Consider the following 52,374-nt stretch of genomic DNA (forward strand, 5'->3'; position numbering starts at 1 on the left):
CTCGCTCTTCTTTCATCCGGAGGGTGAGCGCGGTGCGGCGCGGAGTGCTCGCGAGAACTCGGCCAAAGAGGTCTGCATGAGGTGCCCGGTCCGCGCCCAGTGCGCGGCACACGCTCTGGCGGTGCGCGAACCGTACGGCGTGTGGGGCGGGTTGACCGAGGACGAGCGCGAAGAACTCATGGGGCGGGCGCGTAACCGCCTGGTGACGGCTTCTACCGGCGGGCATGCCGGTTCGAACACCTGAAGGAACGTTTCTTCATCACCCTCAGGGCACGCACACACGCGCGTGCCCTTTTTTCGGCGCCTGCCGGCCCCCGGCGGCTGCCGGCCCCCTCGGCCGCTACCGCCGCGCCGTGCGCGCCAGCTGCTCCAGCGTCGCCGCGACCGCCGGCACCTGGGCCAGGTCCGGCAGGGTGAGGGCGACGATCTCCCGCCGCACCGACGGTTCAAGCGTCAACATGCGTACGCCCCGGGGACGCACGGACTCCACGGCGAGCTGGGGCAGCACGGCGACGCCGAGACCGGCGCCGACCAGACCGACCACCGCGGGGTAGTCGTCGGTGGCGAAGTCGATGCGGGGCGTGAAGCCGGCGCCCTCGCAGACCTCGACCAGCTGGCCCCGGCAGCGCGGACAGCCCGCGATCCACGGCTCACCGGCCAGCGCGCCGATGGCCAGCGGCTCCGCGCGCGCCGCGAGCGGGTGCCGTTCGGGCAGCAACGCTACGAGACGGTCCGTCAGCAGCGGCCGCACGACGAGGTCGTCCCACTCCTCGGCGCCCGCCGCGCCCTCGTAGCGGAAGGCGAGCGCGATGTCGCAGTCGCCCTCGCGCAGCAGTTCCACGGACCGCGGCGGTTCGGCCTCCTCCAGGGAGACCCGGGTGCCGGGGTGGGCGGCGCGCAGAGCGGCCAGGGCGGTGGGCACGAGGGTGGAGCTGCCGCTGGGGAAGGAGACGAGACGGACCCGGCCGGCGCGCAGCCCGGCGATGGCGGCGACCTCCTCCTCGGCGGCGGTCAGCCCGGCGAGGATGCCGGTGGCGTGCCGCACCAGCGCCTCACCCGCCTGGGTCAGCCGCATCTCGCGCCCCGTGCGCACCAGCAGCGGGGTGCCGACGGAGCCCTCCAGGGCCTTCATCTGCTGACTGACGGCGGGCTGGGTGCAGCCCAGCTCGCGCGCCGCGGCGGAGAAGGAGCCGGTGGTGGCCACGGCGCGCAGGACGCGGAGATGACGAGCCTCGATCACCCTGCAAGCATAAGCGAGGCTTGGATGTCGCGCAGAATACTGCGTCGACACTTTGAGGCCTGCTCGCTACCGTGCCCTCATGAAGCTTCTGTCTCTCAACGTGGGCCAGGCCCGGCCCGTCCCCTACACCGACCAGCCGGAGGGGCTGACCGGCATCGACAAGCGCCCGGTGGACGGGCCGGTCAAGGTGACGGCGCCGGGACCGAAGGGGGTCGGCGCGAGCGGGCTCGCCGGGGACGCGGTGTGCGACACCCGCCACCACGGCGGCGACGACCAGGCGGTGTACGCCTTCGCCCGCGAGGACCTGGACGACTGGGAGCGCGAGCTGGGGCGGGAACTGGCGAACGGCACGTTCGGCGAGAACCTCACCACGCGGGGCGTGGACGTCTGCGCCGCGCTGATCGGCGAGCGCTGGCGGATCGGCCCCGATGTGGTGCTGGAGGTGACCAGCGGGCGCATTCCCTGCCGCACCTTCCAGGAGCACCTGGGTGAGAAGGGATGGGTGCGCCGGTTCACGCACCGGGGCGCGCCGGGGGCGTATCTGCGAGTGATCGAGCCCGGGGAGATCCGCGCGGGTGATGCGATCGAGGTGGTGCACCGGCCGGAGCACGACGTGACCGTGGAGATGCAGTTCCGGGCGCTCACCACCGAGCGCGAGCTGCTGCCGCGGCTGCTCGCGGCCGGCGCGGCCCTGCACCCGGAGGCGCTGGCGGCGGCGCGCAAGTACGTCGGTGGGCGCAGGCGCTGACCTCGTGTCAGACGGGGGGTGCTGAGCACGGAGTCTGTCAGTCCGGGTAACTAGTCTTGGCGCATGACAACGGCTCTGATTACGGGATCGACCGCGGGGATCGGTGCCGCTTTCGCGCGGCGCCTGGCGGCTGACGGGCACAACCTCGTGCTGGTGGCCCGGGACACCAAGCGGCTGCGCGAGCAGGCGACCGAGCTGCACGACCGGCACGGCATCGAGGCGGAGGTGCTGACCGCCGACCTGGCCGAGGACGACGGCATCGAGGCGGTCGCCGCCCGCCTCGGTGACCGGCGCAACGCCGTCGACCTGCTGATCAACAACGCCGGCTTCGGCAACAAGGGCCGTTTTCTAGAGGTCCCGAGGGCCGACGAGCTGAGGATGCTGAAGGTGCACTGCGAGGCGGTGCTGCGGCTGACCTCGGCGGCGACGGAGGCGATGCGCGAGCGCGGCCGGGGCGGCGTCGTGAACGTGGCGTCGGTCGCCGCCTTCGTGCCGCGCGGCACGTACGGCGCGTCCAAGGCGTGGGTCGTGCAGTTCTCCCAGGGCGCGGCGCGCGACCTGGCGGGCAGCGGCGTACGGCTGATGGCGCTCTGCCCGGGCTTCGTCCGCACGGAATTCCACCAGCGGGCCGGGATGGGCACGGACAACATCCCGAACTGGATGTGGCTGGACGCCGACAAGGTGGTCGCCGCGGCCCTGACGGATCTGGCGCGCGGCCGGACCCTGTCCATCCCCGACCCCCGCTACAAGGCCCTGATGGGCGCGGCGAAACTCGTCCCGAGGGGGCTGCTGGGCGGGCTCAGCTCGCGGACGGGGCGGAAGTACGGGCCGCAGTAGCGACAGGTGCGGGCGGCTGTCCGGTGGGAAAATGGAGTGACGGACACCGGACCCACGGGGGGACCGGAAGGCGGCGCCATGACCTTCGTACAGCTCATCGACTGCAAGACCAGCCGGTTCGACGAGATGGACCGGCTGATGGACACGTGGGTGGAGAAGACCAAGGGGAAGCGGACGGCGACGCACGCGGTGGTCGGCAAGGACCGGTCCGACGCGTCTCACTTCATCGAGATCGTGGAGTTCCCGTCGTACGAGGAGGCGATGCGGAACTCCAACATGCCCGAGACGGACAAGATCTTCCAGGACATGGTCGCCCTCTGCGACGAGATGCCGTCGTTCACCGACCTGGACGTGGTGCGGGACGACCAGTTGTCCGAGGACACCGTGCGGCGCTTCTTCGCCACGCTGGGGACGGCGGGCGACCTGCCGCCGCTCAACGACCTGCTGGACGAGGACATCCACAGCCACGACCCGATCAATCCGCAGGACACCCTCGGGCTGGACTCCATGCGCAGCGAGTTCCGGATGTGGCGCGCGGCGTTCGACGCCTCCTTCACGGTCGAGGACGTGCTCGCCCACGAGGACCGGGTCTGCGCGCGGTGGACCTGGAACGCCACGCACACGGGTGACTTCCTCGGCATCGCTCCCACGGGCAACCAGGTCACCATGAGCGGGACCACCTGGTTCCGCTTGGGCGGCAACGGCAAGATCGCCGAGCTGTGGTGGCAGCACGACCAGCTGGGTCTGATGCAGCAGCTGGGTGCGCTGGAGACGCTGGAGCGCTAGGGCCTCTCGTTTGGATCATGCCGGGCTCGCGGGGTCTGGCCTGATCCAAACGAAAGACCCTAGCCACACGCAAGGCCCGGCACCAGGGGTGCCGGGCCTTGCGAGCTGACGTGCGTCAGTGGGAGTGACCGTGGCCGTGGCCGTGGCCCGCGGCGGCCTCTTCCTCTTCCTTCTTCTCGACGACCAGGGTCTCGGTCGTGAGCAGCAGGGAGGCGATGGAGGCGGCGTTCTCCAGGGCGGAGCGGGTGACCTTGACCGGGTCGATGACGCCGGCCTTGACCAGGTCGCCGTACTCGCCGGTGGCGGCGTTGAAGCCCTGGCCCTTGTCGAGCTCGGCGACCTTGGAGGTGATGACGTAGCCCTCGAGGCCGGCGTTCTCGGCGATCCAGCGCAGCGGCTCGACGGCGGCCTTGCGGACCACGGCGACACCGGTGGCCTCGTCGCCGGTCTTGCCGAGGTTGCCCTCGAGGACCTTGACGGCGTGGACCAGCGCGGAGCCACCACCGGAGACGATGCCCTCCTCGACCGCGGCGCGGGTCGCGGAGATGGCGTCCTCCAGACGGTGCTTCTTCTCCTTCAGCTCCACCTCGGTGGCGGCGCCGACCTTGATCACGCACACGCCGCCGGCCAGCTTCGCGAGGCGCTCCTGGAGCTTCTCGCGGTCCCAGTCGGAGTCCGTGTTCTCGATCTCGGCCTTGATCTGCGCGACGCGGCCCGCCAGCTCCTCGGCCTTGCCGGCACCCTCGACGATCGTGGTGTCGTCCTTGGTGACGGTGACGCGGCGGGCGGTGCCGAGCACCTCGAGACCGACCTGGTCGAGCTTGAGGCCGACCTCCTCGGAGATGACGGTGGCGCCGGTGAGGACGGCCATGTCCTGCAGCATCGCCTTGCGGCGGTCGCCGAAGCCGGGGGCCTTCACCGCGACGGCGTTGAACGTGCCGCGGATCTTGTTGACGACCAGGGTCGACAGGGCCTCGCCCTCGACGTCCTCGGCGATGATCAGCAGCGGCTTGGAGGAGCCGGCCTGGATGACCTTCTCCAGCAGCGGCAGCAGGTCCGCGATGGCGCCGATCTTGCCCTGCGTGATCAGAATGTACGGGTCGTCGAGGACGGCCTCCATACGCTCCTGGTCCGTCACGAAGTACGGGGACAGGTAGCCCTTGTCGAAGGCCATGCCCTCGGTGAAGTCCAGCTCCAGACCGAAGGTGTTGGACTCCTCGACGGTGATGACACCGTCCTTGCCGACCTTGTCCATCGCCTCGGCGATGAGCTCGCCGACCTGGCTGTCCTGGGCGGACAGACCGGCGACGGCGGCGATGTCGGACTTCTCGTCGATCGGGCGGGCGGTCGCGAGGAGCTCCTCGGACACGGCCTTGACCGCGGCGTCGATGCCCTTCTTCAGGGCGGCCGGGGAGGCACCCGCGGCGACGTTCTTCAGACCCTCGCGCACGAGCGCCTGGGCCAGCACGGTCGCGGTGGTCGTACCGTCACCCGCGATGTCGTTGGTCTTGGTCGCCACCTCCTTGACCAGCTGGGCGCCGAGGTTCTCGTACGGGTCCTCGATCTCCACCTCGCGGGCGATGGTCACGCCGTCGTTGGTGATGGTCGGGGCGCCGAACTTCTTGTCGATGACGACGTTGCGGCCCTTGGGGCCGATCGTCACCTTGACGGTGTCGGCAAGCTTGTTGACGCCGCGCTCGAGGGCGCGACGGGCGTCCTCGTCGAACTTCAGGATCTTCGCCATGGCAGCGGGAGCCCTCTCGGAAATCTCGTGGGTAAAACGACTGCGCCCCGGCGCCCGGCTTCGTTATCGGTCGCAGGGGCCAGGGGCGCAGCTGAAAGCAGAGCTTCGGGTGAAGTGTGCTTACTTCTCGATGATCGCGAGCACGTCGCGGGCCGAGAGAACGAGGTACTCCTCGTTGTTGTACTTCACCTCGGTGCCGCCGTACTTGCTGTAGAGCACCACGTCGCCGACCTTCACGTCGAGCGGCAGACGGTTGCCGTCCTCGAAGCGACCCGGGCCCACGGCCAGGACGACGCCCTCCTGGGGCTTCTCCTTGGCGGTGTCCGGAATGACCAGGCCGGAGGCCGTGGTCTGCTCGGCGTCGAGCGGCTGGACCACGATGCGGTCCTCGAGCGGCTTGATGGCAACCTTGGAGCTGGCGGTCGTCACGATCCGACCTCCCCCTTCGGAGATCTCACGGGGTTAACTGTCTGAGGTGGCGACCAGGTCGATCCGTCGTCGCGGGTGCCGGACCTGCCCGTCGCTGTGTTGGCACTCTCATCTGCCGAGTGCCAGAGCCGAGACTATGACCGGGATTAGCACTCGGTCAAGCGGAGTGCCAATTGCGGTGCGGCGCGTCTGGGAAACGGGGGGTGTGGACCGGCGTTTCCTGGAGCCCGTGCGGTGGCCGGCCGGGGGTGGGTGGCTCCCGGCGGTGGCGGGGTGCCACCCCCAAGCTCTTCGAGCAGGGGGTACCCCCAGCCCACCCGTGCCGCCCCAGCGGCACGACTGCCCGCAGCTGAGCCAGATGACGGCCGGCACCCGCCTAGGGCGGCAAGGGGACGGGGTGGGGGGTGTCCGCCCGCAGCGGCCGGCACCGGGCGAGGGCGCCCTCGTCGGAAACGGGCGGCCGGACCGAGGACGGACACCCCCCACCCCGGCCCCGACCCACCCACCGGCCGTAGGCGCTACGCACGCCACGAGCGACCGCAACGGGCCGCCGCAGGCCTATAAGGGGCGCGGGGCTGTATTCGACATGCGGCTCCGCCGCGCGGGCGCGACCAGCCACAACGCACCCGCAGGCGAGCGCCCTACAGGTAGTCCTCCAACCGCCCCACCGTCAGCCCCCCACCCTGAATCTCCCGCAACAACCGCACCGTCCGCTCCCGCAGCACCGGCGCTGTCGTCTCGCCCGGGTCCACCGCGATGATGTCGCCCGGCCCCAGCCGGTGTTCCCCCGCGACGTACGACAATCCCCCGTCACCGTCCAGCGACACCCGCCACAACACCACCGCCGAGATCCCGCAGTCCCCCGCCGCCCGCAACGTCGTCGCGTCGTACCTGCCGTACGGCGGCCGGAAGAGCCGCGGCCACACCCCGAACCGCGCGTGCAGCTTGCGCTGCTGCCCACAGATCTCCGCCCGCTGCCCGGCATACGGCAGGCCCTGCATCGCGGGGTGGTCGAGCGTGTGGTTCTCCAGCGACGCCCCCACCGCCCGCAGCCGCGCGAAGTGCGCGTACCCCGGCCCGACCACGCTGTCCGTGAGGAACATCCCCACCGGCAGCCGCAGTTCCCGCACCAGGTCGACGAACCGAGCGTCCCGCTCGGCCCCGTCGTCGTACGTCAGGAAGACGACCTTGTCCCGCGTGGGCACACGGTCGACGACCAACGGCAGACCGGCGCCCGCACCCGCACCCGCCTTACCAAGAACACGGCCAACCCGCCCCCGCGCAGCGGAAGGCGCGGAGGCCAGAGGCCGGTCCAGACCCCAGCGGCGGTACGCCGGCTGGGCGGCGGGACGGTGCGTACCCACCCGTTCCGCGGTCTTCTTGCCGAGCCGTTCGATCGGGTCCACCGACTGCGCGCACCCCGTCAGACAGACCGCCACCGAACACACCGCCGCCAGAATCCCGGCCACCGGCCCCCGTCGCCGCCCCCGCGTCCTCACAGGTAGTCCTCCAGGCGTGCCACCGCGTACCCCTTGTCCGTCACCTTCTTCAGGAACCGGCGCACCATGTCGGGCATCGTGCCCTTCCAGTCGCCCCGGCCGCGGAAGTGCGTCAGGACGATGTCGCCGGGGTGGAGGTCCTGGTCCACCTCGCGGTACTCCCAGTGGTCGACGAAGACCTCCTCGTCCCAGAGTGGGGCGTACTTGATCCCGCAGGACTGAGCGGCACGCAGCGTGTCCTGGTTGTAGTTGCCGAACGGCGGCCGGAAGACCGTCGGCCGCTTGCCGTACTGCTTCGCGATGATGTCCTGCATGTCGCAGATCTCGTACTTCTGCCGGGCGTAGGACAGCCCCGGCAGGTACGGGTGGTGCAGGGTGTGGTTGTTCAGCGTCACCCCCCGCGCCTGCATCTTCTTGAAGTACCCGTAGTCGTTCTTGATCAGGTCGTTGCTGAGGAAGGCCGTGTACGGGACGTGCAGGTCGCTCATCATGCGCAGGAACGCCGGGTCCTTCTCGGCTCCGTCGTCGATGGTGAGGAAGACGATCTTCTGGTCGGTCGGGATCCGGGTGAAGACCGGCGGCAGGCCCAGTTCCTCGTGGTCGTCGACCTCGAAGCCCTGGCGGGTGTGGATCCGGGGCTTCACCCGGGGCGGCGGCGGGGCGGCCAGCGGCACCTTGGTCAGGCCCCAGCGCTTGGCGGCGGCCACCCGCGCGGCGTACTCGGCGCGCAGCTTGGTGGCGTAGGAGTCGAGGGCGCGCGCCGGTGGTGCGTGCAGGGCCTGCTGCTGACCGGCGGCGGGGTCGACATCGGACCCGGCGGGTCCCACGCCCGGAGCACAGCCGGAGACGAGGGCGGCGGCCGCGAGGGCGGCGAGAGAACCCCGCAGCAGACCACCCCGACGCGCGACACCACCCTGACGCGCGCCACCACGCCGACGCAGAGCATCGCGCCGATACACCCGAGTTTTGTCATTTTGTACGACTACTCGCATGGAGCCGGATCCTCGCAGTCCGCCTCCCCGCAGCCGCCCCGACACCACCACCGCCCGCCCACCATCCACCGACTGGCCCACACCCCGCCCCCCTGCCCGACAATGACCCAGTGAACGACCTCGCCCCCCTCCTCACCCCCGAAGGCCGCGCCCTGCTCGACCAGGTGCGTGACACCGACCCCGCCGACGAACTCGCCGTCGCCACCCGGCTGCGCCGGGAGCACCCGGCGGAGCTGGTGTCGGCCGCCCTCGGCCAGGCCCGGCTGCGGCAGCGGGCGGTGGCCAAGTTCGGGGCCGAGGACGCCGCGCGGATGTTCTTCACGCCGAACGGCGTCGAGCAGTCCACGCGGGCGAGCGTCGCCGCGTACCGGGCGGCCCGTCTGAAAGACCTGGGCGTCGGCTCCGTCGCCGATCTGTGCTCCGGCATCGGGGGCGACGCGCTCGCGCTCGCCCGCGCCGGCATCCGCGTCCTCGCCGTGGACCGTGACCCGCTGACCGCGGCGGCGGCCCGCGCCAACGCCGAGGCGCTCGGGCTCACGGACCTGATCGAGGTGCGGGAGGCGGACGTCACCGAGATCGACACCACCGGATACGACGCGGTGTTCGTCGACCCCGCCCGACGCGGCGGGCGCGGCCGCGTCTTCGACCCCGAGGCGTACTCACCGCCCCTGTCCTGGGCCGTGCAGGCGGCGCTCACGGCCCCGCACGCCGCGCTGAAGATCGCCCCCGGCGTGCCGCACGAGGCGATCCCCGCCGAGGCCGAGGCGGAGTGGGTCTCCGACGGCGGGGACGTGAAAGAGGCGGTGCTGTGGTTCGGCACCGGCGCACCGGGCGCGGTCCGGGCGACGCTGCTGCCGGGGCCGTACACGCTGCCCGGCCGCGGACTGCCCGACCCGGCCGTCCGTCCCGTCGGGCGGTATCTCTACGAGCCCGACGGCGCCGTCATCCGCGCGCACCTGGTCGCCGAGGTGGCGGAACAGGTCGGCGGCGGACTGCTGGACGCGACGATCGCGTACGTCACCTCCGACGAACTGCACCCGACGCCGTACGCCTCCGCCTACGAGATCACCGACCGACTCCCCTTCAACGTCAAGAAGTTGAAGGCGCTGCTGCGCGAGCGCGAGGTGGGCGTGCTGACGGTGAAGAAGCGGGGCTCGGCGGTCGAACCGGAGGAGTTGCGCCGCAAGGTGCTGCCGAAGCCGCACGGCACCCTGGCCGTCACCGTCTTCCTCACCCGCGTCGCGGGCGCCCCGACCATGCTGCTCGGCCGTCCGGCCTAACCGCACTCCGCCGCGCGTCGCTGAAGCAGCTCCCGCTCGCGCTCGTTGGCGGTCAGGGACGCGGCCCGGGCGAACTCCGCGCGCGCCTCCGCCGTACGGCCGAGGCGTTGCAGGAGGTCGCCGCGGACGCTGGGCAGGAGGTGGTAGTCGCGCAGCCGGTCGGCGAGGACGTCGACGATCTCCAGGGCGGGGCCTGGGCCGTCGGCCATGGACACGGCCACCGCCCGGTTCAGCTCCACGACCGGCGACGGGGCGCGGGCGGCGAGCAGGCCGTACAGGGTCGCGATGGCCGCCCAGTCGGTGTCCTCGTAGGTGTGGGCGCGGGCGTGGCAGGCCGCGATGGCCGCCTGGAGGGCATACGGCCCGGGAGGGCCGGCGGCCGTGGCCTCGGCGCGTTCCAGCGCGGCGACGCCACGGGTGATGAGCAGGCGGTTCCAGCGGCTGCGGTTCTGGTCCGCGAGCAGCACCGGTTCGCCGTTCGGGCCGGTGCGGGCGGCGGCGCGCGCGGCCTGGAACTCCAGCAGCGCCGCGAGCCCGTGCACCTCGGGTTCCTCGGGCATCAGCTGGGCGAGCTGCCGGGCGAGCCGCAGCGCGTCCTCGCACAGCGACGGGCGCAGCCAGTCGTCGCCCGCGGTGGCCGCGTATCCCTCGTTGAAGATCAGGTAGATGACGTCGAGGACCGAGCCGAGGCGAGCGGCGCGGTCGGGGCCGGAGGGGACCTCGAAGGCGACGTTCTTCGTGGCGAGGGTGCGTTTGGCGCGCACGATCCGCTGGGCGACGGTGGGCTCCGGGACCAGGAACGCACGGGCGATCTCGGCGGTTGTCAGACCGCCGAGCAGGCGCAGGGTGAGGGCGATGCGCGCCTCGGCGGACAGCACCGGATGGCAGGCGGTGAAGACGAGCCGGAGCAGGTCGTCGTCGATGTCGTCGGGGTCGGCGGGTTCCTCCGGCGGGACCGTCGTGTCGAGGCCGCGGCCGATCTCCTGGAGCTTGCGGGTGTGGTTCTCCCGGCGCCGGATCAGGTCGACGGCACGGCGGCGGGCGGTGGTGGTCAGCCAGGCGCCCGGGTTGTCGGGCACCCCGTCGCGCGGCCACTGCTCCAGGGCCGCGACGAGGGCGTCCTGGGCGAGTTCCTCGGCGACGCCGACGTCCCGCACGATCCGGGCGACGGCGGCGATGACGCGCGGGGACTCGAGCCGGAAGACCGTCTCGATGGCGCTGCGCGGGTCGGCGGTGGGCTGTGCGGTCACAACCCACCATCGAACACCCGGCAGGGCCGCCAACCAAGCGGAACTCAGCCCTCCGCGATCTCCCGCAGCTCGCAGGTGACCGTCCACTCCGCCTCGTGGACCTTCAGGAACCGCTTGGTCCACTCGACGGCCTCGGCCTGGTCCTTGCACTGCATCAGCGCGTATCCGCCGATGACCTCCTTGGTCTCGGTGAACGGTCCGTCGGTGAGGGAGAGCTGCCCGCCCTCGTAGTGCACCCGGGTGCCCTGCGAGGTCGGGGTCAGCCCGGCGGTGTCGAGCAGCACGCCGGCCTTGGTCATCTCCTCGATCAGCTCGCCCATGCGCTGCATCAGCTCATCGCTGGGGCCTCCGGCGGGCGCGTTGTTCTCGTCGATCCGCACGAGCGACAGGTAGCGGGGCATGACGCCTCCTCGGTGTCCGTTCGGCCGGGTCCTTCCCGGCCTCTCACCCCTGCGTCGATCGGCGGACGACGGGATCGACACACCCGCCGGACTTTTCTCGAAGAAATTTCCGCGCCCCCTCCCCGGCCCCGCCCTCAGCCCACCGACACCGCCGGTACGGGGTTGCTCCCGCTCCAGTTCGCGTTGAACCCGAACGTCACCGAACCGCCGTCGGGAACCGTCCCGTTGTACGAGATGTTGGAACAGGTGACCGCCGCCCCCGACTGCGTGCAGCCCGCGTTCCAGGCCTGCGTGAGCTGCTGCCCCGCCCCGAAGCTCCAGCTCGCCTTCCAGGACGACAGCGAGGCGCCGGTGCAGGAGATCCGCACCTGCCCGGTGAACCCGCTGTTCCACTGGCTGGTGACCGTGTACGCCGCCGAGCACCCACCGGCCGGCGCAGTGCCGCCCCCACCGCCGCCACTGCCGCCGAGCGCCTCGGCGATGCCGTAGTACGCCGGCTTCGGCTGGTAGCTCTCGTCGTACGGCGTCGCCGCGCCGTAGCCGGGAAAGGTGCTCGGCACCCAGGAGTCGGAGTCGGTGAAGCCCCACACGGTGACGCCGGCGCAGCGGGTGACGGCCGCGCAGGCCCCGACGACCGCCTTGAAGTCGGCCTTCTGCTGGGCGAGCTTGCCGCTGTCCGCAGGCAGCTGCATGCGCACGTCCAGCTCGGTGATCGCCACGTCCACACCGAGGTCGGCGAAGCGCTGGATGTTCTGCTGGAGGGTGGCGGGCACCTGGCCGAGGACCAGGTGGGCCTGGAGACCGACGCCGTCGATCGGGACGCCGCGCGCCTTCAGCGACTTGACCAGGTTGTACAGGGCGGTGGACTTCGCGTTCACGCCCTCGACGTTGTAGTCGTTGATGTACAGCTTGGCGGCCGGGTCGGCGGCATGTGCCCAGGTCAGGGCGCTGGCGATGTAATCGGCGCCGAGCCCGTCGTACCAGAGGGTGGAGCGGTAGGTGCCGTCCTCGTTGAAGGGCTCGTTGACCACGTCCCAGCCGGTGATCTTCCCCTGGTAGCGGCCGACCTCGGTGCTGATGTGGTTCTGCAGCAGACTGCTCAGCTGGGCCGGAGTCCAGCTGCCGCCCGTCAGCCAGCTCGGGTTCTGGCTGTGCCAGACCAGGGTGTGGCCGCGCACCTGCTGGTGGTGGGCCTGGGCGAAGGCGACGATCTGGTCGGCCTCGGCCCAGTCGAAGCTGCCCCGGGTGGGTTCGACGGAGCCCCACTTCATGGCGTTGCCGGGGGTGAGGGAACCGAACTCCCGCCCGGTGATGTCGCCGTAGGTGCCGGTCAGCTCGGAGCCGGTCACCGCCGTACCGATGACCTTGCCCTGGGCGGCGGCGAGGTCGCGCAGCGGCGGGTCGGCCGCGTGCGCTGAAGGGGCGGCGCCGAGCGCGAGCAGCGCGGCGGCGGCGGTGGCGAGTCCCGCCAACGACCTGCGGGCGCTGAGGAGGTGCGACGTTCTCATGACGAACTCCTCCGAAAGTTTCGGTTGTGTAACCGATTAACTTCGGAGGAGTGTGGGTGCACCCGCCCCACCCGTCAATACGTCACCTTTCGGCCACCGGCGTCCCGGTGCTCGCCCGCACCACCAGACTGGTCGCCAGTTCCACGCGGGTGGCCACCGGTGTCCCGTCCCCGCGCCCCAGCTCCAGCACCAGCCGGGCCGCCGCCTCGGCCATCTCGGTCAGCGGCTGCCGCACGGTCGTCAGCGGCGGCCCGACCCAGCGGGCCACCGGCAGGTCGTCGAAGCCGACGACGCTGAGGTCCTCGGGGATGCGCAGGCCCAGTTCGCGTGCGGCCTCGTACAGCCCGAGCGCCTGCAGGTCGTTGCCGGCGAAGACGGCCGTGGGCCGCTCCGGCAGCCGCAGCAGCTCGCGGCCGAGCCGGTAGCCGGTCTCGTGGTGGAAGTCGCCGGTCCTGATCAGCGCCGGGTCGACGGGCACTCCCGCGGTCTCCAGGGCGGCCCGGTAGCCGTCGACGCGGGCACGGCTGCACATCATCCGCTTCGGCCCGCTGATCGCACCGATCCGGGTGTGGCCGAGATCGATCAGGTGGCGGGTGGCGGCGAGGCCGCCCTGCCAGTTGGTGGCGCCGATGGAGGGCACGTCGGCGCCGGGGTCGCCTGCCGGGTCCATCACCACGAACGGGACGGAACGGCTGGTCAGCAGCGCCCGCTGGGACTCGTCGAGGTCGGACAGCACGAGGATCACGCCGTGCGGGCGGCGCGCGGCGACCTGGTCGGCCCAGGTCCGCCCGGGGGTGAGCCGCCCGGCGCTCTCGCTGAGCACGACGCTCAGCCCGGCATCTCGGGCGACGTTCTCCACGCCCCGGATGACCTCCATCGCCCAGGCGCTCTCCAGCTCGTGGAAGACCAGGTCGATCAGCGGGGAGCGGCTGGCCTCGGCCCGCCGGCGCCGGTAGCCGTGGGCCCGCAACAGGTCCTCGACCCGGGTCCGGGTGGCCGGGGCGACGTCGGCACGGCCGTTGAGGACCTTCGAAACGGTCGGGGCCGACACGCCGGCCTCCCGGGCGATCTCGGCGAGCGTCGCGGTGCGGCCGGACCGGCCTGTGGTCTGCGGGTCGGCGGATTCCGAGGCTGTCATGGCGGCGATCGTATCCCTGCCCGACCGAAACATTCGACTGCCGTCGGCTCGAACGGGCCGGAACGGCGCGCATCGGCACCGGCACCGGCACCAGCACCAGCACCGGCACCGGCACCGGCACCGGCACCGGCACCGGCACCGGCCAGGCTTGCACCTGAACCGGACCGGCACGCACCGCCACTGGACCGGCATGCACCGCCACCGACATGCACCGGCCTCGGTCCGGAAGCATTCCCCGGAACCTTCGCCCCCGCCGTCCCCGCAGGACCTCACGTCCTGCGCCCTCGACGGCCGGCGAGGCGAGGACGGCGCGGAGCTGAGCGGGCGGAGGGGAGCGGTGCGGTACGGGCGGAGCGCATGGGCGGCACGGCACGACACGTCCCGCCCGGAGCGGCAGGGCACGGCAGGGGAGGGCCCGCGCGAAGCGGCGCGGCACAGGCGGCACGGCCCCCGCGGAGGGCACGGCACGGCACAGCCCGAGCGGAGCGCACGGCGCGGCGCGGCCCCGGCGGCCCAGCTCTCCCCGACCCCCGCCGCGGGGCCCGAAGTCCCGAGCCGCTCGTGCGTCGTGATCATGGGTGCGCCGGCCGCGTCCGCCCTCGGCGCGGTGCGTCCCGCGGCCCCTCGTCGGAGGGCCCCCGGACCGAAGATCCCGTCAGTCGTCGCCCACCGAAGACCCCGTCAGTCGTCGCCCACCGACTCGAACCGCCACCGGTGCACCGGACGTATCACCAAGGCGGCGTCCGGTTCGGGCAGTTCGGGCAGGTCGGCGTCGTACGGGGCGTCCCACCAGGTGATGACCAGGACGCGGTCCTGCGGGGCGCGGAAGGTCTCGCGGCGCAGCGGGGTGCCGTCCACACTCTGGGCGCGGGCCCAGGCCAGCAGCTCCTCGCCCCGGTCCGCGGCCGCCCGCGCCTCCCACATCAGCGCGACGGTCATGAGTACAGGTTGTCCTTGCTGACCTCGTGCACATGGTCGTGCCCGGGCACGTGCGGGTCCGTGACCGGCAGGGACGAGTCGGCGGACAGGTCCCAGCTGGAGGCGGCCCGGTTGCGGGCGACCATCTCGGCGCCGAGCGCGGCGACCATCGCGCCGTTGTCCGTGCACAGCTTGGGCCGCGGTACGCGCAGCCGGATCCCGGCCTTCTCGCAGCGCTCCTGGGCCAGCGCGCGCAGCCGGGAGTTGGCGGCCACGCCGCCGCCGATCATCAGGTGGTCGACGCCCTCGTCCTTGCAGGCGCGCACCGCCTTGCGGGTGAGCACGTCCACCACGGCCTCCTGGAAGGACGCGGCGACATCGCGCACCGGCACCTCCTCGCCCGCGGCCCGCCGGGCCTCGATCCAGCGGGCGACGGCCGTCTTCAGACCGGAGAAGGAGAAGTCGTAGGCCGGGTCGCGCGGCCCGGTCAGGCCGCGCGGGAACGCGATCGCCTGCGGGTCGCCCTCGCGCGCGTACCGGTCGATGACCGGGCCGCCGGGGAAGCCCAGGTTCAGCACGCGGGCGATCTTGTCGAAGGCCTCGCCCGCCGCGTCGTCGATGGTCGCGCCCATCGGGCGGACGTCGGAGGTGATGTCGGAGGACAGCAGCAGCGAGGAGTGCCCGCCGGAGACCAGCAGCGCCATCGTCGGCTCCGGCAGCGGGCCGTGCTCCAGCTGGTCGACGCAGATGTGGGAGGCGAGGTGGTTGACACCGTAGAGCGGCTTGCCGAGGGCGTAGGCGTACGCCTTCGCCGCCGACACGCCGACCAGCAGCGCACCGGCGAGGCCGGGACCGGCGGTGACGGCGATGCCGTCGAGGTCCTTCGCGCTGACGCCCGCCTCCTTCAGTGCGCGTTCGATGGTCGGGACCATCGCCTCGAGGTGGGCGCGGGAGGCGACCTCGGGGACGACGCCGCCGAAGCGGGCGTGCTCGTCGACGCTGGAGGCGACGGCGTCGGCCAGCAGGGTGGTGCCGCGCACGATGCCGACGCCGGTCTCGTCGCAGGAGGTCTCGATCCCCAGGACCAGGGGTTCGTCAGCCATTGATCTCGGTTCCTTGTACGGAGGAAGAAGGGTCGGTCAGGCGCATCACCAGGGCGTCCACGTTCCCGGGCTGGTAGTAGCCGCGCCGGAAGCCGATGGGCTCGAAGCCGAAGCGCTCGTAGAGCTTCTGCGCGCGGGTGTTGTCCACCCGGCACTCCAGCATCACCTCGGCGCACTCGAAGGCGGTCGCGGCCCGCAGCAGCTCGGTCAGCAGCCGGCTGCCGAGCCCGGTGCCCTGCTGGTCGCGGGCGACGGCGATGGTCTGCACGTCGGCCTGCTCTCCGGCGGAGGCGAGCCCGGCGTAGCCGACGATGCGCTCGCCCGTCTGGGCGACGACGTACCGTCTGGTCGCGTCGGCGCCCCGGGAGTGCGCCAGCTCGGACCAGAACATCCCCCGCGACCAGGCGTCCTCCGGGAACAGGTCGCGTTCCAGTTGCAGCACGGGATCGATGTCCCACCAGCGCATCTCGCGCAGGACGACGGTGTCGGCTCCGGTCACTTGGGGGTGACCACCTTGTAGTTCTTGGGGACCTGGGCGTCCGGCCGGCGCAGATACAGCGGCCGCGGCGGGTCGAGTTCCTCGCCGGCGGCGAGTTTCCCGGCGGCGAGCCGGGCGAGGGCGGCGGCGGAGACGTGCTCGGGTTCGTGGGCCTGCGGGAAGGTCTCCGGGTACAGCAGCGCGCCCGCGCCGACGGCCGGGAGCCCGGCGACCGCGTCGGCGATGTCGGCGGGCCGGTCGACGGCCGGGTCGGTCAGCCGGGTGCGGGAGTCGGCGTACTTGGCCCAGTAGACCTCCTTGCGCCGGGCGTCGGTCGCCACGACGAAGGGGCCGGAGTCCAGGTCGGCGGCGTACGCCAGGCCGTCCAGGGTGCATACGCCGTGCACGGGCACGCCGAGCGCGAGGCCGAACGTGTCGGCGGTCATCAGCCCCACGCGCAGCCCGGTGTACGGGCCCGGGCCGGTGCCGACGACGATGTCGGTGACGGCGTCCAGCTTCAGTCCGGCCTCGGCGAGCACACGGTCCACGGCCGGCAGCAGCAGCTCGCCGTGCCGGCGCGCGTCCACCTGGCTCGTAGAGGCGATGACGTCCGTACCGTCGTGCAGCGCGACGGTCACGGCGGGTGTGGCGGTATCCAGAGCGAGCAAGAGCACGCAAACAGCCTACGGCGCCGCGGGCCCCGTGTCGGACGCGCCGGTAGGGCGGGACGTGACTGCTACCGTCACCGGAAAGTCCGTTTCCTTTGTATTTGTGGCGAGGTGTACAACGGTGGCAAGCAGCAGCGCGGGGATGGTGGCCGGGCTCACCGCGGCGGCCCTCGCCACGGTCGGGTTCCTCGGCTGGCAGGCGGCCGCGACCGTCCCGGCCGAGCTGGGCGGCGCGAGGAAGCCGACCGTGCCGCCCGCGGTGGGCGCCACCGAGGCGTCCCGGGACAAGAAGAATCCGGCGGAACTGCCCGCCGGCACCGGCAGGGGGCCGCGGGTCGTGTACGGCCTGGACGACAACCGGGTGTGGCTGGTCGACCGGGGTGACAAGGTCCGGCGCACGTTCCGCGTCGACCCCGGCGACGTGGACCCGGCGCCGGGGGTCTACATGGTCACCTCGCGCTCGGGCTCGGTCACCGGCACGGACGGCGTCCCCGTCGAGCATGTCGTCCGCTTCACCGACGTGAACGGCGTCTCGGTCGGCTTCAGCGCGGAGGCCGGGCCGGCGACCCAGCCCCCGGACGACGGCGTGCTGACGGGCGGCATCCGCGAGTCACGCCCGGACGGCGCGGCGATGTGGGGCTTCGCGACGATCGGCCGCCGGGTGGTGGTGATCCACTAGCGCCGCTTGTGCCGCCTCCGCCGCTCCTACGCGGCAGTGCGGCGCGTCTCGGCTGAGCCGTCGCCCACCGGTTCCGGCTCCCGCGGGGGCCGGGAGACCGCGTCGGCCGCCGCGCAGGAGGCCAGCAGGTCGCGCATGGACAGTCCGGGGCGCACGGCGGGGCGGGGCTGCGGCTGCGGGGAGTCGGCAGCGGGCATGGGACGCCTCCTGAGGGTCGGGGGCGAGCACAGTTAGGTAGACCTAACTACGATCCGGATACCATGTGACCACGCCCCCGACCTCGGGCGCAACATCTTCCCGACACCGTGTCGGAACGTACGGCGCGAAGGGGCCCGCATGCCCCTCCGGCCCAGCCGGCCGCCTCAGGCCGCCAGCGCGCTCAGATCGGCGCCCGTCCAGCGCTCCCCCAGACCGGTGAGCGTCACATGTCGGACCTCGTCCGTCGTGTCGCCGACGGCCCGGTGGATGACGACCTGGAGCCGGTCCTCGGTCAGCTCCTCGACCTTGCCCTCGCCCCATTCCACGACGATCACCGAGTCGGGCAGCGAGACGTCCAGGTCGAGGTCCTCCATCTCGTCCAGGCCGCCGGACAGCCGGTAGGCGTCGACGTGGACCAGGGGCGGGCCGTCCCCCAGGGACGGGTGCACGCGGGCGATCACGAACGTCGGCGAGGTGACCGCGCCCCGTACGCCGAGCCCCTCGCCGAGGCCGCGCGTCAGGGTGGTCTTGCCCGCGCCCAGCTCCCCGGAGAGCATCACGAGGTCACCGGCGCGCAGCTGTTTGGCGAGCCGGCGGCCCAGCTCGCGCATCTGCTCGGGGGACGTGATGGTCAGCTCGGTCTCAGCCGGGTTGTGCGGTGCTGCTGGTGCTTCCATAGCCCTTCACGGTAGCCCCTGCCGGCACGGCACCCGCACGGGTGAGGAGGTCGGCGAGGCGGTCGGTGACCACTTCCGGGTGTTCCAGCATCACCAGGTGCCCGGCGTCCGGCACCAGCACCAGTTCGGCGTCCGGCAGCACGTCGGCGATCGCCTCGCTGTGCTCGCTGGGGGTGACCAGGTCGTCCACCCCGGCCAGCACCAGCACCGGCATGTCCCGGAAGCAGGCCAGCGCCTCCGTCTTGTCGTGGTCGGTGAACGCCGGGTAGAACTCGGCGACCACGTCGATCGGCGTGCCCTCGATCATCCGCTCGGCGAACCGGGCGATGGCCGGGTCGACGTCCCGGGAGGCGAACGAGTACCGCTTGATGATCCCGGCGAACAGGTCGGCGGTCGCCCGCCGCCCCTTCTCCACCAGCTCGGCCCGCTGCCCCAGCGCCTTCAGCACTCCGGGCAGCACCCGCCGCACCGCGTTGACGCCGGCCACCGGAAGCCCGAAGTTGACCTCGCCGAGCCGCCCGGAGGAGGTCCCGACGAAGGCGGTGGCGACGACGCGGTCGCGGATCAGCTCCGGGTACTGGGCGGCCAGCGCCATCACGGTCATGCCGCCCATGGAGTGCCCGACGAGCACGATCGGCCCCTCGGGCACGGCCGCGTCCAGGACGGCCTTCAGATCCTGCCCGAGCTGGTCGATCGTGAGCGGCGTGTCCTCCTGGGTCTGCGCCACCCCACGCCCGGACCGGCCGTGGCTGCGCTGGTCCCAGTGCACGGTCCGTACGACACCGCGCAGCGCGGCCCGCTGGAAGTGCCAGCAGTCCTGGTTCAGGCAGTAGCCGTGGCTGAAGACGACGGTGACGGGCGCCGGCGCCTTGCGGCCGAACAGGCGCCTGCGCCGGGGCGCGGAGCCGCCCTCCGGTTCGACGTCGTCGACCTCGTAGTACAGCTCGGTGCCGTCGTCGGCGTACGCCTTGCCGGGGGTGCCGCGCAGCGCGCCGTAGGGGCCGGCGGAGTCGAGGGCGAGCCGGGCCTTCGCGCGCATGCCGCGGCCGACGGTCATCCGCTCTATGGCGACGCCGGCGGCCGCGCCCGCGGCGAGCACGCCTATCGCGGCGCCCGCGATGCCGGTGGCCCGGCGCCAGCCGGCCGAGTCCGCCGCGGCCGCGGCGGCCGACACGGCGGACTCCACAGGGCTTTCGCTCACGTACCGCTCCTCTTCACCGGACTGCTGCTGGTCACTCGTCGCCGGGTTGCCCGGCCGGTTCCTCGTTCACATAGACGCGGGGAACGCGCGATGAGATGCGGGTGACGATCTCGTATGCGATGGTGCCGGCGGCCTGCGCCCAGTCCTCGGCGGTCGGCTCGCCGCGGTCGCCGGGTCCGAACAGGACCGCCTCGGTGCCCGGCTCGGGCGTGTCGCCGCCGAGGTCGACGACGAACTGGTCCATCGCGATCCGCCCGGCGGCGGTACGCCACTTGCCGTCCACCAGCACCGGTCCGGTGCCGGAGGCGTGCCGCGGGATGCCGTCGCCGTAGCCGAGCGGGACGAGGCCGAGGGTGGTCTCGCCGGGGGTGACGTAGTGGTGCCCGTAGCTGACGCCGTGCCCGCCCGGCACCCGCTTCACCAGGGCCAGCGACGCGGTCACGGTCATCACCGGGCGCAGTCCGAAGTCGGCGGAGGTGCCGAGTTCGGGGCTGGGCGAGACGCCGTACATGGCTATACCGGGGCGGACCAGGTCGAAGTGGGTCTCGGGGAGGGTGAGCACGGCCGGGGAGTTGGCGATGTGCCGCACCTCGGGGCGCACGCCCCGCTCTTCGGCGTACGCCGTCATCTCCCGGAAGCGGGTGAGCTGGGCGGCGATGGAGGGGTGCCCGGGCTCGTCGGCGCACGCGAAGTGCGACCACAGTCCCGTGACGCGCAGGATGCCCTCACGCTCGGCGGCCAGTGCGGCGCCGACCAGTTCGGGCCAGTCCGCCGGCTGGCAGCCGTTGCGGCCGAGGCCGGTGTCGGCCTTGAGCTGCACGCGCGCGGGGCGGGTGGCGGTGCGGGCCGCGTCGGTGAGCTCGCGCAGGGCCCACACGCCGCTGACCGAGATGTCGATACCCGCCTCGATCGCCTCACGCCAGGGCCCGCCGGGCGTCCACAGCCAGCACATCACGCGGACGTCCGCCGGAATACCGGACTCCGCATCGCGTACGGCCAGGGCCTCCTCGGGCGTGGCGGTACCGATCCAGGTGGCGCCCGCGTCGACGGCCGCGCGGGCGCACGGGATCGCGCCGTGGCCGTATCCGTCGGCCTTGACCACGGCCATGAAGGCGGCGCCCGGGGCCTTCTCGCGCAGAGTGCGCACGTTGGCCCGCAGGGCGGCCAGATCGATCTCGGCGCGGGCCCGCAGGGACGCGGTCCGCGAGGTCGCTGTCTCAGTCATCGCGCCCCCAGTGTCTCAGAGGGCTACGACAGCGCTGCCGCGGCCGCACCGCGTCCCGGCCGGCCGCGGCCCCCGGGCCCGCCACGGCACCGCTCGGCCTGCTCAACCGTCGGCCAGGACATCCCGCCAGGCCGACGGGATCGCCGACGCGACGTCATGCGCCCCCACCGGCACGCCCCGCGCCGCGAAGCGGCCCGCGAGCCCGTGCAGATACGCCCCCACGCTCCCCGCGTCCCTCGCCGAGAGCCCCGCCGCCAGCAGCGACCCGGTCAGCCCGGACAGCACATCGCCGCTGCCCGCGGTCGCCAGCCACGGCGTGCCCGTCGCGTTCACCCGCACCGCCGCCTCGCGCCCCGGGTCGGCGACCAGCGTCGTCGACCCCTTGAGCAGCACCGTCGCCCGGTACCGCTCCGCCAGCTCCCGCACCGCCACGAGCCGCGCCCCCTCGACCTCCTCACGCGCGACACCGAGCAGCGCGGCGGCCTCCCCGGCGTGCGGCGTCATCAGCGTCGGCGCCGTACGCGCGCGTACCGTCTCCCGGTCGGCGAGCCGCAGCCCGTCCGCGTCGATCAGCACGGGCACGTCGCTCTCCACCACCTCGGCCACGGTCTCCGCGTCGTCCCCGGCCCCGGGCCCGACCACCCACGCCTGGACGCGCCCCGCCTTCCGGGGCCCCTGGTCGGACACGAGCGTCTCGGGGAAGCGGGCGACGACCGTGCCACCCGCGGGCCCCACGTACCGCACGGCACCCGCGCCGCCGCGCAGCGCCCCCGACACGGCGAGCACCGCGGCGCCGGGGTAGCGCGCCGACCCGGCGGCGATGCCGACGACACCGCGCCGGTACTTGTCGCTCTCGGCGCCCGGCACCGGCAGCAGCCGGGCCACGTCCGCGTGCTGCAACGCCTCCAGTTCGGCCCGTGCGGGCAGCGTCAGCCCGATGTCCACGAGCCGCACGCTGCCCGCGTACTCCCGCGCCGGGTCGATGAGCAGCCCCGGCTTGTGCGTGCCGAAGGTGACGGTCAGATCCGCCCGCACAGCGGCCCCCCGCACCTCCCCGGTGTCCGCGTCGACCCCGCTCGGCAGGTCGACGGCGACGACGGCGGCCCGCGACCGCGCCGCCGCCTCGGCCAAGGGCGCCGCGTCGGGCCTCAGTCCGCCCTTCCCGCCGATCCCGACGATGCCGTCCACGACGAGGTCGGCCCGCTCGATCAGCTCGTCGGCGCCGCCGGTGCCGGTGACGCGCCCGCCGGCCCGGCGCAGCGCCGCGAGCCCACCGGCGTGCGCCCGCTCGGGACTGAGCAGCACGGCGGTGACTCCGGCGCCCCGCCGGGCGAGCCGCGCCCCGGCGTACAGGGCGTCACCTCCGTTGTCGCCGCTGCCGACGAGCAGCACGACCCGGCTGCCGTACACCCGCCCGAGCGCTTCGGCGCAGGCGGCGGCGAGGCCGGCGGCGGCCCGCTGCATGAGGGCGCCCTCCGGTAGCCGCGCCATGAGCTCCCGCTCGGCTGCCCTGACCGTCTCAACGCTGTACGCGGTACGCATAAGCCCGAGTCTGCCCCGAGAACGGCGCGACGTGCGCGGCCAACGCGCGCCGTCGGCGCGGCACTTATCCGCGTGACCGGCCCCACCCCGGCTCATAGAGTGATCACTTCATCCGACGAACGATCCGAGAGGGCTCATGCCTCACACCAGCGCATCCCGCACCGTCACCGAGCGTTCCCCCCGCGGTCGCCGCCTCGCCGCCGCCCTGGCCGGGGCCGCCGCCCTGGCCGCGCTGACCACGATCACCGCGCCGTCCGCGTCCGCCGCCGTCGCGCCGCCCAGCGGCTCGTCGTGGGACCACGTGTGGTCCGGCACCGGCGTCAAGGTGTACGTCAAGGAGCACGGCGACATCGTCTCGGTGTGCGACACGTCCGCGAACGGCCACTCGGCCTGGGTGACGGTCGACGACGTCACCGCCAACAGGTCGGGCTACAAGCTCACGGCGAGCGGCGGCAAGGGCTCGTGCGCCTCGCACTCGGCCGCCGAGGGCATCCGGTACGACATGGACGAGTACGACCGTTTCGGCCTCAACTTCGAGGGTGCCGGCGGGCGTGGCTCCTACTACGTGAGCTTCGTCAACGACCACTGACGGCCACGACGGCCCGTGCGGCACGCGCACGGGCCGCTTGCCCCTTCATCCCTCCGCGATCACGACCGCCGACGCGATGCCGGCGTCGTGGCTGAGCGACACGTGCCAGGACCGCACGCCCAGCTCGGCCGCCCGGGCCGCCACCGTCCCCTTCACCCGCAGCCTGGGCTGGCCGCTGTCCTCGACGCACACCTCCGCGTCGGTCCAGTGCAGTCCGGGCGGCGCCCCGAGGGCCTTGGCCAGCGCCTCCTTGGCCGCGAAGCGCGCGGCGAGCGAGGCGACGCCGCGCCGCTCCCCGCTCGGCAGCAGCAACTCGCCCTCCACGAACAGCCGCTGGGCCAGCCCGGGCGTGCGCTCCAGCGACGCCGCGAACCGCTCGATCTCGGCCACGTCGATACCGACCCCGATGATGCTCATGCGGTGCACCTTACGGCGGCGGGCGCGTTGCTCACGCCGCCGCCAGTTCGCACCACACGTACTTGCCCCGGCTGCCGTGCCGCGTCAGCGGCTGCCACCCCCACAGGTCGGCGAAAGCCCGCACCAGCGCGAGCCCCCGGCCGTCCTCCGCGTCCGTGACCTGCTCCAACGGCACCGGTGGCTCGGGCGGTTCCGGGTCGGCGTCCCACGCCCCGATCCGAAGCGTGCCGGGCGGCGCCCAGCGCACCCGCAGGGCCGCCGGGCCCTTGGTGTGCCGCACGGCGTTCGACACCAGCTCGGTGGCGAGCAGCTCGGCGACGTCCACGAGGCCGATCAGTCCGTGCATGGTGAGGATCAGACGCAGGGTGCGTCGGCAGACGGTCACCGCTCGGACGTCGTTCGGGATGTGGAGCACGTACTCCCACGGTTCGTTTTCGGGCATGGCGGATCAACTCCGTTGCGATGAGGGGAATTTACGCACGGTGGCATCGCCGCGGACGTCGGGGCGGGACGGCGCGGTGCACTTCCGGTGCGTGTTCGGTACGCCACCGACAGTAGGGCCACAATTTGGGACCGTGCAAGCCGTTGCCGTAATCTTCCGCTCGAACGAGTCATTACCGCAGGCAAGTTGAGGCAGGGAGAAGCGATGCCGCGCAGGCAACAGCCCACTGCACGCCAGGAACGCCTGGGCACCGAGCTGCGCAAGCTGCGCGAGGCGGCAGGGCTCAAGGGCCGCGAGGCAGCGGCCCTGCTGGGAACGGACTCGGCCCAGATGAGCCAGATCGAGGCGGGGACCGCAGGGGTCAGCGAGGAGCGACTACGGCTGATGGCGGCGCAGTACGCCTGCACTGACTCGGAGTTGGTCGACGCCTTGGTGTCCATGGCGACGGGTCGGGCGAAGGGCTGGTGGGAGGAGTACCGGGGCCTGCTTCCGGCGTCCTTCCTGGATCTGGCAGAACTGGAGTACCACGCGGCCCACCGGTGGGATGTCGAGTTCCTGCTCGTGCCCGGGCTTCTCCAGACGGAGGACTACGCCCGAGCGCTCTTCTCCTCCCGCGTGCCGACGCTCCCCGATGACGACCTGGAATTGCGGGTTCAGCACCGCATGAGGCGGCGCACCATCCTTGAGAGGCCCTCGCCCGTCCCCTACCGGGCCCTGGTTCATGAAGCAGCGCTGCGCATGATGGTCGCCAGTCGCGCCGCCGCGCGGACCCAGCTCACTCGGATTCTGGAGCTCTCGGAGGCGGACCACATCACGGTACGGGTGATCCCCTTCGCCCTGGAGCACTTCGCCGACCTCGGCGCCGCGATGGTGTACGCCGGTGGCGTCGTACCCAGACTGGACACGGTCGTGCGGGACGGCCCGCACGGAACCGTCTTCATCGACGCCGATGCACAACTATCCGTGTTCCGAACACATTTCCGTAGAATAGAGGCGGTGGCACTCGACACTGCGCGATCGCGTGACCTCATCCACAGGCTGGCGAAGGAAGTGTGAGGTACTCATGGCCCAGCGCGACCACTGGCGGAAGTCGTCCTACTCCGGCGGCGGCGACGGCAACGCCTGTGTGGAGGTCGCCCCCCGCCGCACGCGCGTGGCGATCCGCGACTCGAAAACCCCGGCCGGAGCCATCCTCACCGTCCCGGCCGGAGCCTTCTCCACCTTCGTGGACGCGCTGAAGAACGGCCCTTACTCCACCGTCACCGACTTCGCCAGGTTGCGCGGCTGATCCACCTCGTTGCCCCGCGCGGTGGCGAGTTCGCAGGCGAAGACCTGGAGCGGGACCGTCGCGACCAGCGGCTGGAGCAGCGTCGGGGTGGCCGGGATGCGGATCAGGTGGTCGGCGTACGGGACGACGGCCTCGTCGCCCTCCTCCGCGATCACGATCGTGCGGGCACCGCGCGCCCGGATCTCCTGGATGTTGGAGACGATCTTGTCGTGCAACACCGAGCGGCCACGCGGTGACGGGACCACGACCACCACCGGCAGATCCTCCTCGATCAGCGCGATCGGCCCGTGCTTCAGCTCACCCGCCGCGAAGCCCTCGGCGTGCATGTACGCCAGTTCCTTCAGCTTCAGCGCGCCTTCCAACGCGACCGGGTAGCCCACGTGCCGGCCCAGGAAGAGCACGGTGTTCTTGGACGCCAGCGAGCGCGCCAGCTCCCGTACCGGCTCCATCGTCTCCAGGACCCGCTCGACCTCGCCGGAGATCTGCGCGAGGTCGCGGATGACCGCGCGGATCTCGTCGCCCCACTTGGTGCCGCGGACCTGGCCCAGGTAGAGGGCGACCAGGTAGCACGCGACGAGCTGCGTCAGGAACGCCTTGGTCGAGGCGACGGCGACCTCGGGCCCGGCGTGCGTGTACAGCACCGCGTCCGATTCGCGCGGAATCGTGGAGCCGTTGGTGTTGCAGATGGCGAGCACCTTGGACCCCTGCTCGCGGGCGTGCCGCAGCGCCATCAGCGTGTCCATCGTCTCGCCGGACTGGGAGATGGCGATCACCAGCGTCTGGGCGTCCAGGATCGGATCCCGGTACCGGAACTCGCTCGCCAGCTCCACCTCGCACGGGATCCGCGTCCAGTGCTCGATGGCGTACTTGGCGATCAGGCCGGAGTGGAACGCCGTACCGCAGGCGATGATGACGACCTTGTCGATCTCGCGCAGTTCGGGCGGCGTGATGCGGACCTCGTCGAGCGTCAGCGAACCGGAGCCGTCGATACGGCCCAGCAGCGTGTCGGCGACCGCCTTCGGCTGCTCGGCGATCTCCTTGAGCATGAAGTAGTCGTAGCCGCCCTTCTCGGCGGCGGAGGCGTCCCAGTCGACGTGGTACGAGCGGACCTCGGCGGGGCTGCCGTCGAAGCCGGTGACGCTCACGCCGTCCCGGCGCAGCTCGACGACCTGGTCCTGGCCGAGTTCGATCGCGGAGCGGGTGTGCGCGATGAACGCTGCGACGTCGGAGGCGAGGAACGCCTCGCCCTCGCCGACGCCGACCACCAGCGGGGAGTTGCGCCGCGCGCCGACGACCACGTCCGGCTCGTCCGCGTGCACGGCGACCAGCGTGAACGCGCCCTCCAGCCGCCGGCACACCAGCCGCATGGCCTCCGCGAGGTCGGCGCAGGAGGAGAACTCCTCGGCCAGCAGGTGCGCGACGACCTCCGTGTCGGTCTCCGAGGCCAGGTCGTGCCCGCGTTCGGCCAGCTCGGCCCGCAGGACCGCGAAGTTCTCGATGATGCCGTTGTGGACGACGGCGACCCGGCCGGCGTTGTCCACGTGCGGGTGGGCGTTGGCGTCGGTCGGGCCGCCGTGGGTGGCCCAGCGGGTGTGTCCGATGCCCGTGGTCCCGGCCGGGAGCGGGCGGTCGAGCAGCTCCTTCTCCAGGTTGACGAGCTTGCCGGCCTTCTTGGCCGCGGCCAGCCCGCCGTCCGCGAGCACGGCGACGCCCGCCGAGTCGTAGCCGCGGTACTCCAGCCGCTTGAGCCCGGCCATGACCACATCGAGCGCCGACTGCGCCCCCACGTATCCCACGATTCCGCACATGGCACCGCAGCCTACGATCCGAAGCGGGCGCGAACCCCCCGCTGTGTGCCCGAATTCGGAAATTCCCACGGGGATACGAACGCCCCGCCGGTGAATCAGCGGCGCGGAGCCGGTGTCTGAAGGCCGAAGCTCGCCGACTTCAGCCAGCGCCGCATGCGCGTGGCGAGGGGTCGTTCGACGAAGCGGTGGGCCAGGTAGGACAGCAGCACCAGGGCGCTGACCGTGCCGGCGACCAGCGTCCAGGGCGCGACCCGGCCGCCGAAGTGGTGGACGACGGTCATGCCGATGACGTCGTGCAGCAGGTACAGCGGGAAGGTCATCGTCCCGGCGACGGTCAGCCAGCGCCAGCGGATCCGGCTGGTCCAGCCGAGCGCGATCGCTGCGATCAGCGCGAAGAACACCGTGATCGTGAGGATCAGCGAGCCGCGCCACGGTGACCAGACGTCCCAGTTGTTGCGCCCGCCGTCCGGGGCCAGCAGGAAGTGCAGGGCGAGCAGCCAGGACATCACGACGATGCCCCACAGCAGGGGCGTCGACCGGAACCGGTGCATGAGGTAGAACGCCATGCCCGCGATGAAGTACGGCGCGGACGGCGGGTTGACCAGCAGCGTGAGCAGCGGGATGTCGGCGGAGGGCGCCAGCACCGCGCCGACGGTCCACAGCCCGCAGAAGACGACCACCCGCTGGTAGGTCAGGCCCTTCCACACCACGACCGCGAAGGTGAGGTAGAAGCACAGCTCGGGCCAGAGCGTCCAGTAGACCGAGTCGAGGTCCTTCACGCCGAGCGGCTGCTGGAGCATCGTGAGGTTGGCGAAGACGACCCGTGGGTTGGGGTGCCCGAACGGCGTGTCGAAGAGGAAGATGACGGACGCGGCCACGACGACCGAGATCCAGTACATCGGGTACAGCCGGGTCACGCGGGAGATGAAGAAGTCGCGCGGGCTGCGGCCCCAGGCGCTCATGCAGATGACGAAGCCGCTGATCAGGAAGAACAGGTCGACGCCGAGCCGGCCGTAGGCGAAGTAGGCGTGCGCCTCGGGGAAGAGGTCCTGGTAGGGGCGGCCCCAGATGTGCTTCACCGTCGACGGCTTCTGGCCGACGAAGTGGAACAGCACCACCGCCAGGGCCGCCACGAAACGCAGTCCGTCGAGCGCGGCCAGCCGCTGCCCGCGCGGACGCGTCTCCGCCGCCGGTGCCCCTGGGGGCGAGGGTACGGCGGGTGCGGTCGGCCCGTTCTCTCCTCTGGGGCCCGTGGGCGCGTCGAGGAGTCGCGTGCTGTCCGCCTGGCTCATCCGTTCACCGTTTCGTTCGTCGCTGTCGAAGTCCTGTGCCTCCCCCTGGCAGCGTTCCATCCCGCACAGTACGGATGGCTGCCGGGCCCCCGGCGTCCGGGGACCCCACACAGCACCGGCACGCGACACTCACGCGCCGGTCACGGGATTCCCACCGGGCGACGAGGCCCGGTGGGAACGGCAGCCGCGGCTCAGCCGAGCTTGGCGAGCTGCGCCTGGACGAGTTCGGCCGGGAAGTCCCAGTCCTCGCCCGTGGCGGCGGAGGCCATGTTGAACCCCGAGAAGTAGGCGAGCGTGGCGCCCTTGCGCACGAGAACGGCCTTCGCCGGGGCCTTGACGCCCTCGTCCGCGTCCACCAGCAGGGTCAGGGCGAGGGCCTCGTCGGCACCCTCGGGCGCGGCGGTCGGGGTGACCTTGCCGACCTTGGTGGTGTCGCTGCCGACGGTCCAGGAGTAGCCGCCCGCGCAGGCCGTCGCGGCGGCCTTCAGCCCGGCGAACGTCTTCTCCGCGCCGCCGTCGGCGTACGTGGCCAGCGTCACGATGACCTTGTCCCGGTCGATCCCCGCGACCAGGGCCTTCTCGAGGCCGGCCTTCGGGTCGGCCTTCTTCTGGTCGGCGAGCCAGCTGCGCTTGGCCGTGGCGGCGGGCTGACCGTCGTAGGTCCCGGCCTGGAGGCGGCCCAGCGGGGCGCACTCCGGCTTGTCGGTCTTCACCTTGGCCTGCGCGATGTCGTCCTGGAGCGGCACCTTGGCGAAGAGCTTGCCGCTCTTGACGTCCGCCTGGGTCAGCGCGGCCTTGTCCAGCTCGGCGGCGCTCAGCGGCTTGGCGGAAACCGGCGCGGCGGAGGCCGTCTTGTCGGCCTGCGCGGTCTTGCCGTCGTCGGCCTTGTCCCCGCTGTCCGAACCACAGGCGGACACGAGGAGCGCGAGCGCGGCGGCCGAGGCGGCGAGACCGGCCCGGCGAACGGTGGTGAGACTCACGAAAACTGCTCTCTCTTCTGCACAGCACAGCGTTTTACGTGGACATTACACACAGTAGACCCACAGATGATCTACCGAACATCCATTCGCGATCCGACCGTGACGCCCGCGTGATCACCACCCGAGCGACGCCGCACGGCAGCCACCGAGAGTTCCGGCCATTTCCGAGGCACTCTCCCGCACCACCGGATGCACATCACACACACTTCGCACGAGTAGCCGACCAGGGTGCGTCACGCCGGCCCGGCCCGGCGGGGGGGAGGCGGGGGGCGGCGGGGGGGGGGGGGGGGTGGGGGTCCCCCCCCCCCCCCCCCCCCCCCCCCCCCCCCCCCGGGCCCCCCCCCCCCCCCCCCGCCGCCCCCCCCCCACCCCACCCCCCACCCCGTTCAAACTCCGTTAACAATGGACTGTGATCTCTCCGGTCTCCTCGATGCCCCGGAGCGCCCACCGGAACCGTCCGGAGGCGACTCCCTACGTCGATCTCACCCGCGCCGAGTGGAGCGCGCTGCGCGACAAGACTCCGCTGCCACTGAGCGCGGAGGAGGTCGAACGGCTGCGCGGCCTCGGTGACGTCATCGACCTCGACGAGGTGCGGGACATCTACCTCCCGCTGTCCCGGCTGCTCAATCTCTACGTCGGCGCCACCGACGGCCTCAGAGGAGCGCTGAACACCTTCCTCGGGGAGCAGGGCTCCCAGTCCGGCACCCCGTTCGTCATAGGGGTCGCCGGCTCGGTCGCCGTGGGGAAGTCCACGGTCGCCCGTCTGCTGCAGGCCCTGCTCTCGCGCTGGCCCGAACACCCACGCGTCGAGCTGGTCACGACGGACGGGTTCCTGCTGCCCACCAAGGAGCTCCAGGCCCGCGGCCTGATGTCGCGCAAGGGCTTCCCCGAGTCGTACGACCGACGCGCCCTGACCCGGTTCGTCGCCGACATCAAGGCCGGCAAGGGCGAGGTCACCGCGCCCGTCTACTCCCACCTGATCTACGACATCGTCCCCGACGAGAAGCTCGTCGTGCGCCGCCCGGACATCCTGATCGTCGAAGGGCTCAACGTCCTGCAGCCCGCGCTGCCCGGCAACGACGGCCGCACCCGGGTCGGCCTCGCCGACTACTTCGACTTCAGCGTGTACGTCGACGCGCGCACCGAGGACATCGAGCGCTGGTACCTGAGCCGCTTCAGGAAGCTGCGCGGGACGGCCTTCCAGGACCCGTCGTCGTACTTCCGCAAGTACACGCAGGTGTCCGAGGAGGAGGCTCTCGACTACGCCCGCACCATGTGGCGGACGATCAACAAGCCGAACCTGGTCGAGAACATCGCCCCCACCCGCGGCCGCGCCACCCTGGTCGTCCGCAAGGGCCCGGACCACAAGGTGCAGCGCCTGAGCCTGCGCAAGCTGTAACGGCCCCCGGGGCGCCTGTTAGAAAGGGCGTCATGCTGCATCTGCGCCTGATCACACCGTCCGACACCACGGACGACGTGGTCCGTCTGATCGAGAAGACCGTCGGCACCACGCATCTCGTGATGCTGCCGGGCGCCGCCCGCGACCCGGCCGGGGACGTGGTGCTGTGCGACGTGGCACGCGAGGCCGCGGACGAGCTGCTGTCGGGTCTTCAGCACCTCGGCCTGGAGCGCACCGGCTCCATCGCCGCCGAGAACATCGACCTGTCCCTGTCCACCCGGGCCGACAAGGCGGAGGCCGACGCACCGGGCGAAGGCGCGGACGCGGTGCTGTGGGAGCACCTCACCGAAGCCACCCAAGAGGAGTCGACCCTCTCGGTCACCTACGTCGCGTTCATCACGCTGGCCACGATGATCGCGGCGTGCGGTGTGGTGCTGGACAACGCGATCCTGATCGTCGGCGCGATGGCCGTCGGCCCGGAGTTCGGACCGCTGGCCGGCATCTGCACGGCGATCGTGCAGCGCACCCCGCGTCTCGCCCTGCGGTCCCTGATCGCGCTGCTGGTCGGCTTCGCGGCGGCCATGGCGGTGACCGCGGGCTTCGGCCTCTTCATGGACGCCGTCGGCCTGTTCACCAAGGGGCAGTTGGAGGCGGAGCGGCCCAACACCGGCTTCATCTACGCGCCGGACTGGTTCTCGTTCGTCGTCGCGGTCCTCGCCGGCTGCGCCGGCACCCTGTCCCTGACCTCGTCGAAGTCCGGCGCCCTGGTCGGCGTCGCCATCTCCGTCACCACGGTCCCGGCCGCGGCGAACGCGGCGGTCGCCCTGATCTACGGCGACACCACCCAGACGATCCGCTCCACGGAACAGCTCCTGCTGAACCTGCTGGGCATCGTCCTGGCGGGAACGCTCACGCTCCTGGCCCAGAAGTACTTCTGGGCCAGGCAACGGGCACTTTCCAAGGAGCAGCAGGGCAGCTAGCCCGAGATCAGCCCAGCGCCGACTTCACGACATCGGCCAGCCGCCCGGCAACCGACCGAGCCTGCTCGATGTCCGCCGCCTCGACCATCACCCGGACCAACGGCTCGGTACCGGACGGCCGCAGCAGCACCCGCCCGGTCTCGCCAAGCTCCCGCTCCGCGTCGGAAACGGCCGTCGCCAGCTCACCGGAGGTCTTCACCCGGGCCCGGTCCACGTCCCGCACGTTGATCAGCACCTGCGGCAGCCGCTCCATCACGGACGCCAGCTCCCGCAGCGACCGCCCGGTCTCGGCGACGCGCGCGGCGAGCAGAAGGCCCGTCAGCGTGCCGTCGCCCGTCGTCGCGTGGTCGAGGATGATCACGTGCCCGGACTGCTCGCCGCCAAGCGCGTACCCGTGCTCCTTCATCTCCTCCAGCACATAGCGGTCGCCGACCGCGGTCTGGACGAGCTTCAGCCCCTCCCGCTCCAGCGCCAGCTTGAAGCCGAGGTTGGACATGACGGTCGCGACGACGGTGTCGGAGCGCAGCGCGGACCGCTCCCGCATGGCGAGGGCCAGCACGGCGAGGATCTGGTCGCCGTCGATCTCCTCACCGGTGTGGTCGACGGCGAGGCAGCGGTCGGCGTCGCCGTCGTGGGCGATGCCGAAGTGCGCGCCGTGCTCGATGACCGCGGCCTTGAGCAGGTCGAGGTGGGTGGAGCCGCAGCCGTCGTTGATGTTGAGCCCGTCCGGCTCCGCACCGATCGTGATGATCTCGGCGCCGGCCCGCGTGAACGCCTCCGGGGAGACCCGGGCGGCGGCGCCGTGCGCCTCGTCGAGGACGATCTTCAGCCCGTCGAGCCGGTTCGGCAGCACGCCGATCAGGTGGTCGACGTACCGGTCGAAGCCCTCCTCGTAGGCGCGAACGCGGCCCACGCCGGCACCGGTGGGGCGGTCCCACGGCTCGCCGTGGCGGTGGGAGTCGTACACCGCCTCGATCCGGTCCTCGAGCTCGTCGGCGAGTTTGTGGCCGCCGCGGGCGAAGAACTTGATGCCGTTGTCGGGCATGGCGTTGTGGCTGGCGGACAGCATCACACCGAGGTCGGCGCCGAGCGCGCCGGTCAGGAACGCGACGGCCGGGGTCGGCAGGACACCGACGCGCAGCACGTCGACGCCGGCGCTGGCGAGGCCCGCGACGACGGCCGCTTCCAGGAACTCCCCGGACGCGCGCGGGTCACGGCCGACCACCGCGATCGGCCGGTGCCCCTCGAAGGTGCCCGCCTCGGCGAGTACGTGTGCCGCCGCGACGGACAGGCCGAGTGCCATCTCGGCGGTCAGATCCGCGTTGGCGACACCACGCACACCGTCCGTGCCGAAGAGTCGTCCCACGTGTCCTCCTGAGGAAGCGTCAGTTACGAAGAGCGGCGCGCCGGTGCGGCCCCTGCGCGTGCCGTTCGTGTCCCGGGACTGCGCCGCCCGGGCACGCAATCGCACAAGCTGCTGAACGTCTTGTGCCGTTATACGCCCGAAGGCTGTGATAAACGAACGCCCCGGCGGCACACTGGCGTGCCGCCGGGGCGTTCGGAGTACGCGGAGGGCAACCGAAACGGAAGCCCGGATACGTACGAGCAGGCAGCGAAGCTTAGCGCTTGCTGTACTGCGGGGCCTTGCGGGCCTTCTTCAGACCGGCCTTCTTGCGCTCGACCGCACGGTCGTCGCGCTTGAGGAAGCCGGCCTTCTTCAGCGGGCCGCGGTTGTTGTCGACGTCGGCCTCGTTCAGGGCACGGGCGACACCGAGGCGCAGGGCACCGGCCTGACCGGAGACACCGCCACCCGCGATGCGGGCGATGACGTCGTAACGGCCCTCGAGCTCGAGCACCTTGAAGGGCTCGTTGACTTCCTGCTGGTGCACCTTGTTCGGGAAGTAGTCCTCGAGGGTGCGACCGTTGATCTTCCACTTGCCGGTGCCCGGGACGATCCGGACACGGGCGATGGCGTTCTTGCGGCGGCCCAGGCCGGCGGCCGGCTGGGGCTCGCCGAAGCGGGAAGCCATGGACTCCGAGGTGTATTCGCCCTCGACGGGCACCTCGGACTCCGTGGTGTAGCTCTCGATGTCGATCTCTTCGATCGGCTGCTCGGCAGTGGTCTCGGCCACGATTCTCCTCAGATTCTCTTCGGTCTTAGGGGGTGGCCGGACTTACTGCGCGACCTGGGTGATCTCGAACGGCACCGGCTGCTGGGCAGCGTGCGGGTGCTGGTCACCCTTGTAGACCTTCAGCTTCGAGAGCATCTGACGGCCCAGCGTGTTCTTGGGGAGCATGCCCTTGACGGCCTTCTCGATGGCCTTCTCGGGGTTCTTCTCCAGCAGCTCGTCGTAACGGACCGAGCGCAGACCACCCGGGTAGCCGGAGTGGCGGTACGCCATCTTCTGGGTCCGCTTGTTGCCGGACAGGTGCACCTTGTCGGCGTTGATGATGATGACGAAGTCACCGGTGTCGACGTGCGGTGCGTAGATCGGCTTGTGCTTGCCACGCAGGATGGAGGCCGCAGTGGAGGCCAGACGGCCCAGGACGATGTCCTGAGCGTCGATGACGTGCCACTGGCGCGTCACATCGCCGGGCTTGGGGCTGTACGTACGCACGGTTCGTAGCCTTCGCTTCGAGTGAATGGTCCTAGACAAGGTCACCGAAACGATCACGACAGCCTTGACCCACGGCGGCGACGCATACCGCGTACGTGGGGTCGCTGGTCATCGGCCCGGTGGACCGGTGTAAGGGCCCGTCCCGTGAGAATGAGCAAGCCAATACACAACGAACAAGCAGAATACCGGGGCACAGGGGGTGGGTCAAAACGGCCCCGCTCAGGCACCTCGCGGGCACCCCCGTTCCCCCCGCCCCACTGCACGGGCCATGACACACGGGCACCCCGTCTAAGATGCGCCCCATGAGCTATGGGCAGGGGGGACCCCAGCAGCCCCAGTGGGATCCCTGGAAACCGAACTCCCAGCAGCCGTGGAGCGACGGCGGTGACGGCGAGACCCCGGACTGGGCGGCACTGGCCGAGGCGTCCGAGGCGCGCAACAAGCGGCGCCGGATGCTGTTCATCGGCGGCGGCGCGCTGGCCACCCTCGCGGTCGGCGCCGCGGTCGCCCTGGCCGTGACCTCGGCGAACGGCAGCGATCAGGCGGGCGGCGACCCCAGCTCGCTGCCGCCGACGGCGTCCATCCCCGGCGAGACGGCCACGGCCCCGTCGTTCGCACCGACGAGCGCCCCGCCCCCGCTGGACCCGAAGGACTTCGTCTCCAGCAAGAACAAGGACACCGCACCGATCGGCCCGGACATCCTCTTCCCCGGCTCGCAGCTCACCATGGGCTCGACCGTGTACAAGAAGGGCCCCACCGCCGACACCAAGGACTGCGCGTCGGCCGCCAAGGGCACCCTGCCCCAGGCGCTCACCGCCGGCGGCTGCACCCGTCTGATGCGCGTCACCTACACGCAGGGCGGCGTCGCGGTCACCGTCGGTGTCGCGGTCTTCGACACGGAGGCGCAGGCCGCCCGGGCGAAGAAGACGACCTCCCCCAAGAAGGGCATGGTGCAGCCCCTGTCCGGCAAGGGCGTCAAGCCGTTCTGCGACGGCGCGGTCTGCCGCTCCACGACGAACTCCTACGGCCGCTACGCCTACTTCACCCTCACCGGGTTCACCAGCGGCAAGGACGTCACCCTGAAGGACACCAAGGCCTTCGCGGCCGGTGACGACCTCGCCCAGTTCGCCTTCAACCAGATCAAGCGGCGTGGCGAGGCCCAGGCGTCGGCGGCGGCGAACGGCTGACCCGCCGGACGCGTCGGGCAGGTTAACTTCTCCCGACAGCTCCTCCGCAGGCGTTTCCCGGGCCCGGCGCGCGTGCCAGCATCGGTGATCAGCCGGCCGTCGCCGGCGCCCCCACCGGACCGGGGCGGCGCGGGCGACCGATCTCACGGCGAGATTCGATCTCGGGGGGAGTCCCGCAGCCTCATGTCCGAAGCGATCCTTCTCGTGGGTGGTCAGGGCACCCGGCTGCGCCCCCTGACCAGCCACATCCCCAAGCCGCTGCTGCCCGTCGCGGGGGTGCCGTTCCTCACACACCAGCTGGCGCGGGCCGCCGCCGCGGGCGTCACCCGCGTCGTCCTCGCCACGTCCTACCTCGCGGAACTCTTCGAGGCGGAGTACGGCAACGGCGCACGGCTCGGCCTGGAGCTGGAGTACGTCACCGAGGAGAGCGCCCTCGGCACCGGCGGCGCCATCCGCAACGCAGCCCGCCGTCTGCGCAGCGCGCCCGGCGAGGCGGTTCTCGTCTTCAACGGCGACATCCTCTCCGGCGTCGACATCGCCGCCCTGCGCGCCCACCACCGGGCCACCGGCGCGGACGTCACCCTGCAGCTGAAACGGGTCGGCGACCCGCGCGCCTTCGGCCTGGTCCCGACCGACGAAGGCGGCCGCGTCACCGCGTTCCTGGAGAAGCCGCAGACCGCGGAAGAGATCATCACCGACCAGATCAACGCCGGCTGCTACGTCTTCACCCGCTCGGTCATCGACCGCATTCCGCCGGGCCGGGTCGTCTCCGTGGAACGCGAGACGTTCCCCGAGCTGCTCGCGACCGATGCCCACGTCCGCGGTGTGGTGGACGACACCTACTGGCTCGACCTCGGCACCCCGGCCGCGTTCGTCCAGGGCTCGGCCGACCTGGTCCGCGGCCGCGTCACCTCCCCCGCGCTGCCCGGCCCGCCCGGCGACGCGTTGGTCCTGCCCGGCGCCCGCGTCCATCCCGGCGCGGTGCTCGGCGGCGGCACGGTCGTCTCCCCCGGCGCGGTGATCGACGAGGGCGCCGTCGTCCAGGGCAGCGTGGTGATGACGGGCGCCCACATCGCCCCCGGCGCCACGATCCACGCCTCGGCCGTCGGCCGCCACGCCCACGTGGGCCCCCGCACATCCCTGGCCGGGACGGTCATCGGCGACGGCGCCCACGTCGAAGAGGGCAACGAACTCCCCGCCGGGGTACGCATCGCCTGCGGTTCGCGGATAGCGCCGTACAGCGTGCGCCTGTCGGCGGCACCGACGCCCTGCGCGAGGGAACACACGGCAGTGAGACCCACCTCAGGGGCGCGGGGAACTGCGCGGCCGGCCACGACGGCGTAGCACCGGCAGGACGGCAGAACCCGGCACTAACAACAGCCGCCCCGCAGGGGCAGGCTGCGCTTGTTGCGCGCCTCACGACTGCGCTCCGCGAGCAGCGAGTCCGCCGGATACCCGACCTCCTCCAGCGTCAGCCCGTGCGGCCGCACCACATGCACGGCAGAGTCCCGCACCCCCGCGGCCAGCACCTTCGCGGGCCACTCGGGTGCCCGGTGCCCGTCCCCCACGAACAACAGCGCCCCGATCAACGACCGCACCATGTTGTGGCAGAAGGCGTCGGCCCGGACGGTGGCGGTGATGATCCCGTCGTCGCCCCGCGACAGGCTCAGCTCCTGCAAGGTACGGATGGTGGTCGCGCCCTCCCGCTTCTTGCAGTACGCGGCGAAGTCGTGCTCGCCCAGCAGCCCCCGGGCGGCCTCGTTCATGGCGTCGACGTCGAGCGGCCAGTCGTGCCACAGCACATGTCCCCGCAGCAGCGGGTCGACGCCGCCGGGGTTGTCCGTCACCCGGTACGCGTACCGGCGCCAGATTGCCGAGAAACGGGCGTTGAAGCCGCTCGGCGCGGGCCGCAGGGCCCATACGCGCACATCCCTCGGCAGCCGTCCGGCGAGCCGCTTCAGCAGCTTCTCGTGATGCTCACGCCAGACGTCCTCGGGCAGATCCACGTGCGCCACCTGCCCGCGCGCGTGCACCCCGGCGTCGGTGCGGCCGGCGACGGTCAGCTCGTACGTCTCCCGGGAGCGGGTGACGGTCCGCAGCGCGTCCTCGATCTCCCCCTGCACGGTGCGCCGGCCACCGGCCTGCTTGGCCCACCCGGAGAAGTCGCTCCCGTCGTAGGACAGATCGAGGCGGACACGGACGTAACCGGGCGCTGCTTCTTCACTCACGTACAGATCCTCTCAGCAACACAAGAACGGGCCCGCTCCTCGAAAGGAACGGGCCCGCTCTTCAGACGTCAGGCAGAGCCTCAGGCGTCCTTGGACTCCTCGGCGGGAGCCTCGGCGGCGTCCTCGGCCTTGGTCTCTTCGACCTTGGCCTCGTCGGCCTCCTTGACCGCACGCTTGGTGGCGGCCTCGGCCTCACCAGTCGCCTGCTGCGCAACCGTCAGCGCCTCGACCAGCTCGATGACAGCCATGGGCGCGTTGTCGCCACGGCGGTTACCGATCTTGGTGATGCGGGTGTAGCCACCCGGACGGTTCTCGTAGCGCGGGCCGATCTCGGTGAAGAGCGTGTGGACGACGCTCTTGTCCGTGATGACCTGGAGCACCTGACGGCGGTTGTGAAGGTCGCCCTTCTTCGCCTTGGTGACCAGACGCTCGGCGTACGGACGCAGCTTGCGCGCCTTCGCCTCGGTGGTGGTGATACGGCCGTGCTCGAAGAGGCTCTTCGCGAGGTTCGCGAGGAGGAGCTTCTCGTGCGCGGCGCTGCCGCCCAGACGGGCACCCTTGGTGGGCTTCGGCATGATCTATCTCCTGTGTGTCTGCCCCGGCCGTATCAGGTACCGGAGTCAGTATCCGAGCAGACGGTTGTCTGTCGGAGATCCGAGCAGGCCCGAAGGGGCCTGCTCGGAAAGGGGCGCGGGGAACTGCGCGACCAGCCACGACCGGCTCGCAGATACAGTACGGCCTCCCCGCGGAGCGCTTAGTACTGCTCGGTCTCGACGAACCCGGCGTCCGCGTCGTCGTCGGCGCCGAAGGCGTCCGCGGCGGCGGTCGGGTCGAATCCGGGCGGGCTGTCCTTGAGGGCCAGGCCCATGCCGGCCAGCTTCGCCTTGACCTCGTCGATGGACTTCGCACCGAAGTTGCGGATGTCCAGCAGGTCGGCCTCGGAACGAGCGACGAGCTCACCCACGGAGTGGATGCCCTCACGCTTGAGGCAGTTGTACGACCGAACGGTGAGCTCGAGCTCCTCGATCGGCAGCGCCAGATCGGCGGCCAGCGCGGCGTCCGTCGGGGACGGACCCATGTCGATGCCCTCGGCGTCGATGTTCAGCTCGCGAGCGAGACCGAACAGCTCGACCAGCGTCTTACCGGCGGAGGCCATGGCGTCACGCGGACGCATCGCCTGCTTGGTCTCGACGTCGACGATCAGCTTGTCGAAGTCGGTGCGCTGCTCGACACGCGTGGCCTCGACCTTGTACGTGACCTTCAGCACCGGCGAGTAGATGGAGTCGACCGGGATACGGCCGATCTCCTGGCCCGCCTGCTTGTTCTGCACGGCGGAGACGTAGCCGCGACCGCGCTCGACGGTCAGCTCCATCTCCAGCTTGCCCTTGCCGTTGAGCGTGGCGAGGACGAGGTCGGGGTTGTGCACCTCGACACCGGCCGGGGGCGCGATGTCGGCGGCGGTGACCAGACCCGGGCCCTGCTTGCGCAGGTACATCACGACCGGCTCGTCGTGCTCCGAGGAGACGACCAGCTGCTTGATGTTGAGGATCAGGTCGGTGACGTCCTCCTTGACGCCCGGCACGGTGGTGAACTCGTGCAGGACACCGTCGATCCGGATCGAGGTGACGGCGGCACCCGGGATCGAGGAGAGGAGCGTGCGGCGGAGGGAGTTGCCGAGGGTGTAGCCGAAGCCCGGCTCCAGCGGCTCGATCACGAACCGGGAGCGGAATTCGTCGACGACCTCTTCGGTCAACGAGGGACGCTGAGCGATCAGCATGTGTGGATCAGATCCTTCTTTCGTGGACGCCCGCTATTTGACGCCCGACGGAAACCGCGCCCGGTGAAAAGCGCGGGTACTGCAAGGGTACGGGCGGCACGACCCGAAGGAGCCGTACCGCCCGGAAAGCCCTTGAGAAGCGAGGTCAGACGCGACGACGCTTCGGCGGACGGCAGCCGTTGTGCGGGGTCGGGGTGACGTCCTGGATGGAGCCGACCTCGAGGCCCGTGGCCTGCAGGGAGCGGATCGCGGTCTCACGACCGGAACCCGGGCCCTTCACGAACACGTCGACCTTGCGCATGCCGTGCTCCTGAGCGCGGCGGGCAGCCGACTCGGCGGCCATCTGCGCGGCGAACGGCGTGGACTTCCGGGAGCCCTTGAAGCCGACGTGGCCGGCGGAGGCCCAGGAGATCACGTTGCCCGACGGGTCCGTGATGGAGACGATCGTGTTGTTGAACGTGCTCTTGATGTGCGCGTGGCCGTGAGCGACGTTCTTCTTTTCCTTGCGGCGCACCTTCTTGGCAGCGCCCTGACGACCCTTGGGGGGCATCTACTAACTCCTACGGGAGGTGGTCGGTCCTACAGCGAAGACCGTGGACAGAGGTCCGCTGCGGACTACTTCTTGCCCGGCTTCTTCTTGCCGGCGATGGCGCGACGCGGGCCCTTGCGGGTACGAGCGTTGGTGCTGGTGCGCTGACCGCGGACGGGCAGACCGCGACGGTGACGCAGACCCTGGTAGCAACCGATCTCGACCTTGCGGCGGATGTCGGCCTGGATCTCGCGACGGAGGTCACCCTCGGTCTTGATGTTGTTGTCGACGTACTCGCGGATCGCGACGAGCTGCTCCTCGGAGAGGTCGCGGACGCGGGTGTTCGGGTCGACGCCGGTCGCTGCCAGCGTCTCCTTCGAGAGGGTCCGGCCGATGCCGAACACGTAGGTGAGGGCGACCTCCACGCGCTTTTCGCGCGGGATGTCAACACCGGAAACGCGTGCCATTCAATGGCTCCTGGTGATCTTCGGAGGTCTTCCACAGGACCGGTTCCCAGCCGCCGTATCAGGTACGAACTGGGTCCCCGGCCTCCGAGCCGGGGGTGTCAGGCGAACGCACGAGGGCTGCCTGGATCCTGCGTATGAACAATTCAGCTCGCGTCGCGCGAAACTCTGCGATTCAGGTGCAGAGGGTGCGATCCGTGTGCGATCAGCCCTGGCGCTGCTTGTGGCGCGGGTTCTCGCAGATGATCATGACCCGGCCGTGACGGCGGATCACCCTGCACTTGTCGCAGATCTTCTTGACGCTCGGCTTGACCTTCATGGGATGTGAGGTTCTCCGGGTCAGTTGCCGGCGGCCCCGTGCACAGAGAGGGCACAAGGCGTGGGCAAGATCTACTTGTACCGGTAGACGATCCGGCCACGCGTCAGGTCGTACGGAGACAGCTCCACCACGACCCGGTCGTCAGGGAGGATGCGGATGTAGTGCATACGCATCTTGCCGCTGATGTGTGCCAGGACCTGGTGGCCGTTCTGGAGCTCGACCTTGAACATGGCGTTCGGAAGAGACTCGACGACAGTGCCCTCGATCTCGATGGCACCTTGCTTCTTGGCCACGCTTCGCCCTTCGAATCGACTACCTTGATCGACTCCAGCGTGCACCGTTTGTAAGCATGCGGACATGCGGGTGCACCAGAGCCGACGAGTCAGTCTACGTCAGCACACCCGAAAAGGCGAAACGAGGAAGTCTGCCCTACGGGGGAGATCGTCATGCAAAGGGGGCGCAACTCAGGTCGGCAGACCTGGCGCGGCTCAGCCCAGCGGATCCGGCGCCGCCGTCACGCCGTACTCGGCCAGCTTGGCCTTGCCGCCATCGGGGGCGGTCAGGACCAGGGGGCCCTCTTCCGTCAGGGCGACGGAGTGCTCCCAGTGGGAGGACCAGGTGCCGTCGGTCGTGATGACCGTCCAGTCGTCGGAGAGGACCTCGGTCTTCGGTGTGCCGAGGGACACCATCGGCTCGATCGCCAGGCAGAAGCCGGGGACCAGCTTGGGGCCCTTGCCGCGGCGCTTCTCGACGTAGTTCAGCAGGTGCGGGTCCATGTGCATCTCGGTGCCGATGCCGTGGCCGCCGTAGTCCTCGATGATCCCGTAGCGGCCACCGCCGGGCTTCGGCTGGCGGCGGATGTACGTCTCGATCGCGCGAGAGATGTCGACGAGCCGGTTGCCGAGCTTCATCGCGGCGATGCCCGCCCACATCGACTCTTCGGTCACCCGGGACAGCTCGACCAGCTCCGGGGCGTGACCGGAACCCACGAACGCCGTGTACGCGGCGTCACCGTGCCAGCCGTCGACGATCGCGCCGCAGTCGATGGAGATGATGTCGCCGTCCTTCAGCACGACGTCATCCGAAGGGATGCCATGGACGACGACCTCGTTGACGGAGGTGCAGATCGTCGCGGGGAAGCCGCCGTAGCCGAGGAAGTTCGGCTTGGCGCCGTGCTCGGCGAGCACCTTGCGCGCGACCTCGTCGAGGTCCTTCGTCGTGGCGCCCGGCACCGCCGCCTCGCGGGTGGCCTGATGGATGGCGGCGACGACCAGGCCCGCCGCACGCATCTTCGCGATCTGCTCGGGCGTCTTGATCTGCACCATGGGGGGCCTGCGCTCTCCGTCACTCACGTCAACCGGTTACCAGCACAACAGTACGGCCGTGACGCCCCCCAGGGCGCCACGGCCGACAGCGGACCGACGACTACTGGCCGTCGTCCTCACGCTTCAGCGCACCGAGCGCCCGCTGCGTGACCTCGTCCACCGGACCCATGGCCGAGATCGTCACGACCAGGCCCTGGGACTTGTAGTAGTCGATGATCGGCTCGGTCTGCGTGTGGTAGACCTCCAGCCGCGTGCGCACCGTCTCCTCGGTGTCGTCGTCCCGCTGGTACAGCTCGCCGCCGCAGACGTCGCAGACGCCTTCCTTGGCCGGCTTCTTGTACGACACGTGGAAGACGTGCGCCGAGTCGTTGCGGCAGATACGACGGCCGGCGATGCGCTTCACGACCTCGTCCTCGGGGGCTTCGAGGTCGAGTACCGCGTCCAGCTTGATGTTCTCGGTGTTCAGCAGTTCGTCCAGCGCCTCGGCCTGCGAGACGTTGCGCGGGAAGCCGTCCAGCAGGAAGCCGTTCTCGGCGTCCGGCTGCTCCATGCGGTCCTTCGCCATCGCGATGGTGACCTCGTCGGGGACGAGGTTACCGGCGTCCATGTAGGACTTCGCGAGCTTCCCGAGCTCCGTCTGCCGGCTGATGTTGGCGCGGAAGAGGTCGCCCGTGGAGATGTGCGGGACGCGCAGGCGCTCGGCAAGGCGCGTGGCCTGCGTACCCTTTCCGGCACCCGGCGGCCCGACGAGGACGATTCGCATCAGCGGAGGAACCCTTCGTAATTGCGCTGCTGGAGCTGGCTCTCGATCTGCTTCACCGTCTCGAGACCGACACCCACGATGATCAGGATGCTGGTCCCACCGAACGGGAAGTTCTGGCTTGCCCCGAAGCCCACCAACGCCATCGTCGGCACGAGAGCGATCAGTCCCAAGTACAGCGAACCCGGCCAGGTGATCCGGTTGAGCACGTAGGAGAGGTACTCAGCGGTCGGTCGGCCAGCCCGGATGCCCGGGATGAAGCCACCATACTTCTTCATGTTGTCGGCGACTTCCTCGGGGTTGAAGGAGATCGCCACATAGAAGAACGCGAAGAAAACGATGAGCAAGAAGTACGAAGTGATGTAAATCGGGTGGTCGCCCTTCACCAGGTTCTGCTGAACCCAGGTCTTCCATCCCGAGTTACCCCCGGCGAACTGCGCGATCAGCGCCGGAATGTAGAGCAGCGACGAGGCGAAGATGACGGGAATCACACCCGCCTGGTTCACCTTCAGCGGGATGTAGGTCGACGTACCGCCGTAGGAACGGCGGCCGATCATCCGCTTCGCGTACTGGACCGGGATACGGCGCTGGGCCTGCTCCACGAAGACCACGAGTCCGACCATGACCAGGCCGACCAGGATCACCGTGCCGAACTCGATCCAGCCGCCGGCCAGGTTGCCCGACTTCTTGATCGACCACAGGGCGGACGGGAAGGTCGCGGCGATCGAGATGAACATCAGGATCGACATGCCGTTGCCGATACCGCGGTCGGTGACCAGCTCACCCAGCCACATCACGACGGCCGTACCGGCGGTCATGCAGATGACCATGGTGATGGTGGAGAAGATGGCCCGGTCGGGAACGATCTGCGACGCGACGGTGCAGCCGTTGAACAGGGCGCCGCTGCGGGCGGTGGCCACCAGGCCGGTGCCCTGCAGGATGGCCAGGGCGATGGTCAGGTACCGGGTGTACTGGGTGATCTTGGCCGTGCCGGCCTGGCCCTCCTTCTTGAGGGCCTCCAGGCGCGGGATCACCACGGTCAGCAGCTGCAGGATGATGCTCGCCGTGATGTACGGCATGATGCCCAGCGCGAAGACCGTGATCTGCAGCAGCGCACCGCCGCTGAACATGTTGACCAGACCGAAGAGGCCCTGGTTGCCGGACGCCTCGTCCACACACTGTTGGACGGACTTGTAGTCCACGCCGGGAATCGGGATGTGGGTACCGACCCGGTAGACCACGATGATGCCGAGCGTGAAGAGCAGCTTCTTGCGCAGGTCGGGCGTCTTGAACGCCCGGGCGAACGCGGTGAGCACGGTGCCTCCTGCGACCCCCGCGCAACTGCGTCGAAGGGCGGTCTTGAGGTTCGACGAATACGAAAAAGAACAGTGGACGCTACCTTACCGGCGACACTGCTCCCCTAGGAACGACCAACCGGGGATACCCCAATTGTGGGGTATCCCCGGTTGACGCGTTACGCGTTACGTCATCGGGCTCAGATGAGCTCGGTGACCGTACCGCCGGCGGCGGTGATCTTCTCCTTGGCGGAGCCGGAGACGGCGTCGACCGTCACCTGCAGCGCCACGGAGATCTCGCCCTGGCCGAGGACCTTGACGAGGCTGTTCTTGCGCACGGCACCCTTGGCCACGAGGGACTCGACAGTGACCTCGCCACCCTCGGGGTAGAGCGCGGCCAGCTTGTCGAGGTTCACGACCTGGTACTCGGTCTTGAACGGGTTCTTGAAGCCCTTGAGCTTCGGGAGACGCATGTGGAGGGGCATCTGCCCACCCTCGAAGCGCTCCGGAACCTGGTAGCGGGCCTTGGTGCCCTTGGTACCACGACCGGCCGTCTTACCCTTGGACGCCTCACCACGACCGACACGGGTCTTGGCGGTCTTGGCGCCCGGGGCGGGACGGAGGTTGTGGATCTTGAGCGGGTTGTTCTCCGCCATGATCAGTCGACCTCCTCGACCGTCACGAGGTGGCGGACGGTGTGCACCATTCCGCGGAACTCGGGGCGGTCCTCCTTGACGACCACGGTGTTGATCCCCTTGAGACCAAGCGACCGCAGGGTGTCACGGTGGTTCTGCTTGCTGCCGATGTAGGACTTCACCTGCGTGATCTTGAGCTGCGCCATGATTACGCACCCGCCCCGGCACGCGCACGCAGCAGAGCCGCGGGGGCGACGTCCTCGAGCGGCAGACCACGGCGGGCCGCGATCTCCTCGGGACGCTGCAGACCCTTCAGGGCCGCCACGGTCGCGTGCACGATGTTGATGGCGTTGTCGGAGCCCAGGGACTTCGACAGGATGTCGTGAACGCCGGCGCACTCGAGCACGGCACGCACGGGACCACCGGCGATAACACCGGTACCCGGCGAAGCCGGCTTGAGCAGCACGACGCCGGCAGCCTTCTCACCCTGAATGGGGTGCGGGATGGTGCCCTGGATACGGGGGACCTTGAAGAAGTGCTTCTTGGCCTCCTCAACACCCTTGGCGATGGCGGCCGGCACCTCCTTGGCCTTGCCGTAACCGACACCCACGGTGCCGTCACCGTCGCCCACCACGACCAGCGCGGTGAAGCTGAAGCGACGACCACCCTTCACAACCTTGGCGACACGGTTGATCGCGACGACGCGCTCGACGTACGCGGTCTTCTCGGCGGCAGCAGCGCCGCCGTCACGGCCCTTCCGGTCCCGCCGCTCGCCGCCACCGGCACCGCTTCCGCGGCGCTGGGGTCCAGCCATTGGATTACCTCTCTCTTTCCGCTAGCTACAAGCGGCTCAGAACTTGAGCCCGGCTTCGCGGGCGGCGTCCGCCAGGGCGGCGATGCGCCCGGCGTACTGGTTGCCACCACGGTCGAACACGACGGCCTCGACACCGGCGGCCTTGGCACGCTCGGCGACCAGGGCGCCGACCTGCTTGGCCTGGGCCGACTTGTCGCCCTCTGCACCGCGGATCGAGCTGTCCAGGGTGGACGCCGACGCGAGGGTGTGGCCCTTCAGGTCGTCGATCACCTGCGCCACGATGTGACGGTTCGAGCGGGTCACGACCAGGCGGGGACGCTCCGCAGTACCGGAGACGTTCTTGCGGATCCGAAGGTGACGACGCTTGATAGCAGCACGCTTGTAAGCGTCGCCCTTGAGAATCTTCTGTCCGTATGCCATGGCTTACTTACCCGCCTTTCCGACCTTGCGGCGGATGACTTCGCCCTCGTACTTGACGCCCTTGGCCTTGTACGGGTCGGGCTTGCGCAGCTTGCGGATGTTGGCCGCAACCTCGCCGACCTTCTGCTTGTCGATGCCCTCGACCGAGAAACGGGTCGGGGTCTCCACCTTGAAGGAGATGCCCTCGGGGGCCTCGACGGTGATCGGGTGGCTGTAGCCCAGCGCGAACTCGAGGTTCGAACCCTTGGCGGTCACTCGGTAACCGACACCGCTGATCTCGAGCTTCTTGACGTATCCCTGGGTCACACCGGTGATCATGTTCGCCACCAGCGTGCGGGACAGGCCGTGCAGGGCCTTGCTCTGCCGCTCGTCGTTCGGGCGGAGCACCTGGAGGGTGCCGTCCTCGCCCTTAGCGATGTCGATCGGCGCGACGATGGTGTGGGTCAGCTCGCCCTTGGGGCCCTTGACCTTGACCGTACGGCCGTCGATGGTGACGTCCACGCCGGCGGGAACCGGGATGGGGAGCTTGCCGATACGCGACATAGCTGTTTCCTCCGTTCCCTTCCGTTACCAGACGTAGGCGAGGACTTCCCCACCCACGCCCTTCTTCTGCGCCTGCTTGTCGGTCAGCAGGCCGTGAGACGTGGAGATGATCGCCACGCCGAGGCCGCCGAGCACCTTCGGCAGGTTGGTGGACTTCGCGTAGACCCGGAGGCCGGGCTTCGAGATCCGCTTGATGCCCGCGATGGAGCGCTCACGGTTCGGGCCGAACTTCAGGTCGAGCACGAGGTTCTTGCCGACCTCGGCGTCCTCGACCTTCCAGCCGGTGATGAAGCCCTCCTGCTGGAGGATCTCCGCGATGTGAGACTTGATCTTGGAGTGCGGCATCGACACGGAGTCGTGGTAAGCCGCGTTCGCGTTCCGCAGACGCGTCAGCATGTCTGCGATCGGATCAGTCATGGTCATGAATTGGCCTGTGGCCTTTCTCGCCGGGGTTTCCTATATGCGCCATCCCTCTCCCCATACATGGACGGGACGGGTGCGGTGCGGGGACCTACGGCGTAGTAAGTCGTTCAGGGCGGCAGAGGCCCAACCCTCCTAGCCTAAGCCATGAGAGCTCGGGCCTCTGCCGTCCCGGTTGCTTACCGAGAGGTCCAGGTATCCCTAACTACGGGATTACCAGGAGCTCTTGGTCACGCCCGGCAGCTCGCCACGGTGAGCCATCTCACGAAGGCACACGCGGCAGAGGCCGAACTTGCGGTACACGGAGTGCGGGCGGCCGCAGCGCTGGCAACGGGTGTAGCCACGCACACCGAACTTGGGCTTGCGAGCAGCCTTCGCGATGAGAGCCTTCTTCGCCATCTCGCTCACGCCTCCTTGAACGGGAAGCCGAGGTGACGGAGGAGCGCGCGGCCCTCTTCGTCGTTGGTCGCCGTGGTGACCACGGTGATGTCCATACCCCGGACACGGTCGATCTTGTCCTGGTCGATCTCGTGGAACATGACCTGCTCCGTGAGACCGAAGGTGTAGTTGCCACGGCCGTCGAACTGCTTGGGGGACAGGCCGCGGAAGTCGCGGATGCGCGGCAGCGCGAGCGACAGGGTGCGGTCGAGGAACTCCCACATGCGGTCGCCACGGAGCGTGACGTGGGCACCGATCGGCTGACCCTCACGCAGCTTGAACTGCGCGATGGACTTGCGGGCCTTGGTGACGGCCGGCTTCTGACCGGTGATCGTGGTGAGGTCGCGGATGGCGCCCTCGATCAGCTTCGAGTCGCGGGCGGCGTCGCCCACACCCATGTTGACCACGATCTTGACGAGGCCCGGAACCTGCATGACGTTCTCGTACTTGAACTCGTCACGCAGCTTGCCGATGATCTCCTCGCGGTACTTCGTCTTGAGACGCGGAGTCACGGTGGTCGTCATCAGATGTCCTCACCCGTCCGCTTGGCAACGCGGATCTTGTTGCCCTCGTCGTCGAAGCGGTAGCCGACACGGGTCGGGACCTTCTGGCCATCCTTCTCCACGACCAGCATGACGTTGCTGACGTGGATGGGGGCCTCGGTGGTCACGATGCCGCCGGCCTGCGAACCGCCGGCGGTGGGGCCGGCCTTCGTGTGCTTCTTGACCCGGTTGACACCCTCGACCAGGACGCGCTCGTCGCGCGGGTAAGCGGCAATGACCTTGCCCTGCTTGCCCTTGTCCTTACCGGTGATGACCTGAACCAGGTCGCCCTTCTTGATCTTCATGCTCACAGCACCTCCGGCGCGAGGGAGATGATCTTCATGAACTTCTTCTCGCGCAGCTCACGGCCCACCGGGCCGAAGATACGGGTGCCGCGAGGGTCGCCGTCGTTCTTCAGAATGACGGCGGCGTTCTCGTCGAAGCGGATGTACGAGCCGTCCGGACGGCGGCGCTCCTTGACGGTGCGAACGATGACCGCCTTGACGACGTCACCCTTCTTCACGTTGCCACCGGGGATCGCGTCCTTGACGGTGGCGACGATGACGTCACCGATGCCCGCGTAGCGGCGACCGGAGCCACCGAGCACACGGATGCAAAGGATCTCCTTCGCACCAGTGTTGTCGGCGACACGCAGTCGCGACTCCTGCTGGATCACGTCTATCTCCTGGATGTCTGCCGGTTCCCGGGGAGAAGCATGAATGACTCACGCTTCTCCCCGAGCCTGGCGGAACGGTGCGTAGGGGGTCCCCCTACGAGGGATTACTTGGCCTTCTCGAGGATCTCGACGACGCGCCAGCGCTTCGTCGCGGACAGCGGCCGGGTCTCCATCAGGAGGACACGGTCGCCGACGCCCGCAGCGTTCTGCTCGTCGTGGGCCTTGAGCTTGTTCGTACGGCGGATGACCTTGCCGTACAGCGCGTGCTTGACACGGTCCTCGACGGCGACGACGACGGTCTTGTCCATCTTGTCGCTGACGACCAGACCCTCACGGGTCTTGCGGAATCCGCGTGCCTCGGTGTTCTCAGTCACGTTGCTCTCGCTCATCAGGCGCTCTCCACCGTCTCGATGCCCAGCTCGCGCTCACGCATCAGGGTGTAGATCCGCGCGATGTCCTTGCGGACGGCCTTCAGCCGACCGTGGTTCTCGAGCTGACCCGTCGCCGCCTGGAAGCGGAGGTTGAACAGCTCTTCCTTGGCCTCGCGGAGCTTGTTCAGAAGCTCCTCGTTGCCCAGCTCGCGCAGCTCGGACGCCTTGGTACCGGCCGACATCACGCTTCACCTGCCTCGCGCTTGACGATCCGGCACTTCATCGGCAGCTTGTGGGCCGCACGCGTCAGCGCCTCACGGGCGATCTTCTCGTTGGGGTACGACAGCTCGAACATCACACGTCCGGGCTTGACGTTGGCGATCCACCACTCCGGCGAACCCTTACCGGAACCCATGCGGGTCTCGGCAGGCTTCTTGGTGAGGGGACGGTCCGGGTAGATGTTGATCCAGACCTTGCCGCCACGCTTGATGTGGCGGGTCATCGCGATACGAGCCGCCTCGATCTGGCGGTTCGTCACGTAGGCCGGGGTCAGCGCCTGGATGCCGTACTCGCCGAACGCAACCTGCGTTCCACCCTTGGACATACCGTTGCGCTTCGGGTGGTGCTGCTTGCGGTGCTTGACCCTACGGGGGATCAGCATTTCGGTCAGGCCTCCGTTCCGGTGCTCTCAGCCGGAGCGGACGCGGGAGCCTCGGCCTTGGGGGCCTCGGCGCCGGCAGCCTGCTGCGGCTTGCGACCGCGCCCGCCACGCTCGCCACCACGGCCACCACGGGCCGGGCGGTCGGCGCCGCCACGGGCCGGGCGGTTACCCGCACGGGCCGCAGCGTTCTCGGCGCGGACCTCGGCGATGTTCTTGACGTCGCCCTTGTAGATCCAGACCTTCACGCCGATGCGGCCGAAGGTCGTCTTGGCCTCGAAGAAGCCGTAGTCCACGTTCGCGCGGAGCGTGTGCAGGGGCACACGGCCCTCGCGGTAGAACTCCGAGCGGGACATCTCGGCGCCACCGAGGCGGCCACCGCACTGGATCTTGATGCCCTTGGCGCCGGCCTTCATCGCCGACTGCATGCTCTTACGCATGGCGCGGCGGAAGGAGACGCGGGAGGAGAGCTGCTCGGCGACGGCCTGGGCAACCAGCTGAGCGTCGGTCTCGGGGTTCTTGACCTCGAGGATGTTCAGCTGGACCTGCTTGCCCGTGAGCTTCTCGAGGTCACCGCGGATGCGGTCGGCCTCGGCGCCACGGCGGCCGATGACGATGCCCGGACGAGCGGTGTGGATGTCCACACGCACGCGGTCACGGGTGCGCTCGATCTCCACCTTCGAGATGCCGGCGCGCTCCATGCCGGACGTCATCATCCGACGGATGGCGACGTCTTCCTTGACGTAGTCCTTGTACAGCTTGTCGGCGTACCAACGCGACTTGAAGTCGGTCGTGACACCGAGCCGGAACCCGTGCGGGTTTACCTTCTGGCCCATTACCGGGTTCCTTCCTTGCTGCTGACGACCACGGTGATGTGGCTGGTCCGCTTGCGGATCCGGTAGGCGCGGCCCTGGGCACGCGGCCGGAACCGCTTCAGGGTCGGGCCCTCGTCGACGTAGGCCTCGGAGATGAAGAGGCTGTCGGCGTCGGTGTGGTCGTAGTTGTGCGCGGCGTTGGCGATGGCGCTGTCGAGCACCTTGCCCACCGGCACCGAGGCGGCCTGCGGAGCGAATCGCAGGACCGCCTGGGCCTCCGTGGCGTCCATGCCACGGATGAGGTCCACCACGCGGCGGGCCTTCATGGGCGTGACGCGGATGTACCGCGCCTGGGCCCTGGCTTCCATGGTTGTCCCTTCAGTTACTTACGTGTCTGAATGCGATCCGCTACTAGCGGCGCTTCGACTTCCGGTCTTCCTTGACGTGACCCCGGAAGGTGCGCGTCGGCGAGAACTCGCCGAGCTTGTGGCCGACCATCGCCTCGGTGACGAACACCGGGATGTGGGTCTTGCCGTTGTGCACCGCGATCGTGTGACCCAGCATCGCCGGGACGATCATGGAGCGACGGGACCAGGTCTTGATGACGTTCTTGGTACCGGCTTCGTTCTGCGTGTCCACCTTCTTGATCAGGTGGTCGTCGACGAAGGGCCCCTTCTTGAGACTGCGCGGCATCTAAACCCGCTCCTAGCGCTTCTTGTTCGTCTTGCGGCGGCGGACGATGTACTTGTTCGAAGCCTTCTTCGGCGAACGAGTACGACCTTCCTTCTGACCCCAGGGGCTGACCGGGTGGCGACCACCGGAGGTCTTGCCCTCACCACCACCGTGGGGGTGGTCAACCGGGTTCATCGCCACACCGCGAACGGTCGGGCGGACGCCCAGCCAGCGCTTACGGCCGGCCTTGCCCCAGTTGATGTTGCTCTGCTCGGCGTTGCCGACCTCACCGACGGTGGCGCGGCAGCGCACGTCGACCAGGCGGATCTCACCGGAGGGCATGCGCAGGTGGGCCATCTGGCCCTCCTTCGCGAGCAGCTGCACGGAGGCACCGGCGGAGCGGGCGAACTTGGCACCGCCACCGGGACGGAGCTCGATCGCGTGGATCGTGGTACCGACCGGGATGTTGCGGAGGGCCAGGTTGTTGCCCGGCTTGATGTCGGCCCCGGGACCGTTCTCGACGCGGTCACCCTGCTGCAGGTTGCGCGGAGCGAGGATGTAGCGCTTCTCGCCGTCGGCGTAGTGCAGCAGCGCGATGCGCGCGGTGCGGTTGGGGTCGTACTCGATGTGCGCGACCTTCGCCGGCACGCCGTCCTTGTCGTGACGACGGAAGTCGATCACGCGGTAGGCGCGCTTGTGTCCGCCACCCTGGTGGCGAACGGTCACACGACCGGCGTTGTTACGGCCGCCCTTGCTGTGCAGGGGACGGACCAGCGACTTCTCCGGCGTGGACCGCGTGACCTCGACGAAGTCGGCGACGCTGGCGCCACGGCGGCCCGGCGTAGTCGGCTTGTACTTGCGGATTCCCATTTCTCAGTCCTCGTCCGATATCGGACGATCCGACCCGCTTACGCGGTCGGACCGCCGAAGATGTCGATACGGTCGCCCTCGGCGAGGGTCACGATCGCGCGCCTGGTGCCCGCGCGCTGACCGAAACCGGTCTTCGTGCGCTTGCGCTTGCCCTGGCGGTTGATCGTGTTGACCCCGGTGACCTTGACCGAGAAGACCGCCTGGACGGCCTGCTTGATCTGGGTCTTGTTGGCGCCCGGGGCGACGATGAACGTGTACTTGT

The 52,374-nt window shown here is 70.2% G+C and carries 67 protein-coding genes (2 of these 67 cut by a window edge); 13 read left to right on the plus strand and 54 right to left on the minus strand.

Translation table 11 applies throughout. The features are described 5' to 3' along the window. Positions 1-244, plus strand: the 3' portion of a protein-coding gene (locus tag ACF1GV_RS26565) for a WhiB family transcriptional regulator (RefSeq protein ID WP_363265780.1). Its footprint begins 83 nt before the window's first position; 244 of the gene's 327 nt are visible here — the last part of the coding sequence; its start codon lies beyond the left edge, outside the window; its stop codon occupies positions 242-244. Positions 245-340: 96 nt separating this feature from the next. Here ACF1GV_RS26565 and ACF1GV_RS26570 read toward each other — a convergent pair whose 3' ends face one another. Further along, positions 341-1,240, minus strand: coding sequence for a LysR family transcriptional regulator (locus tag ACF1GV_RS26570; RefSeq protein ID WP_391685364.1), 900 nt, complete (start codon positions 1,238-1,240; stop codon positions 341-343). A 79-nt stretch (positions 1,241-1,319) separates the two neighbouring features. On the opposite strand from ACF1GV_RS26570, the gene ACF1GV_RS26575 reads away from it, so the two are divergent. From ACF1GV_RS26575 to ACF1GV_RS26585, 3 genes are all read left to right on the plus strand, one after another. Then, positions 1,320-1,988 (plus strand): MOSC domain-containing protein, encoded by a 669-nt coding sequence (locus ACF1GV_RS26575; protein ID WP_391685366.1) that lies wholly within the window; start codon positions 1,320-1,322, stop codon positions 1,986-1,988. 63 nt (positions 1,989-2,051) lie between these two features. Then, a complete protein-coding gene (locus ACF1GV_RS26580) occupies positions 2,052-2,825 on the plus strand; it encodes an SDR family NAD(P)-dependent oxidoreductase (RefSeq protein WP_391685368.1) in 774 nt (257 codons plus the stop codon). A gap of 78 nt (positions 2,826-2,903) precedes the next feature. Next, complete coding sequence (locus tag ACF1GV_RS26585) at positions 2,904-3,611, plus strand: ester cyclase (protein WP_391685370.1); 708 nt, start codon at positions 2,904-2,906, stop codon at positions 3,609-3,611. A gap of 115 nt (positions 3,612-3,726) precedes the next feature. On the opposite strand, the gene groL is transcribed toward ACF1GV_RS26585, so the two are convergent. The 4 genes from groL to ACF1GV_RS26605 form a co-directional block, all read right to left on the minus strand. Then, positions 3,727-5,355 carry a chaperonin GroEL gene (gene groL, locus ACF1GV_RS26590; RefSeq protein WP_391685372.1) on the minus strand — a complete coding sequence of 543 codons (1,629 nt, stop codon included), beginning with the start codon at positions 5,353-5,355 and terminating at the stop codon, positions 3,727-3,729. A gap of 120 nt (positions 5,356-5,475) precedes the next feature. Continuing rightward, the gene (groES, locus tag ACF1GV_RS26595; protein ID WP_009190181.1) at positions 5,476-5,784 is read right to left on the minus strand and encodes a co-chaperone GroES; all 309 of its coding nucleotides are present in this window, start codon (positions 5,782-5,784) and stop codon (positions 5,476-5,478) included. A 641-nt stretch (positions 5,785-6,425) separates the two neighbouring features. Next, complete coding sequence (locus tag ACF1GV_RS26600) at positions 6,426-7,283, minus strand: polysaccharide deacetylase family protein (protein WP_391685374.1); 858 nt, start codon at positions 7,281-7,283, stop codon at positions 6,426-6,428. Continuing rightward, positions 7,280-8,275, minus strand: coding sequence for a polysaccharide deacetylase family protein (locus ACF1GV_RS26605; protein WP_391685376.1), 996 nt, complete (start codon positions 8,273-8,275; stop codon positions 7,280-7,282). The genes ACF1GV_RS26600 and ACF1GV_RS26605 overlap by 4 nt, the downstream gene beginning before the upstream one ends. Positions 8,276-8,385: 110 nt before the next feature. Between ACF1GV_RS26605 and ACF1GV_RS26610 the strand changes: the two genes are divergently transcribed. Then, on the plus strand, positions 8,386-9,555 hold the full coding sequence (locus ACF1GV_RS26610) for an SAM-dependent methyltransferase (protein ID WP_391685378.1): 1,170 nt from the start codon (positions 8,386-8,388) through the stop codon (positions 9,553-9,555). On the opposite strand, the gene ACF1GV_RS26615 is transcribed toward ACF1GV_RS26610, so the two are convergent. The 8 genes from ACF1GV_RS26615 to tsaB form a co-directional block, all read right to left on the minus strand. Then, positions 9,552-10,805, minus strand: a complete 1,254-nt coding sequence (locus ACF1GV_RS26615) for an RNA polymerase sigma factor (RefSeq protein WP_391685380.1) — start codon at positions 10,803-10,805, stop codon at positions 9,552-9,554. The two genes, ACF1GV_RS26610 and ACF1GV_RS26615, sit on opposite strands and share 4 nt — an antisense overlap. A 44-nt stretch (positions 10,806-10,849) precedes the next feature. Then, positions 10,850-11,206, minus strand: coding sequence for a YciI family protein (locus tag ACF1GV_RS26620; protein WP_363265771.1), 357 nt, complete (start codon positions 11,204-11,206; stop codon positions 10,850-10,852). A 134-nt stretch (positions 11,207-11,340) separates the two neighbouring features. Beyond that, positions 11,341-12,714: an endo-1,4-beta-xylanase gene (locus ACF1GV_RS26625; protein ID WP_391685382.1), complete on the minus strand. Its 1,374-nt coding sequence runs from the start codon at positions 12,712-12,714 to the stop codon at positions 11,341-11,343. Between the two features lie 82 nt (positions 12,715-12,796). Next, positions 12,797-13,852, minus strand: coding sequence for a LacI family DNA-binding transcriptional regulator (locus tag ACF1GV_RS26630; protein ID WP_391685384.1), 1,056 nt, complete (start codon positions 13,850-13,852; stop codon positions 12,797-12,799). Positions 13,853-14,533: 681 nt separating this feature from the next. Continuing rightward, positions 14,534-14,791, minus strand: coding sequence for a hypothetical protein (locus ACF1GV_RS26635; protein ID WP_391685386.1), 258 nt, complete (start codon positions 14,789-14,791; stop codon positions 14,534-14,536). Beyond that, positions 14,788-15,873, minus strand: a complete 1,086-nt coding sequence (tsaD, locus tag ACF1GV_RS26640; RefSeq protein WP_391685388.1) for a tRNA (adenosine(37)-N6)-threonylcarbamoyltransferase complex transferase subunit TsaD — start codon at positions 15,871-15,873, stop codon at positions 14,788-14,790. The genes ACF1GV_RS26635 and tsaD overlap by 4 nt, the downstream gene beginning before the upstream one ends. Beyond that, positions 15,866-16,339, minus strand: coding sequence for a ribosomal protein S18-alanine N-acetyltransferase (gene rimI / locus ACF1GV_RS26645; RefSeq protein WP_391685764.1), 474 nt, complete (start codon positions 16,337-16,339; stop codon positions 15,866-15,868). The genes tsaD and rimI overlap by 8 nt, the downstream gene beginning before the upstream one ends. 29 nt (positions 16,340-16,368) lie before the next feature. After that, positions 16,369-17,025, minus strand: coding sequence for a tRNA (adenosine(37)-N6)-threonylcarbamoyltransferase complex dimerization subunit type 1 TsaB (gene tsaB, locus ACF1GV_RS26650; RefSeq protein ID WP_391685390.1), 657 nt, complete (start codon positions 17,023-17,025; stop codon positions 16,369-16,371). A 115-nt stretch (positions 17,026-17,140) separates the two neighbouring features. On the opposite strand from tsaB, the gene ACF1GV_RS26655 reads away from it, so the two are divergent. Beyond that, positions 17,141-17,698: a hypothetical protein gene (locus ACF1GV_RS26655; RefSeq protein ID WP_391685392.1), complete on the plus strand. Its 558-nt coding sequence runs from the start codon at positions 17,141-17,143 to the stop codon at positions 17,696-17,698. Between the two features lie 26 nt (positions 17,699-17,724). Here ACF1GV_RS26655 and ACF1GV_RS26660 read toward each other — a convergent pair whose 3' ends face one another. The 5 genes from ACF1GV_RS26660 to ACF1GV_RS26680 form a co-directional block, all read right to left on the minus strand. After that, the gene (locus ACF1GV_RS26660; protein WP_391685394.1) at positions 17,725-17,895 is read right to left on the minus strand and encodes a hypothetical protein; all 171 of its coding nucleotides are present in this window, start codon (positions 17,893-17,895) and stop codon (positions 17,725-17,727) included. 165 nt (positions 17,896-18,060) lie between these two features. Then, a complete protein-coding gene (tsaE, locus tag ACF1GV_RS26665) occupies positions 18,061-18,573 on the minus strand; it encodes a tRNA (adenosine(37)-N6)-threonylcarbamoyltransferase complex ATPase subunit type 1 TsaE (RefSeq protein ID WP_391685396.1) in 513 nt (170 codons plus the stop codon). Then, the gene (locus tag ACF1GV_RS26670; protein ID WP_391685398.1) at positions 18,539-19,774 is read right to left on the minus strand and encodes an alpha/beta fold hydrolase; all 1,236 of its coding nucleotides are present in this window, start codon (positions 19,772-19,774) and stop codon (positions 18,539-18,541) included. The genes tsaE and ACF1GV_RS26670 overlap by 35 nt, the downstream gene beginning before the upstream one ends. Positions 19,775-19,805: 31 nt before the next feature. Beyond that, entirely contained in the window at positions 19,806-20,999 is a 1,194-nt protein-coding gene (alr, locus tag ACF1GV_RS26675) for an alanine racemase (RefSeq protein WP_391685400.1), read from the minus strand. 102 nt (positions 21,000-21,101) lie between these two features. Beyond that, on the minus strand, positions 21,102-22,541 hold the full coding sequence (locus tag ACF1GV_RS26680; RefSeq protein WP_391685402.1) for an NAD(P)H-hydrate dehydratase: 1,440 nt from the start codon (positions 22,539-22,541) through the stop codon (positions 21,102-21,104). 136 nt (positions 22,542-22,677) lie between these two features. Between ACF1GV_RS26680 and ACF1GV_RS26685 the strand changes: the two genes are divergently transcribed. Then, positions 22,678-23,130, plus strand: a complete 453-nt coding sequence (locus ACF1GV_RS26685; protein ID WP_391685404.1) for a hypothetical protein — start codon at positions 22,678-22,680, stop codon at positions 23,128-23,130. A 45-nt stretch (positions 23,131-23,175) separates the two neighbouring features. Here the strand turns inward: ACF1GV_RS26685 and ACF1GV_RS26690 are convergent, their stop codons facing one another. Both ACF1GV_RS26690 and ACF1GV_RS26695 read right to left on the minus strand, forming a co-directional pair. Next, the gene (locus tag ACF1GV_RS26690; RefSeq protein WP_363265759.1) at positions 23,176-23,547 is read right to left on the minus strand and encodes a holo-ACP synthase; all 372 of its coding nucleotides are present in this window, start codon (positions 23,545-23,547) and stop codon (positions 23,176-23,178) included. Between the two features lie 31 nt (positions 23,548-23,578). Then, a complete protein-coding gene (locus tag ACF1GV_RS26695; protein WP_391685406.1) occupies positions 23,579-23,989 on the minus strand; it encodes an ATP-binding protein in 411 nt (136 codons plus the stop codon). A 204-nt stretch (positions 23,990-24,193) separates the two neighbouring features. Between ACF1GV_RS26695 and ACF1GV_RS26700 the strand changes: the two genes are divergently transcribed. Then, positions 24,194-25,045, plus strand: a complete 852-nt coding sequence (locus ACF1GV_RS26700; RefSeq protein ID WP_391685408.1) for a helix-turn-helix domain-containing protein — start codon at positions 24,194-24,196, stop codon at positions 25,043-25,045. A 7-nt stretch (positions 25,046-25,052) separates the two neighbouring features. Next, positions 25,053-25,277, plus strand: coding sequence for a DUF397 domain-containing protein (locus tag ACF1GV_RS26705; protein WP_391685410.1), 225 nt, complete (start codon positions 25,053-25,055; stop codon positions 25,275-25,277). Here ACF1GV_RS26705 and glmS read toward each other — a convergent pair. The 3 genes from glmS to ACF1GV_RS26720 all read right to left on the minus strand — a co-directional run bounded on the left by glmS (position 25,238) and on the right by ACF1GV_RS26720 (position 29,357). After that, the gene (glmS, locus tag ACF1GV_RS26710) at positions 25,238-27,085 is read right to left on the minus strand and encodes a glutamine--fructose-6-phosphate transaminase (isomerizing) (protein ID WP_391685412.1); all 1,848 of its coding nucleotides are present in this window, start codon (positions 27,083-27,085) and stop codon (positions 25,238-25,240) included. The genes ACF1GV_RS26705 and glmS overlap by 40 nt on opposite strands. Before the next feature lie 95 nt (positions 27,086-27,180). After that, entirely contained in the window at positions 27,181-28,377 is a 1,197-nt protein-coding gene (locus ACF1GV_RS26715) for an acyltransferase family protein (protein ID WP_391685414.1), read from the minus strand. A 191-nt stretch (positions 28,378-28,568) separates the two neighbouring features. Beyond that, complete coding sequence (locus ACF1GV_RS26720) at positions 28,569-29,357, minus strand: hypothetical protein (protein ID WP_391685416.1); 789 nt, start codon at positions 29,355-29,357, stop codon at positions 28,569-28,571. Between the two features lie 430 nt (positions 29,358-29,787). Here ACF1GV_RS26720 and coaA point away from each other — a divergent pair, with 430 nt between their 5' ends. Further along, positions 29,788-30,756 carry a type I pantothenate kinase gene (gene coaA, locus ACF1GV_RS26725; protein ID WP_391685418.1) on the plus strand — a complete coding sequence of 323 codons (969 nt, stop codon included), beginning with the start codon at positions 29,788-29,790 and terminating at the stop codon, positions 30,754-30,756. Between the two features lie 32 nt (positions 30,757-30,788). Beyond that, positions 30,789-31,736, plus strand: coding sequence for a DUF389 domain-containing protein (locus ACF1GV_RS26730; RefSeq protein WP_391685420.1), 948 nt, complete (start codon positions 30,789-30,791; stop codon positions 31,734-31,736). 7 nt (positions 31,737-31,743) lie between these two features. On the opposite strand, the gene glmM is transcribed toward ACF1GV_RS26730, so the two are convergent. From glmM to rplM, 3 genes are all read right to left on the minus strand, one after another. Further along, on the minus strand, positions 31,744-33,102 hold the full coding sequence (glmM, locus tag ACF1GV_RS26735; RefSeq protein WP_391685422.1) for a phosphoglucosamine mutase: 1,359 nt from the start codon (positions 33,100-33,102) through the stop codon (positions 31,744-31,746). Positions 33,103-33,355: 253 nt separating this feature from the next. Further along, the gene (rpsI, locus tag ACF1GV_RS26740) at positions 33,356-33,868 is read right to left on the minus strand and encodes a 30S ribosomal protein S9 (protein ID WP_161162943.1); all 513 of its coding nucleotides are present in this window, start codon (positions 33,866-33,868) and stop codon (positions 33,356-33,358) included. A 42-nt stretch (positions 33,869-33,910) separates the two neighbouring features. After that, positions 33,911-34,354: a 50S ribosomal protein L13 gene (rplM, locus tag ACF1GV_RS26745; RefSeq protein ID WP_363265748.1), complete on the minus strand. Its 444-nt coding sequence runs from the start codon at positions 34,352-34,354 to the stop codon at positions 33,911-33,913. A 302-nt stretch (positions 34,355-34,656) separates the two neighbouring features. On the opposite strand from rplM, the gene ACF1GV_RS26750 reads away from it, so the two are divergent. Both ACF1GV_RS26750 and ACF1GV_RS26755 read left to right on the plus strand, forming a co-directional pair. Next, positions 34,657-35,541, plus strand: a complete 885-nt coding sequence (locus ACF1GV_RS26750; RefSeq protein ID WP_391685424.1) for a hypothetical protein — start codon at positions 34,657-34,659, stop codon at positions 35,539-35,541. Positions 35,542-35,724: 183 nt separating this feature from the next. Next, positions 35,725-36,885 carry a sugar phosphate nucleotidyltransferase gene (locus tag ACF1GV_RS26755; RefSeq protein ID WP_391685426.1) on the plus strand — a complete coding sequence of 387 codons (1,161 nt, stop codon included), beginning with the start codon at positions 35,725-35,727 and terminating at the stop codon, positions 36,883-36,885. Positions 36,886-36,911: 26 nt separating this feature from the next. On the opposite strand, the gene truA is transcribed toward ACF1GV_RS26755, so the two are convergent. The 28 genes from truA to rplW form a co-directional block, all read right to left on the minus strand. Further along, positions 36,912-37,769, minus strand: coding sequence for a tRNA pseudouridine(38-40) synthase TruA (gene truA, locus ACF1GV_RS26760; protein WP_391685428.1), 858 nt, complete (start codon positions 37,767-37,769; stop codon positions 36,912-36,914). An 80-nt stretch (positions 37,770-37,849) separates the two neighbouring features. Further along, a complete protein-coding gene (gene rplQ / locus ACF1GV_RS26765) occupies positions 37,850-38,344 on the minus strand; it encodes a 50S ribosomal protein L17 (protein ID WP_363265744.1) in 495 nt (164 codons plus the stop codon). 179 nt (positions 38,345-38,523) lie between these two features. Continuing rightward, entirely contained in the window at positions 38,524-39,546 is a 1,023-nt protein-coding gene (locus tag ACF1GV_RS26770) for a DNA-directed RNA polymerase subunit alpha (protein ID WP_024755423.1), read from the minus strand. A gap of 145 nt (positions 39,547-39,691) precedes the next feature. Continuing rightward, positions 39,692-40,096, minus strand: a complete 405-nt coding sequence (gene rpsK / locus ACF1GV_RS26775) for a 30S ribosomal protein S11 (protein ID WP_003956432.1) — start codon at positions 40,094-40,096, stop codon at positions 39,692-39,694. Between the two features lie 65 nt (positions 40,097-40,161). Then, positions 40,162-40,542 (minus strand): 30S ribosomal protein S13, encoded by a 381-nt coding sequence (gene rpsM / locus ACF1GV_RS26780; RefSeq protein WP_009300593.1) that lies wholly within the window; start codon positions 40,540-40,542, stop codon positions 40,162-40,164. A 202-nt stretch (positions 40,543-40,744) separates the two neighbouring features. Continuing rightward, positions 40,745-40,858, minus strand: a complete 114-nt coding sequence (rpmJ, locus tag ACF1GV_RS26785) for a 50S ribosomal protein L36 (protein WP_004984509.1) — start codon at positions 40,856-40,858, stop codon at positions 40,745-40,747. Between the two features lie 71 nt (positions 40,859-40,929). Further along, positions 40,930-41,151 carry a translation initiation factor IF-1 gene (infA, locus tag ACF1GV_RS26790; protein ID WP_003948620.1) on the minus strand — a complete coding sequence of 74 codons (222 nt, stop codon included), beginning with the start codon at positions 41,149-41,151 and terminating at the stop codon, positions 40,930-40,932. 195 nt (positions 41,152-41,346) lie between these two features. Beyond that, complete coding sequence (map, locus tag ACF1GV_RS26795) at positions 41,347-42,183, minus strand: type I methionyl aminopeptidase (protein ID WP_391685766.1); 837 nt, start codon at positions 42,181-42,183, stop codon at positions 41,347-41,349. 100 nt (positions 42,184-42,283) lie between these two features. Next, positions 42,284-42,946: an adenylate kinase gene (locus ACF1GV_RS26800; RefSeq protein ID WP_363265742.1), complete on the minus strand. Its 663-nt coding sequence runs from the start codon at positions 42,944-42,946 to the stop codon at positions 42,284-42,286. After that, the gene (gene secY / locus ACF1GV_RS26805) at positions 42,946-44,259 is read right to left on the minus strand and encodes a preprotein translocase subunit SecY (protein WP_363265741.1); all 1,314 of its coding nucleotides are present in this window, start codon (positions 44,257-44,259) and stop codon (positions 42,946-42,948) included. The genes ACF1GV_RS26800 and secY overlap by 1 nt, the downstream gene beginning before the upstream one ends. 179 nt (positions 44,260-44,438) lie before the next feature. Continuing rightward, positions 44,439-44,894 carry a 50S ribosomal protein L15 gene (rplO, locus tag ACF1GV_RS26810; protein WP_363265740.1) on the minus strand — a complete coding sequence of 152 codons (456 nt, stop codon included), beginning with the start codon at positions 44,892-44,894 and terminating at the stop codon, positions 44,439-44,441. 2 nt (positions 44,895-44,896) lie between these two features. Beyond that, positions 44,897-45,079: a 50S ribosomal protein L30 gene (rpmD, locus tag ACF1GV_RS26815; RefSeq protein WP_003998814.1), complete on the minus strand. Its 183-nt coding sequence runs from the start codon at positions 45,077-45,079 to the stop codon at positions 44,897-44,899. 2 nt (positions 45,080-45,081) lie between these two features. Further along, on the minus strand, positions 45,082-45,687 hold the full coding sequence (gene rpsE, locus ACF1GV_RS26820; RefSeq protein ID WP_005313527.1) for a 30S ribosomal protein S5: 606 nt from the start codon (positions 45,685-45,687) through the stop codon (positions 45,082-45,084). Positions 45,688-45,723: 36 nt separating this feature from the next. Next, on the minus strand, positions 45,724-46,107 hold the full coding sequence (rplR, locus tag ACF1GV_RS26825) for a 50S ribosomal protein L18 (protein WP_361630548.1): 384 nt from the start codon (positions 46,105-46,107) through the stop codon (positions 45,724-45,726). Between the two features lie 3 nt (positions 46,108-46,110). Beyond that, entirely contained in the window at positions 46,111-46,650 is a 540-nt protein-coding gene (gene rplF / locus ACF1GV_RS26830; RefSeq protein ID WP_363265738.1) for a 50S ribosomal protein L6, read from the minus strand. A gap of 24 nt (positions 46,651-46,674) precedes the next feature. Then, a complete protein-coding gene (rpsH, locus tag ACF1GV_RS26835; protein ID WP_361630554.1) occupies positions 46,675-47,073 on the minus strand; it encodes a 30S ribosomal protein S8 in 399 nt (132 codons plus the stop codon). A gap of 210 nt (positions 47,074-47,283) precedes the next feature. Beyond that, complete coding sequence (locus ACF1GV_RS26840; protein WP_003948630.1) at positions 47,284-47,469, minus strand: type Z 30S ribosomal protein S14; 186 nt, start codon at positions 47,467-47,469, stop codon at positions 47,284-47,286. A gap of 5 nt (positions 47,470-47,474) precedes the next feature. Next, positions 47,475-48,032: a 50S ribosomal protein L5 gene (rplE, locus tag ACF1GV_RS26845; protein ID WP_110629826.1), complete on the minus strand. Its 558-nt coding sequence runs from the start codon at positions 48,030-48,032 to the stop codon at positions 47,475-47,477. Further along, positions 48,032-48,355 (minus strand): 50S ribosomal protein L24, encoded by a 324-nt coding sequence (gene rplX, locus ACF1GV_RS26850; RefSeq protein WP_391685434.1) that lies wholly within the window; start codon positions 48,353-48,355, stop codon positions 48,032-48,034. Before rplX ends, rplE begins: the two co-directional genes overlap by 1 nt. 2 nt (positions 48,356-48,357) lie before the next feature. Beyond that, positions 48,358-48,726 carry a 50S ribosomal protein L14 gene (rplN, locus tag ACF1GV_RS26855; RefSeq protein WP_003998823.1) on the minus strand — a complete coding sequence of 123 codons (369 nt, stop codon included), beginning with the start codon at positions 48,724-48,726 and terminating at the stop codon, positions 48,358-48,360. A 104-nt stretch (positions 48,727-48,830) separates the two neighbouring features. Next, on the minus strand, positions 48,831-49,115 hold the full coding sequence (gene rpsQ / locus ACF1GV_RS26860) for a 30S ribosomal protein S17 (RefSeq protein WP_014674375.1): 285 nt from the start codon (positions 49,113-49,115) through the stop codon (positions 48,831-48,833). Continuing rightward, the gene (rpmC, locus tag ACF1GV_RS26865; RefSeq protein ID WP_010036720.1) at positions 49,115-49,339 is read right to left on the minus strand and encodes a 50S ribosomal protein L29; all 225 of its coding nucleotides are present in this window, start codon (positions 49,337-49,339) and stop codon (positions 49,115-49,117) included. The genes rpsQ and rpmC overlap by 1 nt, the downstream gene beginning before the upstream one ends. Continuing rightward, positions 49,339-49,758, minus strand: a complete 420-nt coding sequence (gene rplP, locus ACF1GV_RS26870; protein ID WP_009190136.1) for a 50S ribosomal protein L16 — start codon at positions 49,756-49,758, stop codon at positions 49,339-49,341. Before rplP ends, rpmC begins: the two co-directional genes overlap by 1 nt. Before the next feature lie 5 nt (positions 49,759-49,763). Continuing rightward, positions 49,764-50,591, minus strand: a complete 828-nt coding sequence (gene rpsC, locus ACF1GV_RS26875; protein WP_116148545.1) for a 30S ribosomal protein S3 — start codon at positions 50,589-50,591, stop codon at positions 49,764-49,766. Further along, complete coding sequence (gene rplV, locus ACF1GV_RS26880) at positions 50,591-50,938, minus strand: 50S ribosomal protein L22 (RefSeq protein WP_003974262.1); 348 nt, start codon at positions 50,936-50,938, stop codon at positions 50,591-50,593. The genes rpsC and rplV overlap by 1 nt, the downstream gene beginning before the upstream one ends. Positions 50,939-50,981: 43 nt before the next feature. Then, positions 50,982-51,263 carry a 30S ribosomal protein S19 gene (gene rpsS / locus ACF1GV_RS26885; protein ID WP_363265736.1) on the minus strand — a complete coding sequence of 94 codons (282 nt, stop codon included), beginning with the start codon at positions 51,261-51,263 and terminating at the stop codon, positions 50,982-50,984. Positions 51,264-51,275: 12 nt separating this feature from the next. Next, the gene (gene rplB / locus ACF1GV_RS26890) at positions 51,276-52,112 is read right to left on the minus strand and encodes a 50S ribosomal protein L2 (RefSeq protein ID WP_205382445.1); all 837 of its coding nucleotides are present in this window, start codon (positions 52,110-52,112) and stop codon (positions 51,276-51,278) included. 38 nt (positions 52,113-52,150) lie between these two features. Continuing rightward, on the minus strand, positions 52,151-52,374 hold the 3' portion of the coding sequence (gene rplW / locus ACF1GV_RS26895; protein WP_391685437.1) for a 50S ribosomal protein L23. 196 nt of this gene lie beyond the right edge of the window; 224 of the gene's 420 nt are visible here — the last part of the coding sequence; its start codon lies off the right edge, out of view; it ends in the stop codon at positions 52,151-52,153.

The sequence above is a fragment of the Streptomyces sp. NPDC014006 genome (assembly GCF_043088925.1).
Taxonomy (GTDB): Bacteria; Actinomycetota; Actinomycetes; order Streptomycetales; family Streptomycetaceae; genus Streptomyces.

What these genes read in the sequence shown, in the direction of transcription:
- ACF1GV_RS26625 (WP_391685382.1), bottom strand. Translation starts at nt 12,714, where the DNA reads ATGAGAACGTCGCACCTCCTCAGCGCCCGCAGGTCGTTGGCGGGACTC.
- ACF1GV_RS26840 (WP_003948630.1), bottom strand. Translation starts at nt 47,469, where the DNA reads ATGGCGAAGAAGGCTCTCATCGCGAAGGCTGCTCGCAAGCCCAAGTTC.
- groL (WP_391685372.1), bottom strand. Translation starts at nt 5,355, where the DNA reads ATGGCGAAGATCCTGAAGTTCGACGAGGACGCCCGTCGCGCCCTCGAG.
- rpsE (WP_005313527.1), bottom strand. Translation starts at nt 45,687, where the DNA reads ATGGCTGGACCCCAGCGCCGCGGAAGCGGTGCCGGTGGCGGCGAGCGG.
- ACF1GV_RS26690 (WP_363265759.1), bottom strand. Translation starts at nt 23,547, where the DNA reads ATGAGCATCATCGGGGTCGGTATCGACGTGGCCGAGATCGAGCGGTTC.
- ACF1GV_RS26700 (WP_391685408.1), top strand. Translation starts at nt 24,194, where the DNA reads ATGCCGCGCAGGCAACAGCCCACTGCACGCCAGGAACGCCTGGGCACC.
- ACF1GV_RS26730 (WP_391685420.1), top strand. Translation starts at nt 30,789, where the DNA reads ATGCTGCATCTGCGCCTGATCACACCGTCCGACACCACGGACGACGTG.
- rpsM (WP_009300593.1), bottom strand. Translation starts at nt 40,542, where the DNA reads ATGGCACGCGTTTCCGGTGTTGACATCCCGCGCGAAAAGCGCGTGGAG.
- ACF1GV_RS26630 (WP_391685384.1), bottom strand. Translation starts at nt 13,852, where the DNA reads ATGACAGCCTCGGAATCCGCCGACCCGCAGACCACAGGCCGGTCCGGC.
- rpsK (WP_003956432.1), bottom strand. Translation starts at nt 40,096, where the DNA reads ATGCCCCCCAAGGGTCGTCAGGGCGCTGCCAAGAAGGTGCGCCGCAAG.
- ACF1GV_RS26755 (WP_391685426.1), top strand. Translation starts at nt 35,725, where the DNA reads ATGTCCGAAGCGATCCTTCTCGTGGGTGGTCAGGGCACCCGGCTGCGC.
- ACF1GV_RS26705 (WP_391685410.1), top strand. Translation starts at nt 25,053, where the DNA reads ATGGCCCAGCGCGACCACTGGCGGAAGTCGTCCTACTCCGGCGGCGGC.
- ACF1GV_RS26685 (WP_391685404.1), top strand. Translation starts at nt 22,678, where the DNA reads ATGCCTCACACCAGCGCATCCCGCACCGTCACCGAGCGTTCCCCCCGC.
- ACF1GV_RS26715 (WP_391685414.1), bottom strand. Translation starts at nt 28,377, where the DNA reads ATGAGCCAGGCGGACAGCACGCGACTCCTCGACGCGCCCACGGGCCCC.
- rplX (WP_391685434.1), bottom strand. Translation starts at nt 48,355, where the DNA reads ATGAAGATCAAGAAGGGCGACCTGGTTCAGGTCATCACCGGTAAGGAC.
- rpsH (WP_361630554.1), bottom strand. Translation starts at nt 47,073, where the DNA reads ATGACCATGACTGATCCGATCGCAGACATGCTGACGCGTCTGCGGAAC.
- rimI (WP_391685764.1), bottom strand. Translation starts at nt 16,339, where the DNA reads ATGCGCTGGTGGGACATCGATCCCGTGCTGCAACTGGAACGCGACCTG.
- rplP (WP_009190136.1), bottom strand. Translation starts at nt 49,758, where the DNA reads ATGCTGATCCCCCGTAGGGTCAAGCACCGCAAGCAGCACCACCCGAAG.
- ACF1GV_RS26660 (WP_391685394.1), bottom strand. Translation starts at nt 17,895, where the DNA reads ATGCCCGCTGCCGACTCCCCGCAGCCGCAGCCCCGCCCCGCCGTGCGC.
- glmS (WP_391685412.1), bottom strand. Translation starts at nt 27,085, where the DNA reads ATGTGCGGAATCGTGGGATACGTGGGGGCGCAGTCGGCGCTCGATGTG.
- ACF1GV_RS26800 (WP_363265742.1), bottom strand. Translation starts at nt 42,946, where the DNA reads ATGCGAATCGTCCTCGTCGGGCCGCCGGGTGCCGGAAAGGGTACGCAG.
- rplR (WP_361630548.1), bottom strand. Translation starts at nt 46,107, where the DNA reads ATGGCATACGGACAGAAGATTCTCAAGGGCGACGCTTACAAGCGTGCT.
- rplV (WP_003974262.1), bottom strand. Translation starts at nt 50,938, where the DNA reads ATGGAAGCCAGGGCCCAGGCGCGGTACATCCGCGTCACGCCCATGAAG.
- tsaD (WP_391685388.1), bottom strand. Translation starts at nt 15,873, where the DNA reads ATGGCTGACGAACCCCTGGTCCTGGGGATCGAGACCTCCTGCGACGAG.
- rplO (WP_363265740.1), bottom strand. Translation starts at nt 44,894, where the DNA reads ATGGCGGAGAACAACCCGCTCAAGATCCACAACCTCCGTCCCGCCCCG.
- rplB (WP_205382445.1), bottom strand. Translation starts at nt 52,112, where the DNA reads ATGGGAATCCGCAAGTACAAGCCGACTACGCCGGGCCGCCGTGGCGCC.
- rplQ (WP_363265744.1), bottom strand. Translation starts at nt 38,344, where the DNA reads ATGCCGAAGCCCACCAAGGGTGCCCGTCTGGGCGGCAGCGCCGCGCAC.
- rpmD (WP_003998814.1), bottom strand. Translation starts at nt 45,079, where the DNA reads ATGGCGCAGCTCAAGATCACGCAGGTGAAGTCCTACATCGGCAGCAAG.
- rplE (WP_110629826.1), bottom strand. Translation starts at nt 48,032, where the DNA reads ATGACGACCACCGTGACTCCGCGTCTCAAGACGAAGTACCGCGAGGAG.
- ACF1GV_RS26580 (WP_391685368.1), top strand. Translation starts at nt 2,052, where the DNA reads ATGACAACGGCTCTGATTACGGGATCGACCGCGGGGATCGGTGCCGCT.
- coaA (WP_391685418.1), top strand. Translation starts at nt 29,788, where the DNA reads ATGCCCCGGAGCGCCCACCGGAACCGTCCGGAGGCGACTCCCTACGTC.
- rpsQ (WP_014674375.1), bottom strand. Translation starts at nt 49,115, where the DNA reads ATGAGCGAGAGCAACGTGACTGAGAACACCGAGGCACGCGGATTCCGC.
- rpmJ (WP_004984509.1), bottom strand. Translation starts at nt 40,858, where the DNA reads ATGAAGGTCAAGCCGAGCGTCAAGAAGATCTGCGACAAGTGCAGGGTG.
- ACF1GV_RS26585 (WP_391685370.1), top strand. Translation starts at nt 2,904, where the DNA reads ATGACCTTCGTACAGCTCATCGACTGCAAGACCAGCCGGTTCGACGAG.
- ACF1GV_RS26695 (WP_391685406.1), bottom strand. Translation starts at nt 23,989, where the DNA reads ATGCCCGAAAACGAACCGTGGGAGTACGTGCTCCACATCCCGAACGAC.
- rpsC (WP_116148545.1), bottom strand. Translation starts at nt 50,591, where the DNA reads ATGGGCCAGAAGGTAAACCCGCACGGGTTCCGGCTCGGTGTCACGACC.
- tsaE (WP_391685396.1), bottom strand. Translation starts at nt 18,573, where the DNA reads ATGGAAGCACCAGCAGCACCGCACAACCCGGCTGAGACCGAGCTGACC.
- ACF1GV_RS26635 (WP_391685386.1), bottom strand. Translation starts at nt 14,791, where the DNA reads ATGACCGTCGCGCTGATGTGGGAGGCGCGGGCGGCCGCGGACCGGGGC.
- rpmC (WP_010036720.1), bottom strand. Translation starts at nt 49,339, where the DNA reads ATGTCGGCCGGTACCAAGGCGTCCGAGCTGCGCGAGCTGGGCAACGAG.
- ACF1GV_RS26750 (WP_391685424.1), top strand. Translation starts at nt 34,657, where the DNA reads ATGAGCTATGGGCAGGGGGGACCCCAGCAGCCCCAGTGGGATCCCTGG.
- map (WP_391685766.1), bottom strand. Translation starts at nt 42,183, where the DNA reads ATGGTGCAGATCAAGACGCCCGAGCAGATCGCGAAGATGCGTGCGGCG.
- rplF (WP_363265738.1), bottom strand. Translation starts at nt 46,650, where the DNA reads ATGTCGCGTATCGGCAAGCTCCCCATCCCGGTTCCCGCCGGCGTGGAC.
- alr (WP_391685400.1), bottom strand. Translation starts at nt 20,999, where the DNA reads ATGACTGAGACAGCGACCTCGCGGACCGCGTCCCTGCGGGCCCGCGCC.
- ACF1GV_RS26605 (WP_391685376.1), bottom strand. Translation starts at nt 8,275, where the DNA reads ATGCGAGTAGTCGTACAAAATGACAAAACTCGGGTGTATCGGCGCGAT.
- ACF1GV_RS26575 (WP_391685366.1), top strand. Translation starts at nt 1,320, where the DNA reads ATGAAGCTTCTGTCTCTCAACGTGGGCCAGGCCCGGCCCGTCCCCTAC.
- ACF1GV_RS26770 (WP_024755423.1), bottom strand. Translation starts at nt 39,546, where the DNA reads ATGCTGATCGCTCAGCGTCCCTCGTTGACCGAAGAGGTCGTCGACGAA.
- rpsS (WP_363265736.1), bottom strand. Translation starts at nt 51,263, where the DNA reads ATGCCGCGCAGTCTCAAGAAGGGGCCCTTCGTCGACGACCACCTGATC.
- ACF1GV_RS26680 (WP_391685402.1), bottom strand. Translation starts at nt 22,541, where the DNA reads ATGCGTACCGCGTACAGCGTTGAGACGGTCAGGGCAGCCGAGCGGGAG.
- ACF1GV_RS26620 (WP_363265771.1), bottom strand. Translation starts at nt 11,206, where the DNA reads ATGCCCCGCTACCTGTCGCTCGTGCGGATCGACGAGAACAACGCGCCC.